Consider the following 57,671-nt stretch of genomic DNA (forward strand, 5'->3'; position numbering starts at 1 on the left):
GTTAATCTTTGAGTTGGTAGTTGCTAAGATTTAAATATTTATTAGTGATAGTTCTTTTCATATTTTCGGGATGATTTTATTTTCTCATTTTTATTTGCACAGTCCCTCATTCAAAGCATATTCGGTGGCGGTGCCGGGAGTCCATCCTGTAGGAATACCTTTACACTGGACATATCCCTTTTTTTCAAGATAATTAACATTTATTGAGTTAATCAAAAAGCCTAAAACAAGCGCAGTGATAAAGCTTATAAAAATAGACTTTGTCAGAAGAGCTAGGCTCGCATTTTTCATTGTTCTATTTTTGATAAAGAAATAAATGGCTGGTACGGAAACTAAAAAGAAGACTAATGATGCAAAAGGTATTACAAAATCAAACTTTGAAACTAAAATAACTTCTGAAGATGAGATTCTTTCTCTTATTCTTGATATCCCAAGCAATAGACAGCTAATCGCTATCCCGAAGAAGAGTATAAATAATAATAGTGCTTTGGGTCTTGTGATATTATTCATTAATAAATTCTCGGAAAAATTTCATTCACTGTGTCCCGTAAATATTTTTTTGTTTCACTTTCTATTACACGCATGCCTTTTTCTAGCATATTATCAACGTACATAGCACCTAAATCCAATATCCCTTGATGTATTTCCTTTGCTTTTTCTACAAATTCTTGCTGCGCCGATTCAATGTAACTTATCACTCTGTCCGTGGCCCCATATTTTTTATCAAGTTCATTTAACCCTATGGCAACTATAAAACCTGTTAAAACAACAACTACTAATGGTGCTGAAATAAATGGAACTAGAATAGCGGTACCGCTTCCTACACCCCAGCTAACAAAAGAAGCAATACCAATCTTAGCTATATCTGTGGCTAATGAACCGATAAAATGTGACAGTGAAGCCTCATCATTTAATATGAAATCCATAGTCCTGTAACTAGCTGAAAAATAGAACGTTAGTCTGGTCCCACTTATGATAGAGTTTTTCAAACCATATTTCCCAATGCCTATATCTACAATTTTTGGGTTTTTGGCCGCAAACACGGGGGCATTTAATATTTTCCTGATCCCAGGGTAGCCGCTAATTTTTATTAACTCCGTACCTTTATGGTTGATGTACCTAGTCGCTTTAATGCCAAAGCTTCCGAGTTTAGTAATGATCATCGATGTAGTGACTACATCCTTAATATTAGTTCCATAGTTTATAACAAATGCACCTGAGTCTGTTTGTGTTATTGAAACCCATCCAGCTTTAATCATGCCCCATGAGCTTAACACCTCTATGCACTCGTCTGGAGTTAAAAGCGCTATATCTTGGTTGCTGGATTTTAGAATATTTCTTAAATGTAGATCAGGCACGGTATGAGTATTAATCAATGCAGTCGCTGGGTAATCAGGTACATAGCTTGGGGACGGATTTTCTCCTGTGACGTAAGACGACAGGGCTGGTGCTTTTTGTTCCTCAGAAGCTGGTTTTTTCTTTGGTTCCTGACTACCTAAATCATACGTATCATCCACCATTGACGGAATAAACTCTGCTTCGCAAGGACAGCTGCTTTTGCTGTGCAGGGTGCCAGCAAAATTTCGGCCGTGGATCTTATCCCCGGGAATATGGCCGATAATATAGTAAGTGCCGGGGTGTTTGCCGCAGGTTACGCGATCTTCCTCGCGAGCCACGGCTCTGCCGAACAGTGTGTGGGTTGTATCACCTTCAATGATGATACCGCCACAGGTGGTTTCATCTTCCACCACCAAGTAATAACCTTTTGCCATAAATAATCCCTTATTAAGTGTTAACCACACAACACCGCAGCCCTTGCCGGGTCGAGCGCTATTAGCCCGCTGAGCAAGGTTTCCATATCGCTGTGCAGGCGAAGTTTGTCGCTGTCACTGCGCTGCGCCTTCATACGCAGTAACTTGAGGCGTCGGGCTTTGACCTCAAAAACCAATCCCGGCTCCCAGTGGTTTAGGGTGAGGGATGAGCCGCCGCTATCCAGATCCGCCAGCAGGTGGAGCGCCATGTCATTCTTGCCATATTGCTCAGCCACGCGGGCCATCACCAGTCGTAACAACCATTGATGACGCGGGGTAGTGACTCCCGGACGTGCTTGCAACCAGAGGATCGCGGTTTCAACGCCGTCACTGTCGGCCTGCGCCAGCGCTTCGCTTTCAAGCTGAAGAATATCGTCCTCGCCGGAGGTGACGGCAGCGGCGGGTTCATTGCCCCAGCCAGTGGACGATTCCAGCACCTGCTGATTAATCCAATCCTGAGTGACTTCATCCGCAAAGGGCGTGCCGTCGCTCCAGCACAGGCTTTCCAGCCCGGTGAGACGGGTCAGCAGCAGGCGTAAATCCTGTGTAATACAGCTGGCCCAGCTGTCGAAGGGCGCTCCGGCCTTACTGAGTGCCAGATGCAAATACCACTGCACGTCGAGCCAGAAGTGGTTAACGCCTTCGGCAAACATCGACTCTGCCTGTTCTAGCAGTTCTACCCAACTCTGTTGCAAGTAAAGACGCTTGAGCTGCGCGCGATACTCCGGGCGCGGCGGCAGTAAGCGAGTGCGCCCACTGGCGTCCAGCGGAGGAAGTTCATGAACCGTATCCCAACGCACGCTCTTGATCAGATGATGACCCGAGAGCCACCCCTGAGGCTGGTCGCGCAGGTATTTTGCCAGCGTCTTTGCTTGATCCAGCAAGTCGCGGCCGGACTGCACTGGTCGCAGTGAGGGGGACGCGTTGGTGGATTCTGCTGAAACACTAGCGGAACCGCTATTTTGCGGCACCACGGCATGCATCCCGCCAGACTGCACGAGTCGATTTTCTAACACGGCGTAGAGCGCGCCGAGCTGTGGACGACTCGCTTCAGGCCATGTGCTTACGCCTTGCCCGATAAGTGTCAGAGCCGCCACGATACGGGCAAAATCAGCTTTATCCACTTCGGGATAGAGTGAAAGGCTGTCCAGCATGCGCGAGCCTGCAAGCCATTCGAGCGCCGTTTTTCTGCTGGTGGCACGTTGCGGATGGAGCATTTCACCGTAATCGCCAAGGAGAGCCGCTAACAAGGAAAGACCATCGGCAAAGCCGGCTTCGCCATCGCGATGCAGACGCGCCCAGATGTAATAGGTGGCGACCCGCACATCCTTGCAATAGGCGGTAAGCAATTTCTCCGACAGCTCGCAGATAAGCGTGGTATTGGCCCCCGAGAGCTTATTCACCTCTTCGCGCATTTGCTGAAAGTCGTCGTCGTAGCCCGGATCTTCACCGGCAGGCTGATCCGCTGAGATCGGTTTTAACCAGTTATTCCAGAGTGCGGCCTGCTCAGTTGCCAATTGCAAGAGTGATGAAGACTCGGCGCTGCAAGCCTCTTGCAGCGTGATTAATGTGGTCATTACGGGTCCTGTTGAATTTTAAGCGAGAGGGGCGGAGATCACTCTTGGGCTATTGCATCGGCGTCAAATGGCTTTTCAGCCGCAGCTTGCGTCTCTGAGGTCAGGAAGATTTTTGTCGGCAGCGTGAAGTTGCGCAGCTGCAATAGGCCCAGCGGGCCTTTGCCGAGCTCGGTGCGCAATATCCACTGGAGCGGCTGTTTATCGGTGGTTGTGAAGGTGAGCTGATAGCGCCCCTCATCAAGCTTTTGCTGTTTTGCCTGTTCCAGCCAACGAATCAATCCCCAGGTTCCCTGATAATCGCCGTATAAACGGGCGCCAGCGTTAACATTCGTCCAGGTCAGCATGGTGCCCGGTTTATAGGTATCGCCCGGCCAGCGGAAGCTCTGCCAGCTTTCCATCTGATTGAAGTATTTGAGCTTTTGTCCGTCAATTGATAGGTTGGTTTCCACTACGTCTGGCACGGGGCGGGCGAGCAGCTCGAAGCGCATACCCTGACTGCCATCAGTAAACAGGATGTCCGAAATCTGGCTGAGTTGATTAATCGCCTCGAGAAACGCCGGATTAAAGCTCAATCCTTGACTGTTAACCCTGTCTGGCACCCAGCGAGTGCCTTCTTTATGCAGCACGCCACTCAGTTCGCGGGTCAGGAAGCTGTCGATACGGCCACTGTCTTTGCGAATAAATTCGGCCAACATCGGCAGTGACGCATCGCTCTTACTGATGGCGAACGGATAACGCCCGTCAAACGCTGATTTCCAGTTAGCGACAATGGCGTTTTTCCACTGATCGTTGAGGCTGGCGGAAGAGGGTTGCAGCACCGTTTCCCAAGCCTGAGTCAAAGGCTGAACAAACATCGACTGCCCAAAACCGCTCCACTCTTCCCCCAGACTCGCCGCGATTAGGCTGCCATACTCTTGGGTGTCGGTCAGATCGACGCTTTTGCCTTGGAATACCGTCTGCGCCAGTACCTGTGTCATCTCCTGTGGGTCAGAAGCATTGGCAACCTGCTGAAGTTTAAGGCGGACGCGAGTCACGCGAGTCAGCAGCGTTTGCAGGCTGAGCGAACTGTCGGAAGGCATCATATTCTGTGCACTGCCTTTGCCCATCAGGGCGAGCAGGGGACCAAAGGTTTCATCCAGCGGCCCGACCGGGCCGTGGGCCTGTTGGTCGATGGCTGGCTGCGCGTCTTTATTGATCAAGGCTTTCGCCGATTTCACCAGAGAGTCCGACAGGGCCTGATCTTTTTGCCCGGTCTGCCCCTGCCACGCCAGTGTGTTCATTAAGGCAATCAATGGCGACTGGCGCACATCGCTCATCAGGGTGAGCTGGTCAATAACATCAGATAAATTATGAGCGTCGTTCCAATGAAGACTGTTGAGGAAGTTCAACCAACTGCCTGCAAAATCAGTGAAATAGCGTTCTGTCAGGCGTTTTTTCAGGGCTTCAGGTGAGATTTCATCAGCAACTGACCGACGGTTGTCACTCAGCACCCAGTCAATCTCTTCACGGCGCGACGCCACGGCTTTATCTATTGCCTGCTGGATTTGCTCATCCCAGGCTTTGCGCGTGAACATACCCGGCACGCTTTCATCAGTGTGGAACAGGCGCTGGGCATCGGTATCGCCCGCCATATCAGTCAGCGTCATATCCGCATAGTTGCGGCGTACCGACAGCAGCATATTTTCGTATAGCGTGCTTTCGGCATTGCGCTGGCCGATTTCTCCCAGCAGTACCTGACGCGCCTGAGTGACCAGACTGCTATCGACGTTGATTTTCCAACTTGGCTGAGTCGGCAGGTTAGAAGCATAAAACTGCCATAAATCAGGCGCCAGGCTCTGCCACAGGCCGGAAGAGACGCCTGCACGGCGCGGCTCAGTGGATTTCATCACCTGCGCGTAAAACTGGCCTTCGGCTTTTTCCGGTCTCGCCATCATCAAATAGGCTTTTAACTGGTCATAGCCAGATTTTGCCAGCGCGGCGCGTTTCGGGCTGTTCGCCGGAAGGTTGGCCAACACGCTCAGTTTTTGCTGCAAACTGTCCGCAGCGGCATCGCCTATCAGGCGATTATTCGCCTGACGATACCAAGGGAGTAGGGCATCAAGCAGTGCCGCATTTTGGTCTAAGCCAAAACGCTGATACCAAGGTGCGCCGTGATGAACGCGCGTTTGTAAACGCCCGATATCATTGCGCAGGGCTTGCAGAGCAATCAGTTGCGCATCGGACACAGGGAGTGGCTTCGCCAGATTCTGCGCCAGTTCGCTGGCTGAGACCATTTGATGGCGATTAACTGCAAACGACATCAGGCTTCCTGCTGCCCAAAGCATAATCAGCGCCAGTAGGCTGTAACACAGGGTTTGCTCCCATGGCAGGCCAACGCGTTGTCCACGCGCCGCGCGACAATCCTCTAAAACCCCTTGCCAAGTTACGGGTGCAGACCAGGTTTTTTCATGGACGCCGGCAGAGGTGGCCGATGATACCGGCTGGCTGAACATTAAGCCGCGTAAAGGGATGCGTTTGCCATAGCTGGCGAGCCACGGGGTGAGTATTTTCCCCCAATGCGCGGCGGTGCTGCTCTCCAGTGATTGAGCAAGGCGCAGCAGGAAATCGTGCTGCTGATCGACAAAGACCTGTTGTAAACCCTGCTCGCGCAGCTGCGGTGTTAAGGACTTAAGTTGAGATTGAATCGACTCGGGTGACATTTTTGCAGGGAAAATGGCTCCTATCGATTGTTCCGTGCGCAAGTGACCCTCAGCTTTCCCTGCAATCACCTGCCAGAGATATACCGCAGGCTGATAGCGCAGCGTATCGCCGATTTTCTCCAGAGAGCGCAGGCCGTCATCGACCCACTGAGCGTTTCGGCTTTGCCCATCAGCCATCGCCCAGACGATGCCGTCGAAGGGCCGAGTGCGGCGCAGCTTTCGCCACTCAGTCAGACGCGAGTGATCGCCTTCTTCATGCAGGCTGCCACCAAAAATGAGCAACGTGCGCTGACCTTCAAGCCAGCCCTGACTTGCCAGAGTAGGTGCCAGCGCGGCAACCTGTTCGGCTTCACCCATTACCATCAGCAAACGAACTTTATTGCGCCAGAACAGGCCGTAGCGAAGGCGCAGATGGCGCTTCAGAAACACCATTTTGTTCAGAGATTTATCTTTCGCTACTTTTTCAGGCTTAGGAATATCATCCCCTTTGGCTTGTTGACGAATTTCATCAAAATGATTTTTACCCGAAAGCCGCGTACCGGCATAGGTTAACAACGCGCAACAGCTCAGAACGCCAGTTCCTACCATCAACCCTGTCAGCCAGCGATCTCGCTGCGGCGTGTCTGGCATTAACCCAACCTGTTCTGGGTGCTGCCAGACTAGCCAACAAAGTAGCGCGCCTGTAAGTAAAAATAGTAAGGCAATAATCCAGAACCAGACTTCTGGTTTTTTAATCGGTAAGGCAATGCGCTTCACGTTATGTTCTCCTTGTGAGAAGCATTGGGAGAGACGGCACAACTCCAGACACTTTCGCTGCCTTGTTCGCCGTTAAAAATAAAATGTGGGGCAGGGGAATAGCTCATCGCCTTGGCAGCAACGGCAATGGCTAGCCAAGGGGCTACAAGTGCCGTATTGCCAAGAAAACTGTCTATATGGTGCATGTCACTTTGTTGCCCAAGGCCGGTAAATGGCAGCGCAGTTTTGACTTTGAGGATCGCTCTGTAAGCATCGCTTTTAGCCGATATTCCTGTTAACCACAGGTGCTGCACTTTATCGATGCTCATAGGTACCCAGTCCGCAGCCTGCACAGCCCTGGCGCGTAACATTTCATCATTCGCTTCCGAAAGTTCTGGCCGATGAAGCAGAGCAAGGGGTAACAAATCCTTTTGTGTCAGCCGGTTGCCGAGTAACAGTCCGACCACGGCTTCTGCGCTGAACAGGGTTACATCAGGTGCGATATGCACTGCGACGACCAGCAGCAAATCTTCATCTTTGATATGATTATCCAGCCAGTTGTCGATTACCCTAAGCCCGCTCCCCCGAACAAAATGCGTAGGCTGAGGAAACGCTCTCTTTTTCCAGGCCTTCTGCCAGATCTCTTTCACCTGTGCATCAGGTATTGAAGAGGCGGATTCGAGTAAAACAGCAATAGGATGATCTGGCCGGATAAAGGCGAACGTATTCACGAAACTTTCCAAAAGTTCAGCAAAGGCAGCGGCAATGCGGTCATGAGGCTCATGATCTTCGGAAGTCGGCAATTTACTGTGGCGGACAGTACTTTCTTTTTTCCAGCTAGTTTGCGGTGTTAACATTGGCTGATTACGAAGCATAGCTTCGGTGCAGTCAGTAAATTCTGCATTGGCTATATGCGCCGTGCTGAAAGTCGCTGCCAGAATTTGCAACGCACGGCGCCCACGCCGTACTTCCTGCAAAATCACCTGTTCACGGCGTTTGTCCCAAGCGTTGGCCTGAATTTGCTGCATCATGTAAATAGCCATTCGAATTCCCATTAATACCAGCCAAGAAATGACGGGAATACCCATGGCAAACCACCAGAAAGTGTTCTCACTGACCAATTTCCCTAATAAGCGCATCAGTAATATTCCTGTCGCGACAAGGCATACCAACGCAGCTAACCAGCGCAATGGCTTGGGCGGAGTAGGACGTAAATAGGGGGCAGGTATATTATTTAGGTTTACTGGCATTTTGAGCTCAATGTAAAAAGGCATAAGAATTATGTTCAGGGAGGGAGTGTTATCATTAAAATTATTTGGTTGTGTGTTGGTCTTAAGGTTTAAATGATATTTAAATATAAATTTTTATTGTTTTTAAAGAATTTATTTTTTGATATTTAAATAATTTATTGCAATTTAAAAAGGATTGTCGCTAGAAAAATAATCCATCCGTTGAAGTGTGCTCTTTATTTCTGGGTTTCTCATGGGTTTTGTATTGCTATTGAAGTGGAAATAATCCATCGTTTTTAAACAATCCTTATAGGCATTGGTGATATGTTATAAGAATGCCATTTAATTTCGGCGCTCTACAAATAAGAGTATATAATTATGGGATTACTTATATGTTAGAAATGTTTGTTTATTTATGGTTTATATAATAATATGATGTATCATTTGTAATAGATTGCATTTTAACATTGTGATGTTCACTGATCATTATTTCCAAGTTTATCTACAGCATCCTGTAAAGTGCGATTTTCAAGAAGTGAACTTTCTTTACCAAAAAAACACGTGATATCTTCAAAGGACGATGAGAAACTTCCAAATTCAACGATTTTTTCCCATTTGCCATTCATTTTTTTCGTTAAAATAATATCTGATACGTTAATTGCACCATTAGTTTTGCTGATAAAATTACTATTTTTATCTTGGCTAGCACCACAAAAATAAGCTATAGAAGATGTTTTACATAGTCGTGTAACCAAAAGTTTTTGTTCTTTATCTTCTCTGATAACATTAAGTATATTTTTTCTTTCGTCATTTCCTTTATCCACAGATATACAGGAGTCATCTTCCATATCCACTTTTAATAAGAAATTACTTAGTTTCTCATTTATACGGCATTCTATTTTTTTTCTTAAAGTCGAAAATGAATTAAAATTTTCAACTTGTTTCCAAACTCCATTTTCGCTACGGTGCATGAGTATATCGTAGACTGGAATGAAATTGTTGGTATTTATGGGCTTTCCGGTGCTATCTAATCCAACGCCACAAAAATAGGCGTAGTCCCCAGAGTAATCTATTTTCTTTATCTCGAGTGTGGCATCTTTTAGTTCATTGTAATTATTACGCACTGCGTTAATTAATTGTTCTTTCAGAACATTTTTGTTTGCATCAGCCAGTGATATGTTTGCCACTATAAGAAGAGTGCAAGCGATAGATTTTATAGATGTTACTTTCATCATAATTCTCTCCCGTTGTTATCAGTATCGATATTTAGTGATGAATTCAGCTCTTCTGCGCTCGATTTATGAAGGGAACCACTTACCATTTCTAGTAATGCTTTTTTCTCATACTGGATAGGAATAAAGTAACCAACCAATCCGCGGAGACTTCTGTCGACAAAGTTTATAGCATCTGACTGATTGCCGCCTAATACAATAATATTTCCATTAACTTTTGAAGATAATGCATAAACAAAGCAAACATGCCCCCCACCTCGTCGTGTAAAAACAGCAATAGAGCCGTAAATTGGGACATCTATTTTTTTAAAACGTGCATAATCAGTCGAAAACGAAATCGCTTTGGCAGGAGCATTACTCTTCGGATATGGTGGTTCAGATTTAATTAAGCAATAATTAATAAAAGAGGCACACCAGGGGTTACTATCTCCAGCTAAAGAGGGAAGTCGTACTCCAACCTCTGCATGATAATTTATATCCATCGTAATCTCATCCTCAGGCTTACCTGCCCATTTTATTGCCTGCTCTATAGCAACTTTCATCCACGGTGCTTGCTCCTCATTTTGGCTAACATTCGCCTGCGGATAGCCTGCATCAGAACTTCCTGTTTTTGTCTGACGATGATTTGTAAGTGATAGAGTATTCGTTGACGATACCGCCTGAGGGAGAGCATTTCCGTCAGGAACTTTTAATTTCTGGCCAACAGAGAGAATATTTATATTTTTAATATTGTTTAAATCAGCAATTCTCTTCACTGTTGTATGGAGTTTACGTGCAATATTGCTTAATGTTTCCCCTTTTTTTACAAGATATATCGAAGTGGTTTTTTCACTTTGTTTATGAGCACCAGTTTTAGCGGTATAGATGCTACCATGCTTCAATAATAAAATATTTTTACTTATATTTCCTGTTGTTAATGAATGAATTTTCTCATAAATACCACTAGCATTTGTTGCAAGAATATCAACTCGTTCTCGATCTGATAAGTGTGCTATAAGTGGCAGCACTCCATATTTATTTGTACTCCATTCATAAGTGCATTGCCCAATGGCTATCTTAAATTTCTCATTAATAATAGGTTGAGTACCGTCAGAAACAATAATACTAGTTGTAGGTACTATATTTTCGCGCCGAGTATCTTGATTGTTATAATATCCTTCCATCTTTTTGATTGCTTCCATTAATCTCTCTAAAGAAGTTTCATCCAGATCTCTTACATGCCAATCTCCATTTAAATCTGATTCTCTAACAATAAATTTAGAGTATTTTTCAGGGTCGTTATTGTCTGTGGCTGGAGCGAATCTTTTAGCAACATTCTTAACCTCCATGTCTTTATATACACTTTTTAATAATAAATTTAAAGCTGTCCAACCGACCTCCTCACTGGGGAAAATCATAAACTTTCCGCTTTTAGTTTCACCTATGCCTATTTTAAAAGAATTACATACAGAAGTTTTAGACGGTCGGATGTTACCTGGGTTAAAGAATCGCCAGCAAATTGTACCCCCCGACCGCAGGTAACGCGTGCCATCTTCCGCGACATATTCCACAGTTAATGATTTTTTATCGTGCGTCGCGCTAACATATTTCACAAAATCCTCTCTTATCAATTGATTCTTTATTCCACTGGAGCATTCGATGCTTTTTCAACATCCAGCCCGACTGCTGTAAATTCAAATGGTGCACCGCCAGCGACACTTAACTCCCCACCAAGGAGAACATCTTTATTTTTCAATTTCTCCATTTTATCTTTGCTCACATTGTCTCCTTGGTACAGTTGAATTTCTTTATTCCAATTTTTGAATGTCTCATCATCTACGTCTTTAACGCACGACAAGGGAGAATCTAACTGCAATATCCATATTGAGTATGGCTTGTTTTCTTTTGAGTCATTGCTCTCTGCAAGCGGGTTGGGGAATTGCTTAGCTACTAGCTTTCCGAAAAGCTCAACATAATCGCCGCTCTTTAAACAAGCACTGTTTGCAGTGTGGGTAAATAATAAAAAAATAGCTAGAAATGAATTCTTCACTTTTAATTCCTTATATTTTTCATGGTATATGAAATTCTAATCTTCGCCCGCGATATTGCCTATAATTCTTGCGAGTAGCGCAGAGGGGAGCGTGTTATTATCATCATCAAGTTTATCTAGATAAGGGTCTTCAATGGGTTCGTCAAAGAAGGTTAAATCTATTAAATCTGTATAAGTTTGTTCTGCTTTAATTTCTATAGGTTCCACTTTCCACCGGTTATCACCAAGACTTAATCTTAGCTCATCAGGTTCATTCAACTTAATTCTCGGTGTTCTGCCATCTTCACCAATCGTCCCCTTTGCAACTAACTCTCCCATACTGTTGTGGATCATATAAGGTTGACCAATTGCATCTTCAGAAAGTGCAAACCGCAAGCTTTGTTCACCTGACTCAATAATGGGAAAAGCTGGTATTGCTGATATCAAGCTAGCTTTATCCAACCTCCCATAATGCCCAGCCTTAGTCAGATATTCACCCGCGGTGCCGGATTCGATCCGGTTCTCATCGAGTGTGATATAGCTGCCGCCAGCGTTCAGCGTGATCCTTTTCTTCGCCGTGATCTTAATTTCATCTTCGGTGCTGGTGATAGTGATTGCCTTACGGGCCAGTAATTCCATCAGGTCATTCTGTGCCTGAACGGTGATAGGGCCTTGATTAGCAATTAACTTCATCCCCAGTTTTCTGACAAAAATACTCAGAGTGTTGCCCACGCCGATAAAGAAGTTCTTGGCGACGCTGACGTCGGCATTTTTACCCGCTGTGGCAATTAGGTTGTCGCTGGCACTTATTTGCAGGTGCTCGCCGCTGCTCAGGGCAATACCTTTGGGGGCACTTAGCAAAAGAATGGATTGCTTTAATTCTTTAAGGTTTTGCTGCAAAAGATTGATTTGAGCCTGCAGGTCAGAAGGGCTGGCCGTTGAAGCCTGAGCATCAGAAGAGATTGAGTTCATCTGCTCGTGCGCAGTGTTCAGCAAATCCATCGCCGGTTGCATCTCCAGCACCTTCCCCTGGGCCTTGGGCTGCCCGTCGGCGCTGATGAAGATGCCTTTCTCGGCTCTTATCGCACCGAAGCTGTCGGTGCGCAGCTCAAAGCCTTCGCCGCGCGGCTGCTTGTCGGCGTCGACCAGATGGCCGAGGTTGAGCTGGCTCTTGCCACCGTACTCGGTGCTGAGCTTGATGTGCTCCTTGCCGCGCTCGTCGTCGAGGCGCAGCTTGTTATTGGACGGCGTGCGCAGCACGTTGCGGCGGTAGTTGCGAATGGTGACGTGGTCGCCGTGCGCCGAGTCGTGCAGGACGTGCGCGATATAGGGGCGGTCTGGATTGCCATTTTCAAAGGCGATGGCCACCTCGGTGCCCGCCAGCAGCGGCAGGTGCATGCCGTAGGTGTCACCGGCGTAAGGCCGCGCCTGGCGGACCCACAGGCTCTCGTAACCTTGCTCCCAGGCGTCGCGGTCGAACAGCATGTTGACGCGATACCGCCCGTCCTTGTCGATATGCCCGTAGGTGTCGTTGGTCGTGGTGCTGGTGACGCGGGCGGGCAGGGTGCCGGCCATCACCGGCTTGCTGACGGGCGTCGGGCGGAAGCAGTAATCTTCCGAATAAGGAATAGCTTCAAACGCCACTTCAAAACTTTTGTCCCGCGCGGCGCTGCTGCGGGTGTGGGTGACTATCACGCCTTTGGTGAACGGGGACGGAATAGTGTTGCCGATGACCTTTAGCTCCTGACCCGGCGTCAGGGCAGCGGCGTTGGCGACGCCGGAGAACCGCGCCTGCTGGTTAAGGTAGCGCTCGTGGCGCAGGCGGGCGTAGAACGCGCCGCTTTCCGGCTCGGGGTCACGGCCTTCGGAGCCCGCTGCCAGATAGTTGTCGGCGTAGTGATAAGCCTCGCCGTAGGTGGTGGTGTCGCCGCGGGTGACGTCCGCCGCCGAGGCCAGGTCGGCGTTGGCGGTGCGGTAGTTGTAATCCCCGGTGCTGACGGATTTTTCCACCACCTGATAGGCGCTGGCCAAGTCCCACGCCGACTCGACGCCGACGTCGTGCATGCCGGAGGGCGGCACGGCGTGCAGGGTCGGGCCGGTCGCGTAGTGGCGCTGGTCGTCATAAAACTCCACCACGTCGATGTTGAGCTTGGGGTCGGCGGTGAAGCGGAACCAAATACCCACCTCGGCCAGCAGGCGCGAGATAAAGGTCAGGTCGTCCTCGCCGTACTGCATCACCTGCTCGCGTCGCGGATACGCTTTTACCAGCGTGAAGACGAAGTCCTGCCCGCGCATGGCGTGGCGTTCGCGCAGGATTTTCTCCACGATGCCGGGCACGGAGATATCCTGATAAATGCGGTTCTGGTGGCTGCGCGACAGCAGGGCCAGCCTCGGCTGCAGGCAGAGGGCGTAGCGGCTCTCGTCGCGCGAGGCAGAGAGGCGTTTGAAGCCGGTGACCACGCCCTGAATAACCCGCTGCGGCTGCTGCACCGCCACGCCGAAGGCCTCCATCACGGGGGCCTGCAGGGTCAGCGAGGCGTCCTTCATCAGCAGGGTGGCCGGGTCAATGTTTTGGTCGCCGCTGGTGAACGTGATGTCATAGCTGAACGGCAGGCTCAGGCTCTCGTTGCCAACAAAGCCTTCCACGTCAATCGGCGCGTCGCAGTCGCGCACGGCGAGCTTATGGTGGCTGTGGTCGAAAAAGGGTGTCTTAGACGTGGTACTCATCTCTCTGCTCCTTCAAACTCCAACAAAATCCCTTCATCATCATCCCAGCCCAGCGTTAACGAGGTTGTGTGCTGTTGCTCGCTCATACGGCTGAGAAGTTGTTGACTCAGTACCGGCAGAATTTGCTGGTTGAGCAGGCTATCGATGTTGCGCGCGCCGGTGTCCGGCAGCAGACAGGCGGCGACTAGCTGGTCGTAAAGGCTCTCTTGGATGACGCATTTCAGGCTGTAATGTCGGTTGAGGCGTTTCGCGACCTGAGCCAGCTTCATCTCGACGATTTTTCTGAGCGCTTCTGCATCCAGCGGGCGATAAATCAGCGTTTGGAAGCGGGCCAGCAGGGCAGGCTGGAAATGATCGCGCAGGATAGGGCGCAGCAGTTCGTGCATCTCGCCATGCGTTGCCTGCGGCTGTTCATCCAGCAGTTGCATCAGGTGGTCACTGCCGAGGTTGGCGGTCATTAAGATCACGCTGTTGCGAAAATCAATCTCACGGCCTTCTCCGTCGCGCATAAAGCCACGATCAAACACCTGATAGAACAGGTTAATCACGTCGCGGTGGGCCTTTTCCACTTCGTCGAGCAGCACCACGCTGTACGGGCGTTTGCGCACGGCCTCGGTCAAAATGCCGCCCTGGCCGTAGCCCACGTAGCCCGGAGGTGAGCCCTTGAGCTGGGAAACCGTGTGGGCTTCTTGATACTCGGACATATTGATGGTGATCAGCGATTTTTCACCGCCAAACAGGGTGTCGGCCAGCGCCAGCGCGGTCTCGGTTTTCCCCACGCCGCTTGGGCCGACCAGCAGAAAGACACCGAGCGGGCCGTTTTCTGACGTCAGGCCGGTTTTAGCGGCGCGCAGGCGCTGCGCCATATCCACCAAGGCGGCATCTTGCCCCACCACCCGCGTGGCGAAATGTTTCTCCAGTTGCAGCAGGTCAGTCTGCTCATCTTTTAACAGGCTGCTCAGCGGCACGCCAGTCCAGTCGGCAATGACGGTGGCGACGGTGCGGGCATCGACGTCGAGAGAGAGCAGCGGAGCGTTGCCTTGAACCAAACTGAGCTCTTGCTGCAAGGCTGCCAGTTGGGCCACGTCGGCAATCTCCCGACGGGCTTCGACAATCAGCTGGGTCAGGCGCTGCTCTTCTTTATACTGCTGATCGAGTTTTTGCTGCTCGAAGGAAAGCTGTTCGCGGCGCTGTTCAATGTCGTGCAGGCGGGTCGACGCGGTATCCGGGATCAGCAACAGATCCTGCTCAATAGCCTGTTGTTCGACCGCCAGTGCCGCCAGTTCGGCATTGATCTCCATCAAAGCCTCCGGCAGCGTGTCGATGCTCATGCGAACACGGGCACCGGCGGTATCGAGCAGGTCAACGGCTTTGTCCGGCAGTTGGCGGCCAGTCAGGAAGCGGCGCGAAAGAGTGACGGCGGCGGTGATCGCGGCGTCAAGAATGTGCACGCCGTGGTGCTGGGCGTAACGGCCTTTAAGGCCGCGCAGCATCAGGCTGGCTTTGGCGTCATCCGGCTCGTCGACTTTGACCATCTGGAAGCGGCGCTCAAGCGCGGCGTCGCGCTCAAAATACTGTTTGTACTCAGACCAGGTGGTCGCCGCGATAGTGCGCAGTTCGCCGCGCGCCAAAGCCGGTTTAAGCAGGTTAGCGGCATCTGCGCCACCGGCCTGATTGCCTGCGCCGATGATGGTGTGAGCCTCATCGATAAACAGTAAAACGGGGGTTGGCGACTGCTGAACGGCTTCAATCACGTTTTTCAAACGCTGCTCAAACTCGCCTTTAACTCCGGCTCCGGCCTGAAGCAGCCCGAGATCTAAGGTGCGCAGGCTAACAGTTTTCAGGCTGTCCGGCACATTGCCTTCGCTGATGCGCAGCGCCAGACCTTCCACCAAGGCGGTTTTCCCCACGCCCGGCTCGCCCACTAGAATCGGGTTGTTTTTACGGCGGCGCGAGAGGATGTCGATCATCTGGCGGATCTCGGTATCACGGCCAAAGATCGGGTCAATCTGTCCAGCTTTGGCTTTAGCCGTCACGTCTAGCGTGAATTTATCCAGCGCGGCCTGTAGCGCTTCACTCAATGTCTGACCGGAAAGGGCGTCAGCGCCGGGTTGACGGGCTGGCTCATTCAGCGACGAAGTAGGCATATTGAGACTGGCCTGCTGCTGCAACTCAGGGCGCTCGTCGGACTGGACATTCAACAAGGGCTTGAGGCGAGATATATGGGCCGTGCTCAGGCTAAACAGCGGCCAGGCTCCGTCACAACGCAGCAAATGAGGGTGCATATTAAGGGCTTCGAGCAGGTGAATACTGCGAATGCGGTCATCGCCATCTTGCAGGGATGCATTCAGCCAGGCGCTCTGCATCAGCTCGGTCAGCGAGTCCGATAACACCGGGCGAGCATGCACCGAGCGTGGCAGGGTATCAAGGTGCGCCAGCAGGCTCTGCCACAGGCTGTCCATATCCCACTCATAGCGGCGGGCCAGCACGGTGATGTCGCCTTCGCCCAATTCCAGTAATTTTAGTAGCCAGTGTTCTAACGTTATCTCAGCGTGGGCGCGGGTCTGGCACAGCGTAGCGGCGGCCTCCAGTGCCTGAGCACAGTAAGGATTGAGGCGACGAAGGAGGGTGGCTGATTGATGTTCCATGCTGAAATTCCTTGTGTTTTGGGTACGCTACCGCCCATAGCCTTCCTTTGCAGGAACCCAGGCCCATTAGGTCGATGTTCGAATTGTTTGTTGTTTGCGAAACCGCTACTGACTCTCAATAAGCAGTTTTGAAAACGACAAAACAGCAGACGGCGAACCGCCTGCTTGGGGTTTACCCTAAATAATTCGTGTCGCGGGAAGGCGGCAAGTTCGCAAGTCCCCGGTAGAATAGATATCTATGTGACCGAGGCGAGTGAACGCAGCCAACGCACCAGCGACGCGAAGAATGACGGGTAACTAGGCGGTGGTACGCTCATTCCATGAATCGGAATGAATGATGTTGCCGTCTTTGTAAGTCCAAGTGATTTTTTCGTAACGCAGCTCAATCTCTTCGAGGTGGTTGTGTTTCTCGAAAGAGGCGTCTTTGATGTCGTGCATTTTCGGCGCGACTTTGACCAGCTTGACGTTCTCAAGCTTGGTGTTGAAATACTCCACTTCCTGACCTGCATCGTTGATGCGATACCATTTGAATTCGGCAGATTTCAGCGTCTGGCCGGTGGTCACCGCTTTGTAGAGATACGGGCTGGAGGAGTCGATTTCCTTGGTGAACAGGAACGGGGTATGAATGCGGGTCCCAGTCAGTTTGCCGGTGTTGTTGTCTGTCGGGATGTAAACGTTATGCTCCTGAGCCACGACTTCGATGCTGCCTTCGCGATCTTTCACATCAACGGCACCTTTAATGTCCGCGCCGCCGTCGTCTTTCAGCCATAAGTAAACGGGAATTGCCATGGTTAGTTCTCCTTGCTTGGTGTTGTAGCCACTTCAGATCCTGAAGTGGATTGAGATGCTGTTGCCTGACATGCATTCGCCTGCGGCACCAGACTAATTTCGACACGGCGATTGGCTGCTCGGCCTTCTGCTGTGTCATTTGTTGCAATCGGGCGTGTCGCACCGTAACCCTGAACGGCAAAGCAGGTTGGCGAGACATCGCTGGTTGAGAGCATCCAGTCGCGTAAGGCTTCGGCGCGTTTGAGTGATAGGATCTGGTTGGCGCGTGCGTCGCCGGTGATGTCGGTATGTCCTGCCACCACGATGAGCCAGCCGGGCTTGGCTTTGATGCCAATCAGCGCATTAACCAGCAGTTTCGTGCTGTTGGCTTTGAGCTGATATTTACCGGTATCAAACAGCGACAGGGCGTCGAGCCGCACGGTTTTCGGGGCAGTTTCCACGACCTTTGGCGGTGGCGGCGGAGGCAGATAGCTTTTGATGGCGGTTAGCAGAGGTAAGCGCAGACGCTCCCCTTGATACAGCCCTAACCCAAGGCGAAGCGGCTCGCCGTTACGGAACCAGTCATCAAGCTGGGCGGCATCGTCGCGCAGGACGGCCACGGCTTTGGCTTTCGGGGCGTAATTGTGCATATCAATGCTTTCGTAATGACGGATATCGAAAGCCACGCGATGCAGCAGTTGCCGGTTGTGCCATGCGCTACAGCACAGCGCCACGACCGCAGCCAAGACGAGTAGGGTGAAACCTTGGCGCAGCACGCGTTGACAGGCTGATTTGCCATAGCCCAGAGGAAGGGTGGAAAAGAGAAAATCTGGGAAAGGCAGGCGGCTTGGTTCAGCCTCGGGTGCGGGCTGCCAGCCAGATACTGTGTTCAGCGCTGTCAGTGAGGATAGCCAGCGCAACCACAGAGAAGCTGGCTCGAGGTCTGGCAAACTGGCGACTTGATGCAGAATCACCTGCTGGGGTTGTACGCAGATGACGTCATCATTGCGTTGTACAAAAGCAGGTAAGACTTTTTCTTTTAGCCATTCATCGTGCTTAAAGAACATCACGGCTTGTTTGAGACGAACGGCTCGTTCCTCATTATCTTGAGTAAATTGCCAATCGCTTAGGGTTTCCGGCATCGTGACGCTTGGCCAGACTGTCGCGGGCTGCGACTGCTGTTGTGACAGCCAAACTGGCGTTTCAACCAGACTGCTTGCCACCGTGCTGTAAACCACCAGCGGCACAGCGCAACGACTGTCTCGACGAAGTTGCACCAGCTGCCAGCGAAGCTCGAATAAATGGGTGGAAAGTGTTTGTTCATCCCCCTGCTGCTGTGGATTGACGGAGAACATGACGCTCAGTTGTCTGGCCCACTCAGGACGCTGTTCCAACAATTTCTGCGCGAATTGCCGAAGCGCTGTGATCTCATTGACGCGAAGCCAGCAGCCCTGCGCCGATTGATGAATAGTGTCGGCACCAAACAGCGCAGGCAGCGCATCGCCGCAAACCAGTACCACCGGCAAGCGATAGCTTTCCGGCGGCAGGCTGTCGAGGTTTATCACTTCCAATTCGAGCAGGGATTTACGTCCGGCCAGCCAGAGGCCAGTCAGGCATATCAACATGACCAGCGCAAAACTGACCCAGCGAACGGTCGGTGAAAAAGGCAGAAAGACCAGACATATTATTCCGGCTAAGATCCCCGCCCATAACCACAATCCTCGTTGCCAGATCTTACTCATCGCACTGACCCCGGTAACAAGGTCGAGAGTAGCCCTGACAGCCAGTGATCAAGACCTAACCACAGTAGCGCCACTAATAGCGCAGCTAAGCCAAGGCGTAGCGGCCAATAACGTAGCCATAACCCAATGCGATGACGCGACGGGGCGATCGCCAGCACGGGATTGGTTGGTGCAGAGTTAAAGGCGGGAACTCGAGCAGAGAGTTGGTCGACCAATTGCTGGCGCTCGACACCCTCCTGTGGGCCTAGACCCCCTTGAAAACCTAGCATCAGCACGCAATGAAAACAGATTAAAACGGCTGAATCCGGCGCCGGTTCTCGCAACACTTGCCTGACGCGCTCGTAAAGCTGGCTTCCTGCATCCAAAGTTTTGAAGAAATGCGCCTGCAGGGGAGAGTTACACCATACGAAATAGATATCATCATGGGTGCTGCGGCCTTTTACCGTCTCATCCAGCACCGCGCACTGGGCATACATGATGTGCTGGCAGTTTGGCTCACTGATATGGGCGGCCTTCAGCGCCTGCTGAACATGCTCGATATCATCTACGCAGCGCTGCCAAAAAGCGCGACCGTCACCTTCGCTGCAGGTCATTCCCTGACGCAGGCTGATGATTTGCAGCCAGGTATTAGCGAGCAGCGCATCGATATCAAGGGAGTGAGTTGATACTTTTAAGGATTGATTCATGCGCGTAACACCGCAAAGAGTTCAAGCTGGATCTCACCTAAAGTGCCCGGCACATAGAACACGCAGGCCCCGGCATCCATCATCTGTTTCGCCGCCGGATGGTTGAGATCAAGAGAGAAATATTGGTTTTCGAGGCGCAGTGGTATGGCGGCAGGGACGTGAGTCAGTGCTCGCAGCGGAATGCCGTTCAATGCCACGTTGACCACATTCCCGACATCATCAGGCGCGCCGACTTTGCACAGCTGTGGGAACTGCGTTTGTAACTGAGCCGACGAGAGCGTGGAGCGAACCGAGAGATAGAAATCCACCTCTTCGCGCAGCCGTGGGTCATGTAAATCAGCGCGCCACTGGTTAATCCGCGCATCGTGAACCAGTTCAACAGCCACCAGGCGCGAAGGCAGGCTTGCCTCGAGCAAGATATTCAGTAATGCGAAAAGCGGCGGGAAAACGGCAGTTAGGCGGTCGTGCTGGTAAACGGGAATAGCCGTGCTGTCATGCTCTAAAGAGAATGTCAGCAAGCTGCCAGCCAGCCTTGCCAGCTCCTGATATAAACGCTCCGGGTGAACTTGCGGGTAGCGCTGGAAATTCCCCAGCACGGGTTCAGCACTGTTAAGGGCGTTGAGCAGCCAGAACAGCGAAACATCGGCCACGGCGAAGTCGGCCATGCGGGCGTTGCTTTCGCGACGCATCCCCATCAGCCGCTGCAAGCGCGCACGAAGCTGCACCATCAATATTTCCAATTGCTCACTACACCAGTGGCTTGCTTGCAGGCTGAGCAACGGCGGAATAAAGCTCTTGTCCTGAGTCCAACGACCTTGCTGGTTACGGCGCAGAAGGGCGACAGGGCAAATCTGATAATTACCGTTCTCTTGGCTGCTCAGACGCAGTGAAAGCTCATGGGTCATCACGGCGATCTGTTTTTTATCGTCGCCAAACTGGTTCTGTACGTCTCGCCAGGCTTGGCGATATCGCACCGGGCGCTCCGCCCACTCGTCAGGTTGCAGACAGTTACCCCCATTGGCATAGGTTTGAGGTATCGCCAGCATGACGGTCGCTTCATTGGCCTGCGCTGGCAGGTTGGCGGCAAGCGTTAAGGTCGATGGCAGCAAATCAGCACTGCCGGTATCCACCAAAGTGCCATCCTGAAAGCGGACGTGTAAGCGTTCAGCTTTTAGGCGGCCTTGGGCCAGCGCGTCCTGCTCGAAACTGGCATGCAGCACTCCCCACGGATGCAAAACGCCCATTTGCGCAATGCATTCGTTAGTCCAGGCCTCCAGAGAGGCCTGTTGTTGAAATTGCTGTGGAGAAACCAGAATTCCGCGTGTCCATAGCGGACGTTCAATTTTCATCCTGCCTCCGGGCTTCAAGCTTTCGCTTTAGGCATCTGAGAAACCAACGACAAGTTGACGTCCATGCCTTCCACCTGGAAGTGCGGAACGGCGTAGAGTTTCACGCGGAAGAAGCCAGGGTTGTCCTCGATATCTTCGACGGTCACTTTTGCGTCGCGCAGGGGGTGAGAGGCCTGCAGGTCGTCGCCCGGATCGGTCATTTCAGTTACCAGCGAACGCACCCAAGTATTCAATTCCAGCTCTAACAAGCGGCGGTCTTTGGTGGTGCCGATATTCTCGCGCTGGATCAACTTCAGGTAATGCGCGATGCGAGACAGCAGGAAGATGTAAGGCAGGCGGGCGTTGATACGGCTGTTGGCAGTGGCGTCAGCGGTGTCATACAGAGCCGGCTTCTGCGTGGAGTTAGCCGAGAAGAAGCAGGAGTAGTCGCGATTTTTGTAATAAGAGAGCGGAATGAAGCCCAGATTGGCGAACTCAAACTCGCGGGTTTCAGGGATCATCACCTCTGACGGGATTTTCACCTGATTGCCGGTACCCAAGTCGTACAAGTGGATTGGCAAGTCGGTTACTGCACCACCGGCCTGCGGGCCACGGATCTGCACGCACCAGCCGTTCTTAATAAAGCTTTTCACCATATTGGCGGCAAAAGCAAAAGAGGCGTTGGTCCACAGGTATTTCTCGTGGTCGGGGCCTTTGACTTCTTCCACATAGTTGAAGCTGCGAACCGGCACGGTATCTGGGCCATAAGGCAGACGACCCAGTACGCGCGGCATGGTCAGGCCGATGTAGCGGGAGTCATCGGAGTCGCGGAAGGATTTCCACTTGATGTATTCGGCGCGATCAAAGTAGTTGCCAATGTCTTTGATTGCCGCGACCTCTTCCATAGAGTCTTTCAGGAAGAATTTCGGGCCGACGGAGCCTACAAATGGCATATGCGCCGAGGCTGATACTTTAGAAATGTTACGCAGCAGGGCCACGTCTTGCGCACTGGCGTCAAACTCATAGTTAGAGATGATAGAGCCAATCGGCTCGCCGCCCGGCGTGTCATATTCTTGAATATAGGTGTGGTGATACAGGCCGCTTTGAATGATTTCCGGGCAGTCTTCGAAGTCTTGGCGCAGGTCTTCTTTGGAGACATCAAGCAGTTCGATTTTGACATTTTGGCGGAAGTCGGTGCGATCAATCAGGAACTTCAGTCCACGCCAGCCGGACTCTACGCGCTGGAAGTCAGGATGGTGCATGACAACGTCCAACTGACGGCTGATCTGCTCGTCGAGCATCGCGATATGGCCGTCGAGCAGCGTTTTATCCAGACGCTCAACTTTCTGCCCGGATGCCTTTAGGCGTTGCAGGAACACTTGCACAGCGGCGGTCACGCGCTCGTCGGTGGTGACATCAGACATCGCCTGATTGTCCTGGAAGAGGTTGACGTCGCCCAACGAGGAGACTGGCGTCAGGTTGATTTTGTCAAACAGGGACGCGTAAACACTTCCTGCGTCGGAATGTTCCAGCACGGTTGTGCGGCTTTCATGAGTATTTTCTGTATTTGCAGACATAAGCATAATCTCAGGTTGGTCCGATTCAGGAAGGGTTAAGCGTCTTTAGGGGCCAGCGCGGCCAGCTCGTTGCGCAAGTCATTGCTCAAGGTTTCATCCTTAAGGATGGTTTCGAGCTCTTTGCGGAAAGTGGCGTTGTCTAGCAGATTAGATTTGAGGTCGCGCAATAAATTACGCATTGCCAGCATGGCGCGAAGTTGGGGGATTTGACGGGCAACTTGTTCAGGCTCGAAGTCTTTCATATCGCCAAACGAGAGCTTAACGCTTTCTTCGCTGCGATCGCCTGCCAGCGTGTTTTCCACTGTCAGGTTGAGCGAAGGGCCATATTCGGCCAGTACGCTATTGAAGTTGTTTTTGTTGATATTGATTTTTTCGCGTTCAGATAACGGACGATTCTCTTTCCCGTTACTGTAATCGCCCATTACCACCAGCTTTAATGGCAGTTCGACTTTCTTCTGCGCGCCGCCGGTATGGAGATCTAGCTTTATATTAACGCGAGCTTTAGGTATTTCATTTTGAAAGCTATTAGACATGGTTATTTTCCCTGCTTGTGATCGGGGTGTGATTTTTTTTGGCGACAAGCAGAAACGAAGAGCTTTGCTTCCTGCAAGGCCACTAACGGAGTTACGTCAAGATTCACTCATTACCTATGAGTTAAAAAATAGGGAATCTACTGGTTAATAATATTGAATACTTTGAATTAATCAATGCTTCCACATGCTAACTAATAGCATTTTGGTTGTTTTAATTAAATTCACAAGTAAATTTAAAAGGGTTGTTTTTCATTTATGTTATTGTTTTATAAGTTTTATTTTAGTAGGTGCTAGGGGGCGGTAAATTGATGCGTCTGAGAGGTTTTTATTTTTATTATTTAACATTTAGGAGGCGTTTCTAAGAGTTTTCTTTAAGATTTTTCTGTGGTGTAGGAATAATCTTTCAAGTCTGTAGGATTATTCTTTCGCATTTCAGCTTAAGACTTTTCGTATATAAAGTTTAATTCATCAGTTAATTGTGATTTTGCTGATAATAAAAACCAAAGAATTAATAGTCGAAAGTAAAAATAACGGCCGTAGAATGTCACGTAAGCCAATAATAGTTATAACCTGTTTTTGGGATAGCTGTCGGCAGAGGAGGTTAAGGATAGGGAGTCCGGCCTGATTGTTGGGGTATCAGGCCGGAATGTGGCGGGTAATTTTTACTGGGTGACGGGGATGGCTTCGATGACCAGGGTTTGTAACGGTTTTAAGGTCACGACAACAGGCTGGCGGTAATTGGCAGGCAGGCTGGTGTTGCTGCCATACACATTTTTAAGGGTGAATTGGTTGGCCTCGCCGCTGGGGATTTCAAAGCTTTTACTGAGGTCCAGATAGTAACTTTGTGCTTTATCCGACGGATTGCGCAGGCCCAAAATGGCTTTCTTTTTGCTCCATGATGCCCAGCCGTAGACCTCCAATGCAGTCGGATCGCCGCCAATCCAGTGGGTATCGACCAGCACGTCACTGTTATTGCGTGACCATTTTGCCGCCGCTGCCAGCGTGTCCCACTTATTGCTGTTTAACATTGACGGCGTGATGTACAGCTCTTGCAGCTGGGTCCCTGTCGCAAAATAGCTCCACACCTGATCGGCAAAGTCACCGTCGGTCTGCACTTTCTCCAGTCCAAAATAGGCGTGCTCCGCGCTGACAATCCCGTGATACATCAATGAGTTTATTGGGAACAGCGGGCCTTTGCGCACGATGGAGCGATAGGTTTCGGCATCGCGATAAGTCATCCACTGTTGAACCGGCGAGCCTTTGCCAAACACATTGATGTCATCCCCCTGACGCCAGATAGAGTCGGCGTAGAACAGCCATGACGGGCTGGCGTCGGTGCCGGTAGTCAGGTTGATAAATAGATCAGGATTGGCCTGGCGCATATTTTTAATCAACTCGATTGAGGCATCAAAGTCAGAGGCGAACTGACTGCCTGGTATATACGAGTTGGCGTTGCCCATGCCGTCTAGTTTGAAAGAGGTAATGTGCTCAATTTTAATGAGTTTGATGATTTGTTCATTAAAATTGCGAAAGTAATTGGGGCCAGAAAGGGCGAACTTGCCATCGACGGTTTCGAAACCATTTTCTTTGGCGTGCGAAACGCGGATGTCGCGCGGCTTGTTATAGCCCCCCCAGGGTGAGAGCCACAGCCCGACCGAAGTGTGCAGGTTATCGGCTTTCTCCTTCACCGCGCCAAACCCTTTGCTGAATGCCGGGCCAAACAGCCATTTCCCTGTGCGATCGTCCCAGCCGTCATCCAGTAAAAAACCATCCAGCTTCACGCCGCGCTTTTTAATCAGCTCGTCGGCGTAGGTGTCCATGCGATTCAGCACCTCTTGTTCGGTATAGGTGGTGAAGAAGCCGATATCCATCCAGCTGTTATAGTGCAGATAGGGTTGATAAGGGCGCGCCCGCACGGCGTTAATGAACTGGTTGAAGCTGCGGCGCAGCTGATTGCTTTCTTCAAAAGTCCCAAAGTAGGTGGTGAAGGTGACAGGGGTATCCGTGCCAATCGGCGTTTTCAGCTCAACGTTTAAATTGGTTGTGGTTTCATAGGCATAGGTATTAACGATAGGTTTTTCCGGCAGAATGAAAAAGCTGTCCGCAATGATCGGCGAGCTACTGATGGCGCCATTAACATAAGGAGCCTGAGCCTGCCCTTTGGTTGGGAAGAAGGTGATTTTCGCTACTTTCTGCGGCTGGCCTTTGGCCTGAATACTGTAGTCAATGCTGGCGTATTTGCCCTTCAGGCTATGCAACGCGACGCTGACGCTGAAGTCTTGGTGCTCATAATCAATGAGGATCGCGTCATCTTTTTTCTGCACGCTCTTAATTTTAAAATCGGCAGCGTGAATCACCTTTTCATCAGGTAATGTCAGGAAAAACAATTCAATAGGCGCTAGCTGGTGGCCCGAAAGCTTATCTTTTAACATCACGGCTGAGTGGGCGTCGTCAAAAGAGAAAGCCAAGTTATCGTTGTTTAACTGGTACTCGGAGGCGAGAGCGCCATTGCTGATCAGCAATAATAGGAGAGAACTTTTTATGAGGGTTTTCATAGGATGTCCTGATATCTCAGAGTAAAAAAGGGATGGGTGCTGAGATGGAAAAGGCTACCCGATAAGTGACAGGGTAACCTATATAAGAGATTTAATGTGACGCAACGGCTTCAGGGATGAGCTTATTCGCCGAGCCGCAGACCGTGACTTTGCTGCGCACCACGTCTTTCATGGCGTCCATGCCAACGCGCATGTAATAGCGCGGGTCGTTGCCTTCGGGGTTGTCGCCAAACCATTTTTTAACCGCCGCCGCAAAGGCAATTTTCAGCTCGGTGGCGACATTCACTTTGCAAACGCCCAACTCAATGGCGCGGCGCACATAGTCGTCAGGCACATCGCTCGCGCCATGCAAAACCAACGGAATGTCCACCGTTTCGCGAATTTCCCCCAAACGCTGGAAATCAATTTTTGGCCGCTTGGTGTATAAGCCGTGTGCCGTACCAATGGCGACGGCAAGGCTATCAATGCCGGTTAACTCGACAAATCGGCGGGCTTCCTGTGGGTCAGTGAGAAAAGCGCTCTCTTCGTCGACGTCCATGTCATCTTCAACGCCGCCTAGTCGGCCTAATTCAGCCTCAACGCTACAATCGTTGCGATGGCAAAAATCCACCACGCTTCTCACCAGACGGGCGTTCTCAGCAAACGGGAAGTGGCTGCCGTCAATCATCGCGCTGCGCACCCCGGCATTGACCTTGCGGGTAATATCTTCCAGTGACTCATGGTGGTCGAGATGCAGAGCCAGCGGCATGCCGTAGCTGGCAGAATAGGCTTCGCACAGGGCGTAGATCTCTTCAAAAGCGATATGTTTGAAGGTGCCCGGCGTACCGGCAAGGATCACCGGAGACTGCATTTCTTTGCAGACTTCGAGGATCGCCTGAATGGTTTCTGCGTTATGGATATTAAAAGCGGGAACGGCGTAACGCCGCGCCTGAGCGTCCTGTAAAAGATATTTGGTCGAAATAATGCTCATGTGGTGATCCTCTCAGCTTTTCCATGGATGAATAATGACGCCTTTCACCACGCGATTAACCGTGCCGCTGGCGGAAGGGGTGTCAGGGGTAATGCCCGCTTTGATTGATTCACCGAGAGCGAAAATTTGGGTGTACATCAGGAAACAGAAAGCCTGTTCGATATCGATAAAATCTCGGGAGGCGGGTAACAAGATGTGTGGCCCGGCAACGATTTCAGGGCTGCTGGTGGCCGAGATTGCCACCACGCGCATCGCCTGCTGGTCGCGGCGCAGCTCGTTGAGCAAGTCGAGATCGTATTGGCGGGTGTAGGGATGGCTCGACACAAACAGCACGACCAGGGTTTCATCATTGACCAAGGATTTTGGTCCGTGGCGAAAACCTGTCGGCGAGTCATAAAATGCCGCCAGTTTTCCCGCCGTCAGCTCCAACACTTTTAAGGCGGATTCTCGCGCCACGCCCTGCAAGCCGCCGCTGCCGAGATAAACAATGCGTTTGTATGGCAAGCCGCCAAATACCGGCTCGCTGAAGTCACCTTGAGAATCGATGATCTGTTCGCAGCGCGTCGCCACGTCCTGAAAACTCGGGCTGTTGATGATTTCAGGTACAAAAACTGCCAGACAGCTGGCCATCATGGTGCTGATGCTGCTGGTCATGGCGAACCCGCGATCGTGCGTTTCCGCAGGCATCAGCAGGGCTAGCGAGTTGTCACTGCTGACAGCATTTTGATACAGGCTGCCCGCTTCATTGCAGGTAATAACCAAATGGTGGCACTGGCCGACCAGCTGATTGGCTAAATCCACTGCCGCGACGCTCTCCGGACTGTTGCCCGAGCGGGCAAAAGAGACCAGCAGCGTCGGGCGATGGGAGGATAAATAATCAGCAGGGTTAGTCACGAGATCGGTGGTCGGCACGGCGACGAAATTTTTACCCGTCTGGTAGGCAAGCCAAGGAGCAATAATATCGCCGATAAACGCCGAGGTTCCCGCGCCGGTCAGGACGATACGCAGATCAGACTTTTGCAGCAGAGGGCTGAGAAAAGTCTCTATCTCGCGGCGTTGGCTTTCAATGTTTTTTAAGGATTGGATCCAGCATCCCGGTTGCTGGCGGATCTCTTTTTCGGTCCAGGTTGCCGTACCTGAAATACTGGCAAATTCGGTTTCGCTCATCACTTAGTCCTTAGTCGTACCTTTCAGTGAGCCAATACAAATTCATGCATGGCTATCTTTCGTTTCGTTTCATTTGGCTTGTTTTGTGGTTAAATGAAATCTATACAAAAGAAAGTGAAAGATCAACGAAAGAAAGGAAATAAAACTAAAACTGTGATCTAAAGATGGAATGAATTTAGTCAAATTATTGTTTTATATGAATAAGGCTATTTCTTGAGGAAGTAGACTTGCAACAGTCGAAAGGAAAAGAAAGGTCTGTGACCACGAGGGTCACAAACCAAAGTGTTGTGCAGTGAAAGGATTAGATCTCGACAGACTGACCATCAACCCATATTTTTTGCACCTTAAGCTGTGAGTCTAGCGCGATGATGTTGGCCATTTTCCCCTCTGAGAGTGAACCGTAACTCTGTTCAAGGCCGAGCATTTTGGCCGGATGCAGTGACGCCATATGAATGGCATCCGCCTCTGATATCGCGAGGTTATTGACCAGATTGCGCACCCCGGCATCCAGCGACAGGGTGCTTCCGGCAAGCCCGCCCGCAGCCGTGCGCACCATACCTTGCTGTAGGGTGACGGGTTGCCCGCAAATTGAATACTCGCCGTCGGGCATGCCAGCAGCGCGCATAGCGTCAGTGATCAGCACCACTCGAGGCGCCGCGCAGTCACAGCAAAGGGTCATCGCCGCGGGATGAACATGGTGACCATCGGCAATTAACTCCAGCCAGGCTCGCTTATCCGTTAACCCCGCGCCAACCATACCCGGATCACGGTGATGAAGCCCCGTCATGCCGTTAAAGCAGTGCACCAGCCCATCGGCTCCGGCGTCAAAGGCCCGGACTGTCTCTTCATAGCTTGCCGCGCTGTGGCCGAGCATTACTCGGATTCCCTGACTTTTAAGGTGCTGAATGACCGCGATCGCCTCGGGTTTTTCAGGTGCCAGAGCCACCACGCGCAGGGTGTTTTGCGACACATCAATCAGGCCATCTAGCTCGGCGATGCTCAATTCGCGGAATAGCTCTGGGGCATGCGCCCCCTTGTTCTGCGGCGTGAAGTAAGGCCCTTCCAGATAACTTCCCAGCACCGTCGCGCCTTTCCCACCCTGGTGATAGCGCAGGGCAATGCGTCGCAGTGCGCTCGTTATCTCATCAAGCTTCGCCGTGACGGTAGTCGGCAACCAGCCGCCGACGCCCTGACGCGCTTTAAACATCGCCAGCTGGTCCAACACCTCGGGAGCGTCATCCATGACGTCAACGCCATCGCCCCCGTGAACATGGATATCTATGTAGGCCGGACATAGCAGCTCGGCATCGCGCTTTGGAACACCTGCAGGGATTGGCTCAATGGCGATAATCTTGTTGCCGTTGAGCCGTAACTGGTGGTCTTGCAGCCAGCCTTGTTCAGTGAGCACTCGGTGCGCGCGCAATAGCGTGCTCATATCCCTTCCTCTATGGGTACGGCCTCACGATGACGGCCCAGCTCATCCACTAAGCTGGTTAGCCCCCGATGACCACATTCAAGGGCCAGAAGGCGGAATTCCTGACTGCTCAATCCCTCGCGCTCCAGTACCATTTCCAGCAGAAGCTGTAGATTCACGCCGGTGATCACTTCCCGCTCGGGTTTCTGCATGGCTAATGTCGATGCCACGCGAAAAGGCGTCCCGCCCAGTAAATCGGTCAGAAAAACCAGCCCCTCACTCTCATCTAGCAGGCTCAGCGCCTGTTCAAACTCGGAGGTCAGCAGGGCGGTTGACGAGCTTTCGGGGAAATCGATTGCCATGATTTGTGGCTGTTCGCCAAGAATTTGCTTCATGGCTTTCTCAAGCCCGGTGGCGAACCCGCCGTGACCCGTAAGAATAATGCTTAACATGTTGCGTCCTCTTGCTTACAGGAAGTGACCAAATTTGCCGACGATGCCCAACACCACGGTCAGCCCGATCAGGCGCAGCGGGCTCCAGCCACGGCGTACCAGCCAATACATCGTCAGGGTATATAGCAGGGGCAGAAACGCTGGCATTAGTTTGTCGATAACGTCGGTTTGCAGTTTAACTACCGCGTCACCGGCATTGATCTCCAGCGTGGTGGCTAAACGAACATAGGTTGCCACTAGCGCGCCAATTACCGTCATCCCAACGATAGAGGCGGCGCGGCCCACTTTTAGCGTGTTGGCCTTGATAACCGGAATGGCGGCAACTCCCATGCGATAGGCATAGTGAGCCAGCCCGAAACGCAGCCCGAGATGAACGACGTTAAACATCACCAAAAACACCACCGCACCGAGAATCGAGCCTTGCAGCGCCAGGCTGGCCCCAATCCCGCCGCAAATTGGCAGTAACGTGAGCCAGAACATGGCATCGCCAATGCCGCCCAGTGGCGCGCCAACAGCAATTTTAGTGCTCTGAATGCTGTTCACATCCTGCTTGGAACGCTCCATCGCCAGAATAATGCCGATGACAAATGTCACCAGAAAAGGGTGAGTGTTGAAGAACCCCATATGGCCTTTCATGGCTCGCGCCAGATCATTTTTATTGGTGTGGATCTTTTTCAAGGCGGGCAGCAGCCCATATAGCCAGCCTGAAGCTTGCATACGCTCATAGTTAAAGGAGGCTTGCAGCAGCATGGAGCGCCACGCCACGCGGTTAATATCTTTTTTAGTCAGCTCGGTGCCAATGGTCTGATCTTCATAGATATTGTCACTGCCAGACGTCACGGTTTTCTCACTGGTGCTGATCCCTGGCAAAACCTGAGTATTAGATACCATCTTCGAATTCCTCTTGTTTAGAGCTGGAAGGCTGCAGTGGGGCTGAGTCTTTGCGCATAAAATCGATGATTGCCATGGCGAGTGCGGCAGCAGCAATCGCCAGTACCGGCAGTTTTAGCCAAGCGGCAGCAACAAATCCAAGAATGAAATAGGGGATGTAGACGTTTTTCATCATGATTTTCAGCAGCACGGCAAAGCCGATGGCTGGCATAATGCCGCCCGCCACGCCAAGGCCGTCAATCAGGCGCGCCGGTAAGACATCAATGGCCGCTTTTGCGTGATCCGCGCCGAAGTAGATAGGCAGGAAGGCGCAGAGAAAATAGAAAGCCCCCAGTGCCAGTAACGCCAGATAGTTAACTCTTTCGATGCCTTTGGTGTCCGCGTTGGCCGCCATGCGGTCGCAGCGCGCCATCACGCCAGACATAATGGAGAACAAGAAGGTAATGCCCATTTGCACCGCCACGGCAAAGGGAACGGCCACGCCGACGGCCACTTCAGGCTTCACTCTGGCGGTGATAGCAAATGCGGTGCCGACAATTGTGCCGATAATCACATTCGGCGGCTGGGCACCGGCCAGCGGCGCAAGCCCCATCCATACCAATTCCAGCGTACCGCCGGTCAATATTCCCGCGTGAAGGTCACCCATAATCAGGCCGACCAGGGGGCCAAGGACTACCGGGCGATGCATATGCGTCAGGCCATTGAACATATCCAGTCCCGCGATAAAGGCCAGGATCCCTAACGCTAGTGCCTGTAATAAGCTAATTTCCATAGAAAATACCTCAAAGGAGTTTGTAGAGATCCTGTGCTGGCTCGGTAGGTACGCCCTGAACAAAACATTCCACGCCGGCTTTTTTCAGGCCATTAAAAGCGGCAATGTCCTGATCGTCGACCGAGACGGTTTTGGCAATCTGCTGCTTGCCTTCGGCATAGTGCATGTTGCCGACGTTGATGCGTGTTACTGGCACTTTGCCGTTGGCGAGGGTGAGAAAATCAGCCGGATTTTTGCAGACCAGCAAGATTTTTTGCCGATCGTTGGCGCGATGGATATTGTCGATAACCTTCTGCAGCGGCCAAAAACGTACGGCGATGCCCTCCGCCAACACCATCTCCATTAAATGCTGCTGAACTTCATCTTCGGCCACTTCATCATTGGCTACTAACACCAGATTCGCCCCGGCAAACCCGACCCACTGAACACCCACCTGGCCGTGGATCAGACGCTCATCAATACGACTTAAAACAATGTTTGGCATATTTTCTTCCTTATTATCATTGTGTTATTGGGATGACGAAGTGCTCATGCAGGCAGCATGGTACTGACGCAGTACATCCTGAATGTGGTCAATAATCAGTTCATGCGGTGTTGCTGCCAGTCTGCCTTCACGAACTCTGCTGTATTGAAGGGGTAGGTACTGGCTAATCAGCGGCAGTGGAATAGATTGATCCGCTAGATGCGTCACCAAACGGGAATAAGCTTCGTCAATGTCGTGATCCGGCCAGTAGTAGCGAACGCGGTCGGAATAGCTGTACCCGCGCGCCAGACGGCGCTCATCGTTATTGCCGTGGTAGTGCTGTTCCCAGTGCTGGGGGTGCTGTTGCATCACGCTTTCTAAGACATCTCTTAGCCCTGAACACTGGTGAGAAGGGCGAAGTTCATGCTCGATGGCGGCCAGCGAAAAAAGGGCTTCGCGCAATGCAAAAGTGAGCGCCGGGCCGACTTTCAAAATAGCGAAGTGATGTTGAACAAGCTGCCGTAGGGCGAGTGGTGTTTGATAATCGGTGGAGTGCGCTTCGAAGACCATGGTGTCAAATTCTTCGATAGTCTGACTTAGAGCAAGAGATTTTTCAGGTTGATAATCAATAATATGAGCATGATCGAATTCCACGCCGGGCTGCACGACCAGCCCAATAATCCGTGGCCAAATTTCGTTCAGCCCCTGTTGTTCAAAAGCATGGCGATGAGCTTGCAGCGTGGCTTTTGCTGCTTGTGGTGAGGTCACGGTGAGTGCCGACAGCGTTTCGTGCGCGCCCCCCGGAACCGGCACTTCTGTCCCAATGACATACACCAGATCAGAGGAACCCCATGTTTCCTTGCTGGTCTGCTCGGCAATTCGCGCAAGCCTTGCGGCACGCTCAGCCACGATCTCATCGGTTAATGGCACCGGGTCATCGGCACAGGACATGCTGCAATCCAGATGGATTTTTTTAAAACCCGCGGCAACATAATGGCGAATCAGCTCTTCAGCATGCGCCATAGCTTCTGCGGCAGGCGCCGTTTGCCAGCGATTTGGCCCCAAATGGTCGCCACCTAATATCAACTGTTGGCGTGGCAAGTGGTGCTCATCGGCCATTTGCTCAACGAAGTGACGAAAGTCTACCGGGGTCATGCCCGTGTAGCCGCCAAACTGATCCACTTGATTGGAGGTGGCTTCTATTAATAAGAGCGATTGTGTTTCCCTGGCGTGACGTATTGCCGCTTCAAGCACTAATGGGTGCGCGGAACAGACGGCAAAGATGCCGCATCCTTTATCCTGCTTATGGTCAGCCACAAACTCGGTTAAATGTTTCACTTTCCACTCCATAAGGGGTTAATGGTTATTTTTCTTTCAGTTCATTTCGCTGAATATTGCTCTAACGACCAATAAAAACAAAACGAAAGATAATGGAAATGCGATCTGTTTCGCAAAAGAAACGTAGTGAAAGGTTTTTTTATCCGTTGTTCCACCGATTTGGCGTCGTGCAAAGGCTTGCATTTCAGCAAAAGAAAGGCGTTAATAGGTAAAGCGAAATGAAACGAAAGGCCGCGAGAAAGGATTAATGATGAGCAATACCGATTCGGCAATGGAAAAACGGGTAACAGGGACCAGTGAAAGGCGTGAGCAGATTATTCAGCGTCTTCGTCAACAGGGTAGTGTTCAGGTTAATGATTTGTCGGCATTTTTTAATGTTTCCACGGTCACTATCCGCAACGATTTAGCCTTTCTGGAAAAGCAGGGCATCGCCGTGCGAGCCTACGGCGGTGCGCTGGTTTGCGACGCCAACACGCTGGGGATTGAGCCGACGGTGGAAGATAAAAGCTCCCTTAATACTTCTTTAAAGCGCAGCATTGCGCGGGTTGCCGCCAATCTTATTAAGCCGGGCCACCGCGTCATTCTTGACTCAGGCACCACCACCTATGAAATTGCGCGCCATATGCGTAATCATAAAGAGGTGATTGCCATGACCAATGGCATGAATGTGGCCAACGCGCTGGTGGAAGCCGAAGGGGTGGACGTGCTGATGACCGGCGGGCACCTACGCCGCCAGTCTCTCTCTTTCTATGGTGAACAGGCCGACCAGTCGCTGCAAAATTACCACTTCGATATCCTTTTTCTCGGCGTCGACGCCATAAGCCTCGAGCGCGGAGTCAGTACCCATAATGAAGACGAAGCGCGTTTGAATCGCCGGATGTGTGAAGTCGCGGAGCACATTATTGTGGTCACCGACTCCAGCAAATTTAACCGCTCCAGCCTGCACAAGATTATTGATACTCAACGTATTCATACGGTTATTACTGATAGCGGCATTCCAGAAGAGAGTTTGAACGGACTGCGAAAAGCCGGGGTAGAAGTGGTGGTGGTTGAGGGGTAGGTAGGGCGGAGAACTCTGTTACATGGTCGTTTTTATAGTCAGCTTATGCAGCCATAAGCTGACATCTACATAATTACTTCTTCTTATTCAGCAGCGACTTTAAATCTGCGAAGGGATTATAGGTCGCCGCTTCAACATCGTCCTGCGCGTCTTCGCCCGCGACGACGGTTGTGCCGTACTGGTCCGCCTCGGTGTATTTTGAGTGCTCATGGTCATGGCAGTACAAACACAACAACTCCCAGTTACTGCCATCCGCCGGGTTATTGGTGTGGTCGTGATCGATATGGTGAACCGTTAATTCGCGCAGGTTGGAATAAACAAACTCACGCGAGCAGCGCCCACAAACCCACGGATAGATTTTTAACGCTTTCTCGCGATAGCCGCTTTCCAACCGCGAGTAATTTTTGGGGATCAGTGCCATGGTGGTGTCCGTTACGAAGTGAGGGAGTTAGATTATTGCCTCAATATATCCTTTAATGGGGTGGAAGGTCATCTGTCATGCCTCCAAACAAAAACCCCACGCATCTGCATGGGGTTTCTTTAACACAACTTATAGTCTCTACAACCCGAATTTTGGCTTAGACGTTAAACAAGAAGTTCATTACGTCGCCATCTTTCACGATGTACTCTTTACCTTCTGAACGCATTTTGCCGGCTTCTTTCGCGCCTTGTTCACCTTTGTAGGTGATGAAGTCTTCGAAAGCGATGGTTTGGGCGCGGATAAAGCCTTTCTCGAAGTCGGTGTGGATTTTACCGGCTGCCTGTGGGGCAGTGGCGCCGACAGGGATGGTCCATGCGCGGACTTCTTTCACGCCTGCGGTGAAGTAAGTTTGCAGGTTCAGCAGCTCATAACCGGCGCGGATCACGCGGTTCAGGCCCGGCTCTTCCAGACCCAGCTCGGCCATGAACTCATCACGATCAGCGTCGTCCAGCTCGGCGATATCAGATTCAACCGCGGCGCAGACTGCCACTACGACAGAGCCTTCAGCAGCGGCGATTTTGCGAACGGTGTCGAGGTACGGGTTATTTTCAAAACCGTCTTCGTTAACGTTAGCGATATACATAGTTGGTTTTAGCGTCAAGAAGCTCAGGTAGCGGATCGCCGCTTTATCTTCGTCAGTCAGATCCAGCGCACGCAGCATGCCAGCTTCGGAAAGCTGTGGCAGGCATTTTTCCAGCGCAGCCAGTTCGGCTTTTGCGTCTTTATCGCCGCCTTTAGCACGTTTCTGCACGCGGTGGATCGCACGCTCACAGGTGTCGAGGTCGGACAGGGCCAGCTCGGTGTTGATGACATCAATGTCTTCCGCCGGGTCGACTTTGTTGTTCACGTGAATGATGTTGTCATTCTCGAAACAGCGCACAACGTGGCCGATAGCTTCGGTTTCACGGATGTTGGTCAGGAACTGGTTACCCAGGCCTTCACCTTTAGACGCGCCTTTCACCAGACCGGCGATATCAACGAATTCCATGGTAGTAGGCAGAATGCGCTGCGGTTTTACGATCTCAGCCAGTTGGTCAAGACGTGAATCAGGCATTGGCACCACGCCAGTGTTAGGCTCGATAGTGCAGAACGGGAAGTTCGCCGCCTCGATGCCCGCTTTAGTCAGCGCGTTGAACAATGTAGATTTACCGACGTTCGGCAGGCCCACGATACCGCATTTGAATCCCATGTTGTTATCACCTTAATATCTTAATTATCAAGCAATTAACTTTAATCGCACGATGTAATGACCGTTATGCCCGCCATTATACACAGAATGCCGATCTCCGGCATCCTTCGCACCGTCTCTGCGTTGGCGCCTTCACTTATCCCGGTCACTGACTTGTGTCAGCTCGCGGGATTCGTTCAGTTGGCGCCTTCACTTATCTCAGACTCTAACCTGTATTTGAGATTAAAAATCTTGCCAGTATTCCGATCATTTTAGATACTGATCACAATGTTTTAACCGACCGGAAACGCGCCAGATGTCTTTCTTGCCTACGCCACCTTGAGTTTTTCCCTTCCGTAAACGGTTTTCACCGTGCTTTTTGCCGCGCTTTGCCACTGTGTGAAGCCTTCTGCGGCACGCGTTTCTCCGTCTGCGAGAAATGGTTTCTATTGATAAAAAGTGAATAACATCATGTTTAACCTGAAAGATTTCAGGATTTCTGACGTCAAGAATGAAGTTCTGGCGGGATTTGTTGTCGCGGTTTCGATGATCCCCGAAGCCGTAGGTTTTTCGCTGGTGGCCGGTCTGTCACCCATTGTCGGCTTGCACACGGCTTTCATTATTGGCTTAGTCACGGCGCTATTTGGCGGCAAGCCGGGCATGGTCTCCGGCGCGGCGGGCTCGATTGTGGTGGTGTTGATGAGCCTCGCGGCACAGCACGGCATGGGCTACGTGCTGTGGGCGACGATATTTGCCGGGATAATTCAGATCCTGATCGGCGTTTTCCGTTTGGGGAAATTTATCCGTCTGGTGCCTCTTCCGGCTATTCACGGCTTTGTTAACGGTCTGGCGATCGTCATCATGCTGGCGCAACTGCACATGATTGCCGGGCAGGGGCCGCTGATGTACGGGCTGGTGCTGCTGGCGATTCTGGTGGTCGTGCTCTTCCCAAAACTGACCCGCGTTATTCCTTCTTCGCTGGCCGCCCTGATAGTGGTGGCGGCGGTGGCGATTGGCTTTAATCTGCATACGCTGCGAGTCGGAGATTTGGCGGATATCTCCGGCGCTTTGCCTCACTTCAGCCTGCCGGTTGCGCCGTTTAACCTTGAGATGCTGAAGGTGGTGCTGCCTTACGCGGTGGTGATCGCGCTGGTCGGCCTGATTGAATCCCTGCTGACCATGACCGTGCTGGACGAAATGGGGAATAAGAAGGGTAATGGCAATCGCGAAAGCATCGCGCAGGGCGCGGGAAACACCATTTGCGGGCTTTTTGGCTGCTTCGCCGGTTGCGCGATGATTGGGCAGTCAATTATCAACTTTACCTCGGGCGGGCGCGGGCGCATTTCAGGCGTAGTCGGGGCTATTTTGCTGATTTTATTTGTGATTAGCCTGTCGGGTTACATCGGTCTGTTGCCGGTAGCGGCGCTGGCAGGGATCATGTTGGTCGTGTGTTACAACACCTTTGAGTGGAGTTCGCTGCGCAGGCTGCGACGCATGCCAAAGGCCGACGCGCTGGTGATGGTGATTGTTACCTTAATCACTATTTTCACCGATCTGGCCGTGGCGGTGATCAGTGGAGTAATTATCTCCGCGCTGGTCTTCGCCTGGCAGCAGGCGCGTATCCGCATTCGTGAACATAAAACCAAGGGCGATCTGGCGATTTATAAGCTTGAAGGGCCACTGTTCTTTGGCTCCTCGGCCAGCTTTGGCGAGTTATTTGAGCCGATGAACGATCCGCAAAACGTAGTGTTGGACTTTGCCGCAACGCGAGTGATGGACTCCAGCGGCGTTGAGGCGATTGATAAACTGACCGCGCGCTATCTCGAGGCGGGCAAGTCGATTCGGCTGCGCCACCTCAGTGATGACTGCGTGAGCCTGCTGAAAAAGGCTGGTCCGTTCTGTAGCCACGAGCTGGATGACCCGCAGTATTACGTCGCGGAAGACAATCTGTGAAGGCAGTCAGGCAATCTGAATAAGAAAAGGCGCGAATTTCGCGCCTTTTTGCTTTTAATAGAGTTTTAACTGAGTTACGGCTGGGCTTTAAAACTGTGCAGACGCTGGATGGTTTTCTCTAAACCTTCTTTCATTAGCATCTCGGTACAGCGTAGCGACTCGTCGATGGCGTCATCAATCAGCTTCTGCTCGCTGGCCGGGGGCTTGCCGAGAACAAATCCCACCACCTTATTTTTATCGCCCGGATGACCAATACCAATGCGCAGGCGATAGAAATTAGGGTTGTTCCCCAGCTTGCTCTGAATATCTTTCAGGCCGTTGTGGCCGCCGTTGCCGCCGCCCAGTTTGATTTTCGCCAAGCCCGGCGGGATGTCTAACTCGTCGTGGGCTACCAAAATCTCATTCGGCTCGACGCGATAAAAATTCGCCATCGCCAGCACGGCCTTGCCGCTGAGATTCATAAAGGTCGTCGGCACTAAAAGACGAACATCCTGGCCCGCCAGCGACAAACGCGCGGTGTAGCCGTAGAACTTACTCTCTTCTTTAAGCTGCTGATTATGCTGGCGCGCCAACAGGTCCACATACCAGGCTCCGGCGTTGTGCCGCGTTTGGGCGTATTCGGCGCCAGGGTTGGCCAGACCCACAATTAATTTAATGCTGCTCACGTTGGTTTCGCTTCTTCATGAGGTGACGATCAGGGCGTTAGTTTACCCGCGTGAGGCAGTTGTGCCAAACCTGCGGAGGGGAATTTCAGGATAATGATTTTAAAGGTGAATAGTTGAGCAAGAAAACCATTCACCCTTCAAATGAAAGTGACAACAAAACGTAAAGATTTGTCATGCTATGTTCTCTGTCTGTGATCGTTGCCGCAAAGTAAAACCCACCCGACGACTACACTTTGAGCTAGGAAAACAGAAATAGACCTGTTCAATTGATGGATTACTGGAGGTGACATATGAAACGTAAAACCGCAACAGTATTAGGTAACGTGCTGATGGGGCTTGGTCTGGTCACTATGGTCGGCGGGGTTGGATACTCCATTCTGAATCAGATGCCGAGTCTGAATTTACCGCAATTTTTAGCCCATGGCGCAATAGCCAGCATCTTTATTGGTGCGATTTTATGGCTAGCAGGGGCGCGAATCGGTGGCCGTGAACGCGTTGCCGACCGTTATTTTTGGGTTCGTCATTATGATGCCCGCTGCCGCAAGAATCATCGTCATTCTTAACAGTAGGCGATTAACAACCTATAGCTTTGCAGATCGGCCAAAGAAAAACCCGTTATTGCGCGAACAATAACGGGTTTTTTTATGCTCGCTAATCAGCCCCTTCCGCAAGCAGAAGGGAACCAGATTAATGTTCGAACATCGCAGAGATAGACTCTTCGTTGCTGATGCGACGAATTGCTTCAGCCAGCATGCCTGACAGAGTCAGAGTACGAACTTTCTTCAGTGCGCGAATTTCTGGAGACAGCGGGATGGTGTCACAGACAATCACTTCATCAATCACGGAGTTTTTGATGTTCTCGACGGCATTGCCAGAGAAGATTGGGTGCGTGGCATAAGCGAAAACGCGCTTAGCACCGCGCTCTTTCAAGGCTTCAGCGGCTTTACACAGCGTGCCGCCGGTGTCGATCATGTCGTCAACCAGCACGCAGTCACGGCCAGCAACGTCACCGATGATGTGCATCACCTGAGAAACGTTAGCGCGTGGGCGGCGTTTGTCGATGATAGCCATGTCAGTGTCGTTGAGCAGTTTTGCCACGGCGCGAGCACGGACAACACCACCAATATCTGGGGAAACCACGATTGGGTTTTCCAGATTCTGTTGCAGCATGTCTTCCAGCAGAATCGGGCTACCGAACACGTTATCAACCGGTACGTCGAAGAAGCCCTGGATCTGTTCGGCGTGTAAATCTACGGTAAGAACGCGGTCAACACCGACGCTAGAAAGGAAGTCTGCAACCACTTTGGCGGTGATTGGCACACGGGCTGAACGCACCCGGCGATCTTGACGTGCATAACCAAAATAAGGGATGACCGCAGTGATACGGCCGGCGGAAGCGCGGCGTAAGGCATCAACCATCACGACCAGTTCCATCAGGTTATCGTTAGTAGGTGCGCAGGTGGACTGGATAATGAAAATATCTCCGCCACGTACATTTTCGTTGATTTGCACACTTACTTCACCGTCGCTAAAACGACTGACGGCGGCGTCACCAAGGCTGGTGTATAAACGGTTGGCAATACGTTGTGCTAGTTCCGGGGTGGCGTTACCAGCAAAAAGCTTCATATCAGGCACGAGAAGAACCTCAGGCTTGCGTCCAGGGAAGACATTGGCTTATGGCACCACCGGGCGGTGAGCGATGCCACAGCATTATGCTTACGAGAAAAAATACTTCGGTACATCTTTACAACCAATACTACGGAAATCTTGGCTCTGTTACAGAGTGAGAGGCTGGCAAAGAACAGACACGGGAAACGGGACCGTGACGCTCTACGCTTTGCCTGCTGCTCTCAGCCATTCTTCGCGGAAACGGTGCAGGGGAGAGACGTTGACGCCCTTAGCTACAAACCCGGTGACCGACGATGGAATCTGATTCAAAACCTGACGGGCTTCATGCTCGGTCGCAAATTCGGCGAAAACGCAAGCACCCGTGCCCGTCATACGTGACGGCGCGTATTCTAACAGCCAAGAAACAAGCTGTTCAACCTCGCAAAAACGTTTTATCGCAATCGGTTGGCAATCATTTGTCCACGCTGTGCTTAAAAGCACATTTATCGGCCGTTTTGGCGTGTCGCGGGTTAACTCAGGATCGCCAAAAATCATCGGGGTCGGGATATGCACGCCCGGGTGGGCCACTAAATACCATTTTTCCTCAGGCGCGACGGGTTGCAGTATCTCGCCAATGCCTTCGGCAAAGGCGGCATGGCCCATCACGAACACCGGAACATCTGCGCCTAAGGTGACGCCTAACGCGGCCAGTTGTTCATCTGACAGGCCGCACTCCCACAGGGCATTCAGTGCTACCAATACCGTCGCGGCATTAGAGGAACCCCCGCCCAGTCCGCCGCCCATCGGGATGCGTTTGATGAGCGAAATGTCCGCGCCAAGCGAGCAGTTTGCGTGACGTTGTAACAAACGCGCGGCGCGAACCACCAAATTATCTTCGTCCGCGACGCCCTCGACGGGGGTAGTGAGGACAATTCGCCCGTCGTTGCGCGGCACGAAAGAGAGGCTGTCGCCATAATCGACAAACTGAAACAGGGTTTGCAGTTCGTGATAACCGTTGGCGCGCTGGCCGGTGATATAAAGGAATAAATTGAGTTTAGCCGGAGAAGGCCACAATTGCGTCATCTCAGTTTAAGGTCCAGCTGTCCATTTTCAATTTGATGCGCTGGTCGCCTTCGGTCAGTTCCAGGCGATTCGGCAATGATGGGATCATATCGTCGCTGTAGCTCTGATACACCACGGTGCCTTGCTGGCCGTGTTGGCTGTAGTTAACTTTGGACAGGCGGTACTGGCTGTCGAGGGTGAAATCACTCTCATCGCCCGGCAGGCCCAGCATCCACAGACGCAGGTTAGCCAGCGGAATCGACATGCCGGTCAGCTTCTGAATCATCTCATCAGGATTGTTACTGGTGTACTTCTTGCCTTCATTATTGGTCAACTGGGCGACGCCGCTTTGGACTTTCAGCTCCATCTCGGTGCTGCCGAGTGGGTTGGTCAACAACAGGCGGTAGTTGTCACGCGTGTATTGCTGCCAGAAGAAGCGGGCATAAACTTTTTGTTTATCTGAGATATAGGCGAAGGAGCCACGCGTTTGATAGTGCTCTAATTGCTTGATTTGCGCCTCATGCTCACGCCACTGAGGGGAAGTCGGACTGGTCGCCGGACCCTTAGGAGCATTGATGGAACAGGCGGCAAGCACCAGGCTTGCAAGAGGAAGAAAACGAACTAAATGAGCTTTACGCATTGGCATAACAGATTAAATCCTTGGGTGCTGAGGCAAAATGCCTGGGCAAATTCGGCGATGGTCAGTTTAGCATACTGACGTCGAGCACGTTAGCCACTGAGAAAGGCCGCAATTGTTTCAAGAAAAAAGAGTAGCCCTTGATAGATCATGGCTATCATTGATATTGAAGTACGCAGTGAGGAGATCCAGTAAGCTCGAAGTCATCGAAATCGTCTGTTGCTTCAACAACTTTAACGGATAATGCTGCTTTGCTTTTATTGATCCGGCTCATCTTGTAGAATGCGCCACAGACGTAAACCCATACCAACATAAGTATTACTCGAAAAACGCTTCCTTATGACCCTGCTTGCATTAGGTATCAATCACAAAACCGCACCGGTTTCTTTGCGTGAACGGGTAACTTTTTCTCCCGAGACCATTGAACAGGCGCTCTCTAGTCTGCTCCAGCAACCCCTGGTGCAGGGCGGTGTCGTGTTGTCCACCTGTAACCGAACTGAGCTTTATCTCAGCGTGGAACAGCAGGAAAATCTTCAGGAACAGTTGGTTAAATGGTTATGTGATTATCACCATCTCAGTGCCGATGAAGTGCGTAAAAGCCTTTATTGGCATCAGGATAACGCCGCCGTCAGTCATCTTATGCGCGTGGCCAGCGGCCTTGATTCGCTGGTCGTCGGCGAGCCGCAAATTCTCGGTCAGGTGAAAAAAGCCTTCGCTGAGTCCCAACACGGGCAGGCGGTTTCGGGTGAACTTGAGCGCCTGTTCCAAAAATCCTTCTCCGTCGCCAAGCGCGTACGCACTGAAACCGATATCGGTGCCAGCGCGGTTTCCGTGGCTTTCGCAGCTTGTACTCTGGCCCGGCAGATTTTCGAATCCTTGTCTGACGTCAGCGTATTGCTGGTGGGCGCGGGGGAAACTATCGAGCTGGTGGCGCGCCATCTGCGTGAGCACAAAGTTCGCCACATGATGATTGCTAACCGTACCCGCGAACGGGCACAGGTGCTGGCAAGCGAAGTGGGCGCTGAAGTGATCACGCTGCAAGATATTGACGCGCGTCTGGCCGATGCCGACATTATTATCAGCTCCACCGCCAGCCCGCTGCCGATCATCGGTAAAGGCATGGTGGAACGCGCGCTGAAAGCTCGCCGCAACCAGCCGATGCTGATGGTAGATATCGCCGTGCCGCGTGATATCGAGCCTGAAGTGGGCAAACTCGCCAACGCCTACCTTTATAGCGTTGATGATCTGCACAGCATTATTCAAAACAATATGGCTCAACGTAAGGCCGCCGCCGTGCAGGCGGAATCTATCGTTGAGCAAGAAAGTTCTAATTTCATGGCGTGGCTGCGATCGCAGGGCGCGGTGGAAATTATTCGTGATTACCGTTCCCGTGCGGATCTCGTCCGTGCCGAAGCAGAAGCCAAAGCGCTGGCTGCCATTGCTCAGGGAGCAGATGTTTCTGCCGTTATTCACGAATTAGCACACAAACTGACTAACCGTCTTATTCACGCACCCACCCGTTCCCTGCAGCAGGCCGCCAGCGATGGCGATGTCGAGCGCTTGCAAATTTTACGCGACAGCCTCGGGCTGGATCAGCAATAGTTCCTATTTATTACAGGGTTAAACACCACGCATGAAGCCTTCTATTGTTGCCAAACTGGAAGTGTTACAAGAGCGCCATGAAGAAGTGCAGGCGATGCTCGGCGACGCAACTGTTATTGCCGACCAAGAAAAATTCCGCAATCTCTCCCGCGAATATGCTCAGTTGAGCGATGTCTCTGCCTGTTTTCTGACCTGGCGTCAGGCGCAGGAAGATTTGGCCGCGGCCGAAGAGATGCTCGATGACCCAGAGATGCGCGAAATGGCGCAGGATGAAATCAAAACCTGCAAAGCCACGCTGGAAGAGTTAGAGCAGAAGCTGCAACTGCTGCTGCTGCCAAAAGATCCCGATGACGAACGCAGCTGCTTCCTTGAAATTCGTGCCGGAACTGGCGGCGACGAGGCGGCAATTTTCGCCGGTGATCTGTTCCGCATGTACAGCCGTTACGCCGAAACTCGCCGCTGGCGCGTTGAAATCGTCAGCGCTAACGAAGGTGAGCACGGCGGCTTCAAAGAAGTGATCGCTAAGGTGTCAGGCGAGGGTGCCTACGGCCAGCTGAAGTTTGAGTCTGGCGGCCACCGCGTGCAGCGCGTGCCGGAAACCGAGTCGCAGGGGCGTATTCACACCTCGGCCTGTACCGTCGCCGTGATGCCAGAAATTCCAGAGGCCGAATTGCCAGAAATTAACGCCGGTGATTTGAAAATTGATACCTTCCGCTCCTCGGGCGCGGGTGGTCAGCACGTTAACACCACCGACTCGGCCATTCGTATCACCCACTTGCCAACTGGCATCGTGGTTGAGTGTCAGGATGAGCGTTCACAGCATAAGAACAAAGCCAAGGCGATGTCGGTGCTGGGCGCGCGTATTCGCGCGGCTGAAATGGCTAAACGCCACGCAGAAGAGGCGTCAACCCGCCGCAACCTGCTGGGCAGCGGCGACCGCTCCGATCGTAACCGCACCTATAACTTCCCGCAGGGCCGCGTGACCGACCACCGCATCAACCTGACGATTTACCGTCTGGATGAAGTGATGGAAGGCAAGCTGGACGCGCTGATCCAGCCGATTGTGCAGGAGTATCAGGCAGACCAGCTTGCTGCGTTGTCCGAGCAGGAATAATGGATTTTCAACATTGGTTGCATGACGCCACCCGTCGCCTGTCGGCGGGTGAAAGCCCCAAGCACGATGCAGAAATTCTGCTCGGGTTCGTCACCGGCCGGTCGCGTACTTTTATTATGGCCTTTGGCGAAACGCCGCTGACGGCCAGCGAACTTGAACAGTTAGAGGCTCTGCTGGCGCGACGTGAGCAGGGCGAGCCGGTGGCCTATCTGGTCGGCGAGCGTGAGTTTTGGTCTTTGCCTCTCTCTGTTTCACCCGCCACGCTCATCCCCCGCCCCGATACTGAATGTCTGGTTGAACAGGCATTGCTGCGTTTGCCGCCTTCGCCGCAAAAGGTGTTGGATTTGGGAACCGGCACCGGAGCCGTGGCCTTGGCGATTGCCAGCGAGCGCCCGGATTGCCAGCTCATCGGCGTTGATTTACAGCCCGAAGCCGTCAAGTTGGCCCAGCATAATGCGCAAAAGCTGGCGATCGCCAATGCCAGTTTCGTGCAAGGCAGCTGGTTTGCTCCCGTCGCGGGCCAGCAGTTTGCCGTTATCGTCAGTAACCCTCCTTATATTGATTCTGCCGACCCACACTTGGCCGAAGGCGACGTGCGCTTCGAACCTGCCAGTGCGCTGGTGGCGGACAACGCCGGACTTGCTGACTTACAGACTCTCATTGAGCAAGCACCGCAGCATTTATTAGCCGGCGGCTGGCTATTATTGGAGCACGGCTGGCAGCAGGCGAAAGACGTCCAACAGCTGTTTCGTCAGGCGGGCTACCACCAGGTCGCCACGGTGAAAGATTACGGCGGCAATGACCGCGTCAGTCTCGGGCAGTGGCAGGGAGCGTAATGGCTCTTGCTGCTTCATTGCCTGCCCGTAACCCTTAATACACAAGGAAGTAAAATGTCTGCTTTTATGGCTTTTAAATACCTGCATATTGCCACCGTCATAGTGAGTATTTTTCTGTTTGTATTGCGCTTTTTTTGGAAATCGACAGGTTCTGCTATGCTGCACCAGCGTTGGGTGAAAATTACGCCTCACGCGGTGGATACGCTTTTGCTGGTGAGCGGCATTGCGCTGCTGATCATTGCCCGACTTTATCCATTCAGCCCGCAGACTCCTTGGCTGACTGAAAAGCTTTTTGGCGTTATCATCTATATCGCATTGGGGTTTGTTGCACTCAGTAAACGGCCACGTCGGCAAACCACTCGGTGGATTGCGTTTATTCTGGCAATAGGATGCTTAGCCTTGATCGTTAAGCTCGCCTTGACACAAATACCGCTGCTATTGGGATAACTATGAGTACCATTGCTGATTTCGAATTTAACGCCGCGCCGCTCAGCGCCGGTGTCATTCTGGTCACTCAGGCCATCCGCTATGATTTCAACGCGGATGACGTCAGTCGCCAGTTACAGTCGCTGGTTGAGGAGGCTCGCCGGGCCATCCCGGAAGATCTCAATCAGGATCAGCAGCTTGAAGTGTTAATTGAGTTGTTTTATCGCACCTGGGGCTTTGGCGGCGCGGGGGGCATCTATCGCCTGTCAGACGCCATCTGGCTCGACAAAGTGCTGGCTTCGCGCCAGGGCACGCCAGTTTCGCTCGGGGTTATTTTCCTGCACATCGCCCACCAGTTGGACTTGCCGCTGATGCCGGTGATTTTCCCGACTCAGCTGATCATGCGCGCCGACTGGCTCGACGAAGAGATGTGGCTGATTAACCCGATTAACGGCGACACGCTGAGCGAACATATTCTGCATGTCTGGCTGAAGGGCAATCTGGGCGTCACCGCCGAGATTGAAGATGATGATTTGGAAGAGGCGGAAAATAACGTCATCGTCCGAAGAATGCTCGACACGCTAAAAGCCGCGCTGATGGAAGAGAAGCAGATGGAGATGGCCCTGCGCGCCAGCGAAACCCTGCTGGAGTTCGATCCAGATGATCCTTACGAAATTCGTGACCGCGGTTTGATCTACGCCCATTTGGATTGCAATCATGTCGCGCTCTCTGATTTAAATTACTTCGTCGAGCAGTGTCCTGAAGACCCGATTTCCGAAGTGATTAAAGTGCAAATCCACGCGATTGAGCACAAGCAAGTTACCTTGCACTGAGTTAGAATTAGCCGCAGAAAATTAAATAGGCATTTAAATACAGTGCATTACCTGTACAACTGCCCCTGATAGACAATCAATAAGGCCAAAGCATGAAACAAAAAGTGGTTAGCATTAAAGATATCAACGTCGCCAATGACCTGCCATTTGTACTGTTCGGCGGTATGAACGTGCTGGAATCCCGCGATATGGCGATGCGCGTCTGCGAACACTACGTGACCGTGACCCAGAAACTGGGCATCCCTTACGTGTTCAAAGCCTCTTTTGATAAAGCCAACCGCTCATCTATTCATTCTTACCGTGGCCCAGGTCTGGACGAAGGGATGAAGATTTTCCAAGACCTGAAGCAAGCCTTCGGCGTGAAAATCATCACCGACGTCCACGAAAGCTGGCAGGCACAGCCGGTTTCTGAAGTGGTTGACGTGATCCAACTGCCAGCCTTCTTGGCTCGCCAAACTGACCTGGTTGAAGCTATGGCGAAGACCGGCGCCGTGATTAACGTGAAAAAGCCACAGTTCGTCAGCCCAGGCCAGATGGGCAATATCGTTGAGAAGTTCAAAGAAGGCGGCAACGATCAGGTGATTCTGTGCGACCGCGGCAGTAACTTTGGTTATGACAACTTGGTGGTCGACATGCTGGGTATCAACGTGATGATCAACGCCACTGGCGGCCATCCGGTGATTTTCGACGTGACTCACGCCCTGCAAACTCGCGACCCGTTCGGCGCAGCCTCTGGCGGCCGTCGTGCTCAGGTAGCAGAACTGGCGCGTGCTGGCATGGCAGTCGGTCTGGCCGGTCTGTTCATTGAAGCTCATGAAGATCCGGCTAACGCCAAGTGTGACGGCCCGTCTGCGCTGCCATTGGCTAAACTGGAGCCGTTCCTGGTTCAGATGAAAGCCATTGATGATCTGGTGAAAAGCTTCCCGGCTCTGGATACCAGCAAGTAAGATTCTGTAGTACGGCGAGCTTATTGCCAGACACCAGACAAAAAAGGCGCCTCTGCAAACAGGGCGCCTTTTTGCTTTTCAGCCTTGATGCATTCTAAATATCTGGCTGGCTCGCGGCCTGAGCATCGGCCAGCGTGCTGTAGAAACTTAAACGCTGCTCGATAGGTTTGACGCCCGCCCGCGCCAGCGTTTTCAAAGGCTGGAAGGGAATATCGGTTATCACCAGCTCGACGTTCTCCGGCAACTCGTCAATGAAGTGTTGCAGGGCGCTCAGCCCGCCCGCGTCGAGGATCGCCACGCGGTCCCATACCAGAATAATGCGTTTGGCCTGCGAGGTGCGGGCTGAAAGCTCGCCAAATACCCGCTCGGCGGCGGCAAAGAACAGCGGGCCGTTGACTCGCCAGACGGCCTCATCGGCGGCGAAATCTCCGGCCACTTCGCTCAGGCGGGTCATCTTGGCGATGCGGCGCATAAACAGCAGCGATGCCAGCACAATCCCCGCTGTAATGGCGATCACCATGTCGAACAGCACGGTGAGGCTCATGCAGGTCAGCATCACCAGAATGTCGTCTTTGGGCGCGCGACGCAGCAGGTTGACCACTTTATGGGCTTCGCTCATGTTCCACGCCACCATTAGCAGCAGCGCCGCCATGGCCGCCAGCGGCAGCCATGAGAGCAGCGGAGCGAGCATCAGTAGCGCCAGAAGCACCAACAGCGAGTGAATGACGGCAGACACCGGAGAGGTCGCTCCGGCGCGCACGTTGGCGGCGGAGCGGGCAATCGCCGCCGTGGCGGTAATGCCGCCAAAAAACGGCGTCACGATGTTGCCAATCCCCTGACCGATCAGCTCATTGTTGGAATGATGCTTTTTGCCGGTCATGCCGTCGAGCACTACCGCGCACAGCAGGGATTCAATTGCCCCCAGCATCGCCATAGAAAACGCGGCGGGCAGAAGTGCCTGTACTAAGTCGAGGCTAAAACCTGAGCCGCCGCCGGTGGCTGCCCAAGGCAGGGTAAATTGCGGCAAAATTGCCGGAATGCCGCTGCCCTGCGAGCCGTCGGGAAGCAGGTAGTGGAAGCGCGAGCCGATGGTCGCCACTGAATGGCCGGTTTGCATAAATATCGCCATCACGGCGCAGCCCGCCAGCAGGGCCGGGAGATGGCCGGGCAACTTCAAGCCAAGCTTCGGCCAGAAAATCAGTACCGCCAGCGTCACGACGCCAATCGCGGCGTCGCCTATATCAAAGCTTGGTAAGGCCTGAACCAGCACCAGCAGCTTGCTGAGATAGTGTTCCGGCATGGCATCCACGCTCAAACCGAAAAAGTCCTTAATCTGCATGGTGGCGATGGTGATACCAATCCCTGAAGTAAATCCGAGCGTCACCGGCAGCGGAATATATTCTATCAGCCGCCCAAGGCGTAACACGCCCATTAGCACCAGCATCAGCCCGGACATTAATGTCGCCAGCAGCAGGCCGGATAAGCCATATTGTTGGGAAACCGGGTAGAGGATCACCACGAAGGCCGCCGTCGGCCCCGAGACGCTAAACCGCGAGCCGCCGCAGATGGCAATGATGATCCCGGCGACGGCGGCGGTATAAAGGCCGTTTTGCGGCGGTACGCCGCTGCCGATAGCCAGCGCCATAGCCAGCGGGATGGCGATGATGCCGACGGTGACCCCGGCAATAGCATCCTTGAGCAGACGCTGGGCAGTGTATTTCTCGTTAACGCAGGCGTCTTTTAAGGCGCTAAACAGGCGAAGAGGGCGATTGGCAGAAGTATGCATAACAGCGGGCGTCCATGGCGATGAGGATATTAAGGCGGGAAACAACCCCGTCATCGGCTAAGCAGTAAAGATACGCTCTTTTTCTGTAACAGTTATAGATGCAAATCAAGGACAAGACGGGTGACAAGCTGGATAGTATCCGCCGATTTTTGTGAGAAAAGTGCCGCTATCGACATAATTTCGGTACGGGGATATCAGCAAACTAAGAGTTCATCTATATTCAAGATAAGTCCTTATTTCTCTGGGTTTATTATTCAGGAAGCGTGATTCCCAATGCCCGATTTTACCTCCTTAGGGAAATTATATGCTGACGTTTGCGTCACTTACGCCACGCTATCCGTCGGCTATTTTATCCTCAGCCGCAGTGAGCCTTTCACTTCCTACGGCGACATCTGGAAACGCATCGCTTTTGGCCTGATGGCCGGCGTCGCGGCGCTATTTCTTTCTCAGGATCGGCTGATCCTCAACGATAATGTCTATTACAGCTTCGAAATGCTGCCGATGATTTTGGTGACCTTTTTTGGTGGCTGGCTCAGCGGGCTGTCGTGCTATCTCTTGCTGTTTGCGCTTAACGGCGGCTATTCGCTCAATAATCTGCTGATTGGCTGCATTATGCTCGGGCTGTTTTTATTTCGCGTATGGCGCAAGCGCCAGCATCGGGTGTTTTATATCACTTTGCTGCTGGTAGGGCTGGGACGAATTGCGTTGGTATCGAGCCTTTATGGTTCGGTGGTGCCGTGGGCGACGCTGGTGCTTTATCAACTGGTCACCGCGAGCTGCATGATCCTGTGCTATCACGCCCTGAATTTTAAAGAAATCTACATGAAAAAGGTGTTCGCCATTCGGGTGAAGGCCGCCACCGACCCTCTGACACAAATCAGCAACCGCGCCAGTCTGGATTATCGGCTCTCGGTTCAACAGAGCCGTCGCCAAAGCTGTGGGCTGATCATCATTGATATTGATAATTTTAAGCGGGTGAATGATACCCATGGTCATTTGATTGGCGACCGGGTGCTGAGTGAAGTCGGGCGCGTGCTGCGCAATGTCACCCGCAGCAAAGATTTTGCCGGACGCTACGGTGGCGAAGAGTTTTTGGTGATCACCGCCGCCTATCAGCCCGAGGCGGTACTGGCAATCGCCGAGCGGCTACGTCAGGAAATCGAGCTTAATCTGATGATGCTGGAAGATGGCAGTCCGCTGAAGGTCACCGCCTCGCTCGGCGTGTCGCTGTATCTGCCGGGGATGCAAATTCGCAAAGCCATAAAACTGGCGGATGAAGCCCTGTATAAAGCCAAGCATCAGGGGAAGAATCAGGTGGTCGCCAGCTCTATTTTGCAGTTGGCGCAATTGGGGGATAGGGAGGTTTGAAAAGCAAACGGCGGGTGATTACGCTATAGCCAAGGTGATCAGGGGTGCACTCGGGCCGTCCATGGCCCTCGCCCTGCGGGCAGCCTTCGGCTGTGCAAATTGGCTGTGCTGCCAGTTTGTCGAACCGAAGGGTTTTCACCGAGCCGCCCTCAGCTGAATAAATGAAAAAGGGCCCTGATTTTCATCAGGGCCCTTTTTCATTTATTTGGCGGTGAGAGAGGGGTTCGAACCCTCGATACGCGTTAGCGTATACACACTTTCCAGGCGTGCTCCTTCAGCCACTCAGACACCTCACCGTAGTCGTTACATCGCTGTGCGGTGCAACGGGGCGCTACTATAGGGAGAGCAGGTCAAAGGGTCAAGCATAATTTGCCGGATTAGGTTTGGATGGTTAAGACGTGGGCAATGTGGGCGGTGCAAAGGCAAAAGAGGGGGAGAGTACGCTAGATGATCGGTGCTCAGGGGTGCACTCGGGCCGTCCATGGCCCTCGCCCTGCGGGCAGCCTGCGGCTGTGCAAATTGGCTATCCTGCCAATTTGTCGAACATAGGGTTCTCACCGGGCCGCTCCCAACGAATAAAAGCAAAAGGGGCTTGGATTTTCATCCAAGCCCCTTTTGCTTTTATTTGGCGGTGAGAGAGGGGTTCGAACCCTCGATACGCGTTAGCGTATACACACTTTCCAGGCGTGCTCCTTCAGCCACTCAGACACCTCACCGTAAGTCATTCCACGCCGTAGCGCTGCTGACCGGCGCTAATGTAGGGAAAAGCACCCTCAGCGTCAACACTCTTTTGCAGTAAAGCGATCGTTTACTCAAAGTTAGAGCAATTTGCTGATTTACAGAGCAAAAGTACCCTTAAGCGGCCGCAAAAGCCCAATTATTAATCTTGCTTATGATACGCGCTGGGTCATTAGCTATGCTTCGTAGCAGAACAATTATCAGGCAAACGATTTTAACACCAAGTAAATAACAAAATTATGTTGGGAAAAAACGCGGTGACGGGAGTATAACAACGGCCCTATCGGGGTATTGCCATATAAAAACCAGCTGTATGAGGGTTCTGGCAGATCTAACTTCTATCAGTACATTCAGTACATTTTTTGTAAGACGGGGTCAAATTTGAGTCAGTTCGAACACGCGGCGTCGCCGCAGCAGCCGCACCGGTCGAAGATACCGGCAGGCTCAGGGGCTTTATTCTTCATCCAGACCTTTGCCACACTCGGCTTTGCCGTGCTGTATTCCACGCTGGTGCTGTACGCCACAAAACGCCTTGGCTTTAGCGAAGGCAATGCCAACGCCATCATGGGCGTGTTCGGCGCATTTAACTATGGTCTGCACATGTTTGGCGGCTACCTCGGCGGGCGCTACCTGAGTAACCGTAACCTGTTCGTGCTGGGCATGGTACTGCAAGTCTTCGGCTGTGGCCTGATCGCCATGGAAGGGGTAGAAGGGCTGTATTGGGGGCTGGCCATGTTCCTCACCGGCAGCGGGCTGAACGTTACCTGCCTGAACATGATGCTGACTCAGCGCTTTGCGCCAGAAGATGACCGCCGTGAATCCGCCTTCCTGTGGAACTACGCCGGGATGAACCTCGGCTTCTTCATCGGTTTCGCCGTGGCGGGTTACTACCAGCTGACTGAAAACTATAAGTCGCTGTTCCTGTTCGCCACCTTGGGCAACGTGCTGGCGATTATCGTCACGCTTTATTACTGGCGCATTCTGGCCGACATCAGCACGCCGCTGCGCGAAGCGAGCCGCAGCGTGTTTATGCGCCGCATGGTGATTGGCTTGGCCGTGCTGGTGGTGCTGGTGCCGATTATCCGCGTGTTGCTGACTCATGCCGAGTTCAGCAGCTACTTCGTGGTGGTGCTGGGCATTATCATCTTTGCCGCCATGGCCTTGCTGACTTTCCGTCATCGCGAACATGATGAACGCCGCCGCATGAAGGCTTACCTGATTCTGGCTCTCGGCTCGCTGGTGTTCTGGACGCTTTACCAACTGGCGCCTATGGGCCTGATGCTGTTCTCTGAGAACAATATCAACCTGAATGTGTATGGTTTCCAAGTCGCACCTCAGTGGATCCAAGACATCAATACCGTGGTGATTGTGGTCGGCGGCCCATTGATGGCGCTGTGGTTCAAAAAGCTGCGCCAGCGCGGCTGGAACCTCGACATTCCGCTGCAATTCTCCGCTTCTCTGTTCTGTATCGGTCTGGGGATGCTGGTTCTGCCGTGGGGAATTAGTCTGGCGGGCGGTGACGGCCTGGTGGCCTTTAAATGGATTGTGATTAGCTACGTTCTGCAAAGTATCGGCGAGCTGCTTATCTCGCCAATCGGCTACGCGATGATTGGAAAACTGGCTCCGGCGCGCTATCAGGGCGTGATGATGGGCTGCTGGATGATGGTGACCGGCGTGGCCTCGGTGCTGGCAAGTTACGTCTCTGGGCTGATGCCTGAAAACACCGGCAGCACGGCGGCGCTGACCAACCCGGGTTACAGCTCGGTGTTTAGCGTGCTGGGTTGGGGCTCTGTCGCCACCGGCGTGGTGCTCATCGTGCTGATCCCACTGCTACGCCGCCTGATCCAACGCGTTCCGGCGTAATTTGCAGTAGTTATTCATCAAATCAATTGATGCCAACAGGCTCCGAATATCGGGGCCTGTTCTTTTTTGTCTCTATGGGTTGCATCCTGATGATATTCGGGGAAATCTATCAGGGCTTAGGAGGCAACCATGATGAATATAATTTTTTACCACCCTACATTTGATTCGAAACAATGGATTGACGGAATAAGTAACAGACTGCCACAAGCTAAGGTTCGCGCCTGGCACCGTGGTGACGACCAACCCGCAGACTACGCCCTGGTCTGGCAACCCCCTCATGAAATGCTGGCTCCGCGCACCCAGCTAAAAGGCATTTTTGCCCTCGGTGCCGGTGTGGATGCCATACTGATGCAAGAGCAGCGTAATCCGGGCACACTGCCTGCGGGCGTGCCGCTTCTGCGTTTGGAAGATACCGGCATGTCGCTGCAAATGCAGGAGTACACGCTGGCCGCCGTGCTGCGCTATTTCCGCCGAATGGACGAATACCAGCTATTCCAGCAGCAGAAGCAGTGGCGTCCGCTGGCTCCCCATGAGCATCAGAACTTCACTATCGGTATTCTGGGCGCGGGGGTGTTGGGCCAAAGCGTGGCCGAGAAGCTGGTAGAGATGAACTTCCAAGTGCGCAGCTGGAGCCGCAGCCCGAAAAACATCGTCGGAGTGCAGAGCTTCGCGGGGGATGACCAGCTGGATGAATTCACCACCGGCTGCAAACTGTTGATCAACCTGCTGCCGAACACGCCACAGACCGTCGGCATCTTGAATAAAAACCTGTTTGCCACGTTACGCCCGCAGGCATATTTGATTAATATTGCTCGCGGAATGCATCTGGTAGAAGGTGATCTGCTGCGCGCCCTCGACGCCGGCCAAATTGCCGCCGCCACCCTCGACGTGTTTGTCGAGGAGCCGTTGCCGGGCATGCACCCATTTTGGTCACACCCGCGTGTTAGCATCACGCCTCACATCGCCGCCAACACCTTACCCGAACAGGCGATGGACAATATCGTGGCCAATATATTGGCGCTTGAGGAAGGGCGAACGCCGACCGGGCTGGTGGATTTGCAGCGCGGATACTGATGGCCGTCGCGCATCCGACTCAAACCGCCCGCTACCTGTTACACCATCATGGCGAACATCGCCGCCCTGATGGTTCATTGTGAGGAGTTTACATGCCGTATCCCGTTGATTTACACATGCATACCGTTGCCAGCACCCATGCTTACAGCACCCTGCATGACTATATTGATGAAGCCACAGAAAAGGGCATCAAGCTGTTTGCGATCACCGACCACGGCCCGGACATGGCCGATGCGCCGCACTACTGGCACTTTATGAATATGCATGTGTGGCCGCGACTGGTGAACGGCGTCGGCATTCTGCGCGGCATTGAATCCAACATTAAAAATATTGAGGGTGACATCGACTGCACCGGCCCGATGCTGACCGCCATTGACGTCATCATCGCCGGTTTCCACGAGCCGGTGATGCCGCCTTCTGACAAAGAGACTCACACGGCGGCGATGATTGCCGCCATGGCGGGTGGCGAAGTGCACATCATTAGCCATCCGGGCAATCCGCGCTATCCGGTGGACATCCCGGCGATTGCCGCCGCCGCCGCGAAATACAATGTGGCGCTGGAGCTGAATAACTCCTCCTTTACCCACTCGCGGGCAGGCAGCGAGCCAAACTGTCGCGCCATCGCGCAGGCGGTGAAAGAGGCGGGCGGCTGGCTGGCGCTGGGTTCAGACTCGCACATTGCCTACTCGCTGGGCGGCTTTGAACAGTGTGAGCGAATTCTGCGTGAGGTGGATTTCCCAGAAGATCGTATCCTTAATGTCAGCCCGCGCCGTTTCCTCGATTTTCTCGAAGCGCGAGGTCGTCAGCCCATTGCTGAATTAAAGGATCTGTGACATTGTCACGCCCTTTGCTCGCTTTCATTTTTTCCTTTGGCTTAACAGGTTGCCGCTATGAATGAATTTTCGATTGTTTGCCGCGTACTCGGCTCGTTGTTTAACCGCTCGCCGCAAGATCCGGTGCTGGCTCCGCTGTTTGGTTTGATTCAACAGGGCAAGCTGCAAGAGCACTGGCCGCTAGAGCAGGATGCCTTGCTGGCCCGTCTGCGTGAAAGCGCGGATCCACAGGCGCTGGCCGCCGAGTACGACCACCTTTTTGTCGGTGAAAACCGCGCGGTGTCGCCTTATCGCAGCGACTATGTTGATGGCGCGACCGAGCAGGACGTGCGTGCTTTCCTACAACAGCGCGGCATGCCTTTGGGCGAGAACCCGGCAGACAGCTTCGGCTCTATGCTGCTGGCCGCGTCTTGGCTGGAAGACCAGTCTGCCGAGGACGAAGTGGGTGCGCAGACCGCGCTGTTTGACGACTATCTGTTCCCATGGTGCGGCAAGTTCTTGGGCAAAGTCGAAGCCCACGCGACCAGCGGCTTCTACCGCACGCTGTCGGAAATAAGCCGTGAAGCGCTGCAAGCCATGCGCGACGAGCTGGAAGAGTTGGCAGCGTCCGACATCGAGAACGAAGACGACGACGAGCAGTGATCGGCCCATAGTGGGTTGAAGTCTACAAGCTAGAAACGCAAAAGCCCGGCGGGTGTTGCCACTCAGCCGGGCTTTTTTATGGCATTAAATCTGTTTAATCAGTGAAGGGAATGACCAACTCACCCGGTTTCACTTCAATGCCTTTCGCCAGCTTCTTGGCCATCGCTTCACCTTTGCTCTTATCGCCATTCAGCACATAGGCCGGCTTCTGGTCAAAGTAGGATTTCAGCGACTGGTTAAGGTAAGGCATCAGGCCTTTCATCACCGACTGCATCTTCTCTGGCTGGATGGTGTAATCCACCACTTCCATATCTTTCAGATAAATAGCGCCCTGGGCTTTATCAAAGCTCGGCTGGGCTTTTAGCGTCAGCGTCATGTCGGCTTTTTGCGGGCCGAATAGCGAGGTGACGTCCACGCTGGCGTTACCCGTCAGCGTCACTTTACCCGGCTCGGCGCGGCCGATTTGGCTATTAAGGTTGGTCAGAGTAATTTTTGCATCGACCAGCCCCGGCACGCCCAGCTGTTTCTGGAAATCATTGTGCTTCTGCAAATATTCATTCACTTGCTGCTCACTAAGCGTGTACTGCGTGAGCTGGTTACATCCGGCAAGCAGGCCGGCGAACAGCAGGGCAGCTGCCCCTAAAAATAGCTTTCTCATCTTATCCTCTGTGCGTAATACCGCGTGAACAGCCTAAAGCCATCGCAGCATGGGCTTTTTACATGGCGATGCCTATCAGACAACGCTGATTAGCCTAAGTGCTTGGCGCACAGATTAAAAGTCCAAATCGTGCAGTAGAAGAGGCAGGGGAAGAGCAGCCGGAAGAGGCTCCGGCTGCTAAGGCGATTAAATCGCCAGACTGGTAAACAGATTGACCTGAGTCTGTTTCGCCATATTGTCGCGATAGGCCTGCACGCGAGAAGGCAGCACCACGCCTTTGACAATCGACAGCGAACGCAGCAGCGGCCACAGGCTGAAGTCATCTTCTGAGAGTTCGCCATTCACCGCGTTAGGCTCCTGAATCAGCTCATCCAGCGCACGCAGGTCGTGGCTGATTTTCTTCACCAGCCCCTCAGAGTGCTGAAGGTGCTCTTTGAAGTCACCAATGGACGCCTGCTTTTTCTCGGTGAAATACTTCTTAGCTTCCGGGGTGGCAAACTCTTCCAGCGGGGCCTGCACAAAGCGCGGCAAAAGCAGCCTGGAGGTGTATTCAGACACCTGACGCAGCCAGGCGGCAATTTTCGGATTGGTCGCGCCGGTCAGCAGCGGCTTGCCGTCGCTCTTATCGATGAAGTGCACGATATCCATGCTTTCTGGCATAAAGCTGCCATCCTTTTTTTGCAGGATAGGGACAACTTTTTTACCCACCATTGAAATCGGGGTCTTTTCGTCATCATTAGCTAAAGCTTTGATTTCAATGGGTATGTTTTTAAGGCCGAAGATCATTCGAGCTTTAACACAGTAGGGACAATGTTCGTAGATGTAGAGTTTCATAGTGCGGTACTCCTTTAATCCGTGGCGGGCCTACAAGGGACTGCAAAAAGGCCAGCCGTGTGTGACGCCATTTAGGAGTATGGGTAAAGATTAGGGGGAGATCAAACCGCTCTCGGCCGAGAGCGGCGTTTAATCACAATCAGTTACCGCTAAGCATCGCA

At 52.4% G+C, this 57,671-nt stretch carries 49 protein-coding genes and 2 tRNA genes (1 of these 51 running past the window's edge); 14 read left to right on the forward strand and 37 right to left on the reverse strand.

The genetic code is table 11. The annotated features are described in order from the left end of the window. Positions 1-90 precede the first annotated feature (90 nt). From ACT3RR_RS19710 to kbaZ, 25 genes are all read right to left on the reverse strand, one after another. Positions 91-510 (reverse strand): hypothetical protein, encoded by a 420-nt coding sequence (locus ACT3RR_RS19710; RefSeq protein ID WP_496200958.1) that lies wholly within the window; start codon positions 508-510, stop codon positions 91-93. Next, positions 510-1,772, reverse strand: coding sequence for a PAAR domain-containing protein (locus tag ACT3RR_RS19715; RefSeq protein ID WP_496200959.1), 1,263 nt, complete (start codon positions 1,770-1,772; stop codon positions 510-512). Before ACT3RR_RS19715 ends, ACT3RR_RS19710 begins: the two co-directional genes overlap by 1 nt. Positions 1,773-1,792: 20 nt before the next feature. Further along, positions 1,793-3,388 carry a type VI secretion system protein TssA gene (tssA, locus tag ACT3RR_RS19720; RefSeq protein WP_496200960.1) on the reverse strand — a complete coding sequence of 532 codons (1,596 nt, stop codon included), beginning with the start codon at positions 3,386-3,388 and terminating at the stop codon, positions 1,793-1,795. A 38-nt stretch (positions 3,389-3,426) separates the two neighbouring features. Further along, a complete protein-coding gene (locus tag ACT3RR_RS19725) occupies positions 3,427-6,843 on the reverse strand; it encodes an ImcF-related family protein (RefSeq protein WP_496200961.1) in 3,417 nt (1,138 codons plus the stop codon). Continuing rightward, the gene (locus ACT3RR_RS19730) at positions 6,840-7,961 is read right to left on the reverse strand and encodes a hypothetical protein (RefSeq protein ID WP_496200962.1); all 1,122 of its coding nucleotides are present in this window, start codon (positions 7,959-7,961) and stop codon (positions 6,840-6,842) included. The genes ACT3RR_RS19725 and ACT3RR_RS19730 overlap by 4 nt, the downstream gene beginning before the upstream one ends. Before the next feature lie 566 nt (positions 7,962-8,527). After that, positions 8,528-9,286: a hypothetical protein gene (locus ACT3RR_RS19735; RefSeq protein WP_496200963.1), complete on the reverse strand. Its 759-nt coding sequence runs from the start codon at positions 9,284-9,286 to the stop codon at positions 8,528-8,530. Beyond that, positions 9,283-10,680, reverse strand: coding sequence for a LysM peptidoglycan-binding domain-containing protein (locus ACT3RR_RS19740; protein WP_496200964.1), 1,398 nt, complete (start codon positions 10,678-10,680; stop codon positions 9,283-9,285). Before ACT3RR_RS19740 ends, ACT3RR_RS19735 begins: the two co-directional genes overlap by 4 nt. Positions 10,681-10,901: 221 nt before the next feature. Then, positions 10,902-11,312 (reverse strand): hypothetical protein, encoded by a 411-nt coding sequence (locus ACT3RR_RS19745; RefSeq protein WP_496200965.1) that lies wholly within the window; start codon positions 11,310-11,312, stop codon positions 10,902-10,904. 36 nt (positions 11,313-11,348) lie between these two features. After that, entirely contained in the window at positions 11,349-14,018 is a 2,670-nt protein-coding gene (gene vgrG / locus ACT3RR_RS19750) for a type VI secretion system tip protein VgrG (RefSeq protein WP_496200966.1), read from the reverse strand. Then, positions 14,015-16,666, reverse strand: coding sequence for a type VI secretion system ATPase TssH (gene tssH, locus ACT3RR_RS19755; protein ID WP_496200967.1), 2,652 nt, complete (start codon positions 16,664-16,666; stop codon positions 14,015-14,017). The genes vgrG and tssH overlap by 4 nt, the downstream gene beginning before the upstream one ends. A gap of 297 nt (positions 16,667-16,963) precedes the next feature. After that, on the reverse strand, positions 16,964-17,455 hold the full coding sequence (locus ACT3RR_RS19760; RefSeq protein ID WP_034790858.1) for an Hcp family type VI secretion system effector: 492 nt from the start codon (positions 17,453-17,455) through the stop codon (positions 16,964-16,966). A gap of 2 nt (positions 17,456-17,457) precedes the next feature. Then, positions 17,458-19,176 (reverse strand): OmpA family protein, encoded by a 1,719-nt coding sequence (locus ACT3RR_RS19765; RefSeq protein WP_496200968.1) that lies wholly within the window; start codon positions 19,174-19,176, stop codon positions 17,458-17,460. Continuing rightward, on the reverse strand, positions 19,173-19,862 hold the full coding sequence (gene tssL / locus ACT3RR_RS19770) for a type VI secretion system protein TssL, short form (RefSeq protein WP_485900813.1): 690 nt from the start codon (positions 19,860-19,862) through the stop codon (positions 19,173-19,175). The genes ACT3RR_RS19765 and tssL overlap by 4 nt, the downstream gene beginning before the upstream one ends. Next, a complete protein-coding gene (gene tssK, locus ACT3RR_RS19775) occupies positions 19,859-21,211 on the reverse strand; it encodes a type VI secretion system baseplate subunit TssK (protein ID WP_496200969.1) in 1,353 nt (450 codons plus the stop codon). The genes tssL and tssK overlap by 4 nt, the downstream gene beginning before the upstream one ends. A gap of 14 nt (positions 21,212-21,225) precedes the next feature. After that, positions 21,226-22,773 carry a type VI secretion system contractile sheath large subunit gene (gene tssC / locus ACT3RR_RS19780; RefSeq protein WP_353502276.1) on the reverse strand — a complete coding sequence of 516 codons (1,548 nt, stop codon included), beginning with the start codon at positions 22,771-22,773 and terminating at the stop codon, positions 21,226-21,228. A 29-nt stretch (positions 22,774-22,802) separates the two neighbouring features. After that, positions 22,803-23,300, reverse strand: a complete 498-nt coding sequence (gene tssB, locus ACT3RR_RS19785) for a type VI secretion system contractile sheath small subunit (RefSeq protein WP_353502275.1) — start codon at positions 23,298-23,300, stop codon at positions 22,803-22,805. Between the two features lie 662 nt (positions 23,301-23,962). Further along, positions 23,963-25,855: an enterotoxin gene (locus tag ACT3RR_RS19790; RefSeq protein ID WP_496200970.1), complete on the reverse strand. Its 1,893-nt coding sequence runs from the start codon at positions 25,853-25,855 to the stop codon at positions 23,963-23,965. A 91-nt stretch (positions 25,856-25,946) separates the two neighbouring features. Beyond that, complete coding sequence (kbaY, locus tag ACT3RR_RS19795; RefSeq protein ID WP_396130541.1) at positions 25,947-26,825, reverse strand: tagatose-bisphosphate aldolase subunit KbaY; 879 nt, start codon at positions 26,823-26,825, stop codon at positions 25,947-25,949. Between the two features lie 12 nt (positions 26,826-26,837). Then, positions 26,838-27,992 (reverse strand): SIS domain-containing protein, encoded by a 1,155-nt coding sequence (locus ACT3RR_RS19800; RefSeq protein ID WP_496200971.1) that lies wholly within the window; start codon positions 27,990-27,992, stop codon positions 26,838-26,840. A 301-nt stretch (positions 27,993-28,293) separates the two neighbouring features. After that, on the reverse strand, positions 28,294-29,427 hold the full coding sequence (gene nagA / locus ACT3RR_RS19805) for an N-acetylglucosamine-6-phosphate deacetylase (protein WP_496200972.1): 1,134 nt from the start codon (positions 29,425-29,427) through the stop codon (positions 28,294-28,296). Then, complete coding sequence (gene agaF, locus ACT3RR_RS19810) at positions 29,424-29,858, reverse strand: PTS galactosamine/N-acetylgalactosamine transporter subunit IIA (RefSeq protein ID WP_353502270.1); 435 nt, start codon at positions 29,856-29,858, stop codon at positions 29,424-29,426. Before agaF ends, nagA begins: the two co-directional genes overlap by 4 nt. A 15-nt stretch (positions 29,859-29,873) precedes the next feature. Then, positions 29,874-30,749: a PTS N-acetylgalactosamine transporter subunit IID gene (gene agaE, locus ACT3RR_RS19815; RefSeq protein WP_353502269.1), complete on the reverse strand. Its 876-nt coding sequence runs from the start codon at positions 30,747-30,749 to the stop codon at positions 29,874-29,876. Continuing rightward, positions 30,739-31,521, reverse strand: a complete 783-nt coding sequence (gene agaW / locus ACT3RR_RS19820; protein ID WP_353502268.1) for a PTS N-acetylgalactosamine transporter subunit IIC — start codon at positions 31,519-31,521, stop codon at positions 30,739-30,741. The genes agaE and agaW overlap by 11 nt, the downstream gene beginning before the upstream one ends. Before the next feature lie 10 nt (positions 31,522-31,531). Next, entirely contained in the window at positions 31,532-32,005 is a 474-nt protein-coding gene (gene agaV, locus ACT3RR_RS19825) for a PTS N-acetylgalactosamine transporter subunit IIB (protein WP_034790838.1), read from the reverse strand. Positions 32,006-32,029: 24 nt separating this feature from the next. Further along, a complete protein-coding gene (gene kbaZ, locus ACT3RR_RS19830; RefSeq protein ID WP_496200973.1) occupies positions 32,030-33,322 on the reverse strand; it encodes a tagatose-bisphosphate aldolase subunit KbaZ in 1,293 nt (430 codons plus the stop codon). A 250-nt stretch (positions 33,323-33,572) separates the two neighbouring features. Between kbaZ and ACT3RR_RS19835 the strand changes: the two genes are divergently transcribed. Then, entirely contained in the window at positions 33,573-34,382 is an 810-nt protein-coding gene (locus tag ACT3RR_RS19835; protein ID WP_496200974.1) for a DeoR family transcriptional regulator, read from the forward strand. A gap of 73 nt (positions 34,383-34,455) precedes the next feature. Here the strand turns inward: ACT3RR_RS19835 and yajD are convergent, their stop codons facing one another. Next, on the reverse strand, positions 34,456-34,803 hold the full coding sequence (yajD, locus tag ACT3RR_RS19840; protein WP_353502264.1) for an HNH nuclease YajD: 348 nt from the start codon (positions 34,801-34,803) through the stop codon (positions 34,456-34,458). A 157-nt stretch (positions 34,804-34,960) separates the two neighbouring features. Next, positions 34,961-36,052: a redox-regulated ATPase YchF gene (ychF, locus tag ACT3RR_RS19845; protein WP_353502263.1), complete on the reverse strand. Its 1,092-nt coding sequence runs from the start codon at positions 36,050-36,052 to the stop codon at positions 34,961-34,963. Between the two features lie 450 nt (positions 36,053-36,502). Here ychF and ACT3RR_RS19850 point away from each other — a divergent pair, with 450 nt between their 5' ends. Beyond that, a complete protein-coding gene (locus ACT3RR_RS19850) occupies positions 36,503-37,984 on the forward strand; it encodes a SulP family inorganic anion transporter (RefSeq protein WP_353502262.1) in 1,482 nt (493 codons plus the stop codon). A gap of 74 nt (positions 37,985-38,058) precedes the next feature. On the opposite strand, the gene pth is transcribed toward ACT3RR_RS19850, so the two are convergent. Next, on the reverse strand, positions 38,059-38,649 hold the full coding sequence (pth, locus tag ACT3RR_RS19855) for an aminoacyl-tRNA hydrolase (protein WP_353502261.1): 591 nt from the start codon (positions 38,647-38,649) through the stop codon (positions 38,059-38,061). A 290-nt stretch (positions 38,650-38,939) separates the two neighbouring features. On the opposite strand from pth, the gene ychH reads away from it, so the two are divergent. Next, the gene (gene ychH, locus ACT3RR_RS19860; RefSeq protein WP_353502260.1) at positions 38,940-39,212 is read left to right on the forward strand and encodes a stress-induced protein YchH; all 273 of its coding nucleotides are present in this window, start codon (positions 38,940-38,942) and stop codon (positions 39,210-39,212) included. Positions 39,213-39,336: 124 nt separating this feature from the next. On the opposite strand, the gene prs is transcribed toward ychH, so the two are convergent. From prs to lolB, 3 genes are all read right to left on the reverse strand, one after another. Beyond that, complete coding sequence (prs, locus tag ACT3RR_RS19865; RefSeq protein WP_034790822.1) at positions 39,337-40,284, reverse strand: ribose-phosphate diphosphokinase; 948 nt, start codon at positions 40,282-40,284, stop codon at positions 39,337-39,339. Between the two features lie 195 nt (positions 40,285-40,479). Beyond that, positions 40,480-41,340 carry a 4-(cytidine 5'-diphospho)-2-C-methyl-D-erythritol kinase gene (ispE, locus tag ACT3RR_RS19870; RefSeq protein WP_353502259.1) on the reverse strand — a complete coding sequence of 287 codons (861 nt, stop codon included), beginning with the start codon at positions 41,338-41,340 and terminating at the stop codon, positions 40,480-40,482. Between the two features lies 1 nt (position 41,341). Then, positions 41,342-41,965, reverse strand: coding sequence for a lipoprotein insertase outer membrane protein LolB (gene lolB / locus ACT3RR_RS19875; RefSeq protein ID WP_496200975.1), 624 nt, complete (start codon positions 41,963-41,965; stop codon positions 41,342-41,344). A gap of 330 nt (positions 41,966-42,295) precedes the next feature. Between lolB and hemA the strand changes: the two genes are divergently transcribed. From hemA to kdsA, 6 genes are all read left to right on the forward strand, one after another. Continuing rightward, a complete protein-coding gene (gene hemA, locus ACT3RR_RS19880; protein ID WP_353502257.1) occupies positions 42,296-43,558 on the forward strand; it encodes a glutamyl-tRNA reductase in 1,263 nt (420 codons plus the stop codon). Between the two features lie 31 nt (positions 43,559-43,589). Continuing rightward, positions 43,590-44,672 carry a peptide chain release factor 1 gene (gene prfA, locus ACT3RR_RS19885; RefSeq protein ID WP_353502256.1) on the forward strand — a complete coding sequence of 361 codons (1,083 nt, stop codon included), beginning with the start codon at positions 43,590-43,592 and terminating at the stop codon, positions 44,670-44,672. Next, a complete protein-coding gene (gene prmC, locus ACT3RR_RS19890; RefSeq protein WP_496200976.1) occupies positions 44,672-45,508 on the forward strand; it encodes a peptide chain release factor N(5)-glutamine methyltransferase in 837 nt (278 codons plus the stop codon). The genes prfA and prmC overlap by 1 nt, the downstream gene beginning before the upstream one ends. A 54-nt stretch (positions 45,509-45,562) precedes the next feature. Beyond that, a complete protein-coding gene (locus ACT3RR_RS19895; RefSeq protein WP_485900777.1) occupies positions 45,563-45,955 on the forward strand; it encodes a SirB2 family protein in 393 nt (130 codons plus the stop codon). A gap of 2 nt (positions 45,956-45,957) precedes the next feature. Then, positions 45,958-46,767: an invasion regulator SirB1 gene (gene sirB1 / locus ACT3RR_RS19900; protein WP_353502253.1), complete on the forward strand. Its 810-nt coding sequence runs from the start codon at positions 45,958-45,960 to the stop codon at positions 46,765-46,767. Positions 46,768-46,859: 92 nt separating this feature from the next. Continuing rightward, on the forward strand, positions 46,860-47,714 hold the full coding sequence (gene kdsA / locus ACT3RR_RS19905) for a 3-deoxy-8-phosphooctulonate synthase (protein ID WP_034790806.1): 855 nt from the start codon (positions 46,860-46,862) through the stop codon (positions 47,712-47,714). 94 nt (positions 47,715-47,808) lie between these two features. Here kdsA and dauA read toward each other — a convergent pair whose 3' ends face one another. Further along, on the reverse strand, positions 47,809-49,500 hold the full coding sequence (gene dauA / locus ACT3RR_RS19910; protein ID WP_353502252.1) for a C4-dicarboxylic acid transporter DauA: 1,692 nt from the start codon (positions 49,498-49,500) through the stop codon (positions 47,809-47,811). A 273-nt stretch (positions 49,501-49,773) separates the two neighbouring features. Between dauA and ACT3RR_RS19915 the strand changes: the two genes are divergently transcribed. Further along, positions 49,774-50,868 carry a GGDEF domain-containing protein gene (locus ACT3RR_RS19915; RefSeq protein WP_485900774.1) on the forward strand — a complete coding sequence of 365 codons (1,095 nt, stop codon included), beginning with the start codon at positions 49,774-49,776 and terminating at the stop codon, positions 50,866-50,868. A gap of 206 nt (positions 50,869-51,074) precedes the next feature. Here ACT3RR_RS19915 and ACT3RR_RS19920 read toward each other — a convergent pair. Both ACT3RR_RS19920 and ACT3RR_RS19925 read right to left on the reverse strand, forming a co-directional pair. Further along, positions 51,075-51,164 (reverse strand) — tRNA-Ser (locus ACT3RR_RS19920). A 330-nt stretch (positions 51,165-51,494) separates the two neighbouring features. Then, positions 51,495-51,584 (reverse strand) — tRNA-Ser (locus tag ACT3RR_RS19925). A 403-nt stretch (positions 51,585-51,987) separates the two neighbouring features. Between ACT3RR_RS19925 and ACT3RR_RS19930 the strand changes: the two genes are divergently transcribed. The 4 genes from ACT3RR_RS19930 to ACT3RR_RS19945 all read left to right on the forward strand — a co-directional run bounded on the left by ACT3RR_RS19930 (position 51,988) and on the right by ACT3RR_RS19945 (position 56,018). After that, positions 51,988-53,469 (forward strand): peptide MFS transporter, encoded by a 1,482-nt coding sequence (locus ACT3RR_RS19930; protein ID WP_353502250.1) that lies wholly within the window; start codon positions 51,988-51,990, stop codon positions 53,467-53,469. A gap of 132 nt (positions 53,470-53,601) precedes the next feature. Next, positions 53,602-54,543 (forward strand): glyoxylate/hydroxypyruvate reductase GhrA, encoded by a 942-nt coding sequence (gene ghrA, locus ACT3RR_RS19935; protein ID WP_353503978.1) that lies wholly within the window; start codon positions 53,602-53,604, stop codon positions 54,541-54,543. A gap of 92 nt (positions 54,544-54,635) precedes the next feature. Further along, a complete protein-coding gene (locus tag ACT3RR_RS19940; RefSeq protein WP_353502249.1) occupies positions 54,636-55,376 on the forward strand; it encodes a phosphatase in 741 nt (246 codons plus the stop codon). A gap of 57 nt (positions 55,377-55,433) precedes the next feature. Continuing rightward, entirely contained in the window at positions 55,434-56,018 is a 585-nt protein-coding gene (locus ACT3RR_RS19945; protein WP_496200977.1) for a TorD/DmsD family molecular chaperone, read from the forward strand. A gap of 94 nt (positions 56,019-56,112) precedes the next feature. Here the strand turns inward: ACT3RR_RS19945 and ACT3RR_RS19950 are convergent, their stop codons facing one another. The 3 genes from ACT3RR_RS19950 to mdtH form a co-directional block, all read right to left on the reverse strand. Continuing rightward, entirely contained in the window at positions 56,113-56,676 is a 564-nt protein-coding gene (locus ACT3RR_RS19950; protein ID WP_353502247.1) for a lipoprotein, read from the reverse strand. A gap of 186 nt (positions 56,677-56,862) precedes the next feature. Next, a complete protein-coding gene (grxB, locus tag ACT3RR_RS19955; RefSeq protein WP_496200978.1) occupies positions 56,863-57,510 on the reverse strand; it encodes a glutaredoxin 2 in 648 nt (215 codons plus the stop codon). A gap of 139 nt (positions 57,511-57,649) precedes the next feature. Beyond that, on the reverse strand, positions 57,650-57,671 hold the 3' end of the coding sequence (gene mdtH, locus ACT3RR_RS19960; protein WP_353502245.1) for a multidrug efflux MFS transporter MdtH. The gene runs 1,184 nt beyond the window's last position; only the last 22 of its 1,206 coding nucleotides appear in the window; its start codon lies off the right edge, out of view; it ends in the stop codon at positions 57,650-57,652.

The sequence above is a fragment of the Ewingella sp. AOP8-B2-18 genome (assembly GCF_052376015.1).
GTDB lineage: Bacteria > Pseudomonadota > Gammaproteobacteria > Enterobacterales > Enterobacteriaceae > Ewingella > Ewingella allii.

Bases quoted from the DNA above. Each gene is read 5' to 3' on its own strand.
- ACT3RR_RS19710 (WP_496200958.1), bottom strand. From the start codon at position 510: ATGAATAATATCACAAGACCCAAAGCACTATTATTATTTATACTCTTC.
- ACT3RR_RS19715 (WP_496200959.1), bottom strand. From the start codon at position 1,772: ATGGCAAAAGGTTATTACTTGGTGGTGGAAGATGAAACCACCTGTGGC.
- tssA (WP_496200960.1), bottom strand. From the start codon at position 3,388: ATGACCACATTAATCACGCTGCAAGAGGCTTGCAGCGCCGAGTCTTCA.
- ACT3RR_RS19730 (WP_496200962.1), bottom strand. From the start codon at position 7,961: ATGCGCTTATTAGGGAAATTGGTCAGTGAGAACACTTTCTGGTGGTTT.
- ACT3RR_RS19735 (WP_496200963.1), bottom strand. From the start codon at position 9,286: ATGATGAAAGTAACATCTATAAAATCTATCGCTTGCACTCTTCTTATA.
- ACT3RR_RS19740 (WP_496200964.1), bottom strand. From the start codon at position 10,680: ATGATTTTCCCCAGTGAGGAGGTCGGTTGGACAGCTTTAAATTTATTA.
- vgrG (WP_496200966.1), bottom strand. From the start codon at position 14,018: ATGAGTACCACGTCTAAGACACCCTTTTTCGACCACAGCCACCATAAG.
- tssH (WP_496200967.1), bottom strand. From the start codon at position 16,666: ATGGAACATCAATCAGCCACCCTCCTTCGTCGCCTCAATCCTTACTGT.
- ACT3RR_RS19760 (WP_034790858.1), bottom strand. From the start codon at position 17,455: ATGGCAATTCCCGTTTACTTATGGCTGAAAGACGACGGCGGCGCGGAC.
- ACT3RR_RS19765 (WP_496200968.1), bottom strand. From the start codon at position 19,176: ATGAGTAAGATCTGGCAACGAGGATTGTGGTTATGGGCGGGGATCTTA.
- tssL (WP_485900813.1), bottom strand. From the start codon at position 19,862: ATGAATCAATCCTTAAAAGTATCAACTCACTCCCTTGATATCGATGCG.
- tssK (WP_496200969.1), bottom strand. From the start codon at position 21,211: ATGAAAATTGAACGTCCGCTATGGACACGCGGAATTCTGGTTTCTCCA.
- tssC (WP_353502276.1), bottom strand. From the start codon at position 22,773: ATGCTTATGTCTGCAAATACAGAAAATACTCATGAAAGCCGCACAACC.
- tssB (WP_353502275.1), bottom strand. From the start codon at position 23,300: ATGTCTAATAGCTTTCAAAATGAAATACCTAAAGCTCGCGTTAATATA.
- ACT3RR_RS19790 (WP_496200970.1), bottom strand. From the start codon at position 25,855: ATGAAAACCCTCATAAAAAGTTCTCTCCTATTATTGCTGATCAGCAAT.
- kbaY (WP_396130541.1), bottom strand. From the start codon at position 26,825: ATGAGCATTATTTCGACCAAATATCTTTTACAGGACGCTCAGGCGCGG.
- ACT3RR_RS19800 (WP_496200971.1), bottom strand. From the start codon at position 27,992: ATGAGCGAAACCGAATTTGCCAGTATTTCAGGTACGGCAACCTGGACC.
- nagA (WP_496200972.1), bottom strand. From the start codon at position 29,427: ATGAGCACGCTATTGCGCGCGCACCGAGTGCTCACTGAACAAGGCTGG.
- agaF (WP_353502270.1), bottom strand. From the start codon at position 29,858: ATGTTAAGCATTATTCTTACGGGTCACGGCGGGTTCGCCACCGGGCTT.
- agaE (WP_353502269.1), bottom strand. From the start codon at position 30,749: ATGGTATCTAATACTCAGGTTTTGCCAGGGATCAGCACCAGTGAGAAA.
- agaW (WP_353502268.1), bottom strand. From the start codon at position 31,521: ATGGAAATTAGCTTATTACAGGCACTAGCGTTAGGGATCCTGGCCTTT.
- agaV (WP_034790838.1), bottom strand. From the start codon at position 32,005: ATGCCAAACATTGTTTTAAGTCGTATTGATGAGCGTCTGATCCACGGC.
- ACT3RR_RS19835 (WP_496200974.1), top strand. From the start codon at position 33,573: ATGAGCAATACCGATTCGGCAATGGAAAAACGGGTAACAGGGACCAGT.
- yajD (WP_353502264.1), bottom strand. From the start codon at position 34,803: ATGGCACTGATCCCCAAAAATTACTCGCGGTTGGAAAGCGGCTATCGC.
- ychF (WP_353502263.1), bottom strand. From the start codon at position 36,052: ATGGGATTCAAATGCGGTATCGTGGGCCTGCCGAACGTCGGTAAATCT.
- ACT3RR_RS19850 (WP_353502262.1), top strand. From the start codon at position 36,503: ATGTTTAACCTGAAAGATTTCAGGATTTCTGACGTCAAGAATGAAGTT.
- ychH (WP_353502260.1), top strand. From the start codon at position 38,940: ATGAAACGTAAAACCGCAACAGTATTAGGTAACGTGCTGATGGGGCTT.
- ispE (WP_353502259.1), bottom strand. From the start codon at position 41,340: ATGACGCAATTGTGGCCTTCTCCGGCTAAACTCAATTTATTCCTTTAT.
- lolB (WP_496200975.1), bottom strand. From the start codon at position 41,965: ATGCCAATGCGTAAAGCTCATTTAGTTCGTTTTCTTCCTCTTGCAAGC.
- hemA (WP_353502257.1), top strand. From the start codon at position 42,296: ATGACCCTGCTTGCATTAGGTATCAATCACAAAACCGCACCGGTTTCT.
- prfA (WP_353502256.1), top strand. From the start codon at position 43,590: ATGAAGCCTTCTATTGTTGCCAAACTGGAAGTGTTACAAGAGCGCCAT.
- prmC (WP_496200976.1), top strand. From the start codon at position 44,672: ATGGATTTTCAACATTGGTTGCATGACGCCACCCGTCGCCTGTCGGCG.
- ACT3RR_RS19895 (WP_485900777.1), top strand. From the start codon at position 45,563: ATGTCTGCTTTTATGGCTTTTAAATACCTGCATATTGCCACCGTCATA.
- sirB1 (WP_353502253.1), top strand. From the start codon at position 45,958: ATGAGTACCATTGCTGATTTCGAATTTAACGCCGCGCCGCTCAGCGCC.
- kdsA (WP_034790806.1), top strand. From the start codon at position 46,860: ATGAAACAAAAAGTGGTTAGCATTAAAGATATCAACGTCGCCAATGAC.
- dauA (WP_353502252.1), bottom strand. From the start codon at position 49,500: ATGCATACTTCTGCCAATCGCCCTCTTCGCCTGTTTAGCGCCTTAAAA.
- ACT3RR_RS19915 (WP_485900774.1), top strand. From the start codon at position 49,774: ATGCCCGATTTTACCTCCTTAGGGAAATTATATGCTGACGTTTGCGTC.
- ghrA (WP_353503978.1), top strand. From the start codon at position 53,602: ATGAATATAATTTTTTACCACCCTACATTTGATTCGAAACAATGGATT.
- ACT3RR_RS19940 (WP_353502249.1), top strand. From the start codon at position 54,636: ATGCCGTATCCCGTTGATTTACACATGCATACCGTTGCCAGCACCCAT.
- ACT3RR_RS19945 (WP_496200977.1), top strand. From the start codon at position 55,434: ATGAATGAATTTTCGATTGTTTGCCGCGTACTCGGCTCGTTGTTTAAC.
- ACT3RR_RS19950 (WP_353502247.1), bottom strand. From the start codon at position 56,676: ATGAGAAAGCTATTTTTAGGGGCAGCTGCCCTGCTGTTCGCCGGCCTG.
- grxB (WP_496200978.1), bottom strand. From the start codon at position 57,510: ATGAAACTCTACATCTACGAACATTGTCCCTACTGTGTTAAAGCTCGA.